The 44,476-nt window shown below is 41.2% G+C and carries 48 protein-coding genes and 1 tRNA gene; 18 read left to right on the forward strand and 31 right to left on the reverse strand.

Annotation, left to right across the window (positions count from 1 at the left end; genetic code table 11):
- Nucleotides 1–150: 150 nt before the first annotated feature.
- A complete protein-coding gene (locus KKB09_01325; GenBank protein ID MBU4299835.1) occupies nt 151–1,080 on the reverse strand; it encodes a hypothetical protein in 930 nt (309 codons plus the stop codon).
- Nucleotides 1,081–1,239: 159 nt separating this feature from the next.
- Entirely contained in the window at nt 1,240–2,523 is a 1,284-nt protein-coding gene (locus tag KKB09_01330) for an ATP-binding protein (protein ID MBU4299836.1), read from the reverse strand.
- A 510-nt stretch (nt 2,524–3,033) separates the two neighbouring features.
- On the opposite strand from KKB09_01330, the gene KKB09_01335 reads away from it, so the two are divergent.
- Both KKB09_01335 and KKB09_01340 read left to right on the forward strand, forming a co-directional pair.
- The gene (locus KKB09_01335; GenBank protein ID MBU4299837.1) at nt 3,034–3,951 is read left to right on the forward strand and encodes a hypothetical protein; all 918 of its coding nucleotides are present in this window, start codon (nt 3,034–3,036) and stop codon (nt 3,949–3,951) included.
- Nucleotides 3,952–4,090: 139 nt separating this feature from the next.
- Nucleotides 4,091–5,299, forward strand: a complete 1,209-nt coding sequence (locus KKB09_01340) for a hypothetical protein (GenBank protein ID MBU4299838.1) — start codon at nt 4,091–4,093, stop codon at nt 5,297–5,299.
- A gap of 73 nt (nt 5,300–5,372) precedes the next feature.
- Here the strand turns inward: KKB09_01340 and KKB09_01345 are convergent, their stop codons facing one another.
- The 9 genes from KKB09_01345 to KKB09_01385 form a co-directional block, all read right to left on the reverse strand.
- Nucleotides 5,373–5,663, reverse strand: coding sequence for a winged helix DNA-binding protein (locus KKB09_01345; GenBank protein ID MBU4299839.1), 291 nt, complete (start codon nt 5,661–5,663; stop codon nt 5,373–5,375).
- Nucleotides 5,664–5,810: 147 nt separating this feature from the next.
- Complete coding sequence (locus tag KKB09_01350) at nt 5,811–6,128, reverse strand: hypothetical protein (GenBank protein MBU4299840.1); 318 nt, start codon at nt 6,126–6,128, stop codon at nt 5,811–5,813.
- An 11-nt stretch (nt 6,129–6,139) separates the two neighbouring features.
- A complete protein-coding gene (locus tag KKB09_01355) occupies nt 6,140–6,280 on the reverse strand; it encodes a hypothetical protein (protein MBU4299841.1) in 141 nt (46 codons plus the stop codon).
- A gap of 22 nt (nt 6,281–6,302) precedes the next feature.
- A tRNA-Gln gene (locus tag KKB09_01360) sits at nt 6,303–6,395 on the reverse strand.
- A 55-nt stretch (nt 6,396–6,450) separates the two neighbouring features.
- Entirely contained in the window at nt 6,451–8,301 is a 1,851-nt protein-coding gene (locus KKB09_01365) for a hypothetical protein (GenBank protein ID MBU4299842.1), read from the reverse strand.
- Between the two features lie 43 nt (nt 8,302–8,344).
- A complete protein-coding gene (locus tag KKB09_01370; GenBank protein MBU4299843.1) occupies nt 8,345–8,674 on the reverse strand; it encodes a hypothetical protein in 330 nt (109 codons plus the stop codon).
- A gap of 127 nt (nt 8,675–8,801) precedes the next feature.
- Nucleotides 8,802–9,401 (reverse strand): orotate phosphoribosyltransferase, encoded by a 600-nt coding sequence (locus KKB09_01375; protein MBU4299844.1) that lies wholly within the window; start codon nt 9,399–9,401, stop codon nt 8,802–8,804.
- Nucleotides 9,402–9,472: 71 nt separating this feature from the next.
- Nucleotides 9,473–10,147: a CDP-diacylglycerol--serine O-phosphatidyltransferase gene (gene pssA / locus KKB09_01380; GenBank protein ID MBU4299845.1), complete on the reverse strand. Its 675-nt coding sequence runs from the start codon at nt 10,145–10,147 to the stop codon at nt 9,473–9,475.
- Between the two features lie 55 nt (nt 10,148–10,202).
- Nucleotides 10,203–10,406, reverse strand: coding sequence for a hypothetical protein (locus tag KKB09_01385; protein MBU4299846.1), 204 nt, complete (start codon nt 10,404–10,406; stop codon nt 10,203–10,205).
- Here KKB09_01385 and KKB09_01390 point away from each other — a divergent pair.
- The 3 genes from KKB09_01390 to KKB09_01400 all read left to right on the forward strand — a co-directional run bounded on the left by KKB09_01390 (nt 10,401) and on the right by KKB09_01400 (nt 12,105).
- A complete protein-coding gene (locus KKB09_01390) occupies nt 10,401–10,784 on the forward strand; it encodes a hypothetical protein (protein ID MBU4299847.1) in 384 nt (127 codons plus the stop codon). The two genes, KKB09_01385 and KKB09_01390, sit on opposite strands and share 6 nt — an antisense overlap.
- Before the next feature lie 209 nt (nt 10,785–10,993).
- Nucleotides 10,994–11,140 (forward strand): hypothetical protein, encoded by a 147-nt coding sequence (locus KKB09_01395; protein MBU4299848.1) that lies wholly within the window; start codon nt 10,994–10,996, stop codon nt 11,138–11,140.
- Nucleotides 11,141–11,211: 71 nt separating this feature from the next.
- A complete protein-coding gene (locus KKB09_01400; protein ID MBU4299849.1) occupies nt 11,212–12,105 on the forward strand; it encodes a DsbA family protein in 894 nt (297 codons plus the stop codon).
- Here KKB09_01400 and KKB09_01405 read toward each other — a convergent pair.
- From KKB09_01405 to KKB09_01420, 4 genes are all read right to left on the reverse strand, one after another.
- Complete coding sequence (locus tag KKB09_01405) at nt 12,083–12,607, reverse strand: AAA family ATPase (GenBank protein MBU4299850.1); 525 nt, start codon at nt 12,605–12,607, stop codon at nt 12,083–12,085. The two genes, KKB09_01400 and KKB09_01405, sit on opposite strands and share 23 nt — an antisense overlap.
- Nucleotides 12,608–12,876: 269 nt before the next feature.
- On the reverse strand, nt 12,877–13,272 hold the full coding sequence (locus KKB09_01410) for a hypothetical protein (protein MBU4299851.1): 396 nt from the start codon (nt 13,270–13,272) through the stop codon (nt 12,877–12,879).
- 230 nt (nt 13,273–13,502) lie between these two features.
- A complete protein-coding gene (locus KKB09_01415; GenBank protein ID MBU4299852.1) occupies nt 13,503–13,772 on the reverse strand; it encodes a hypothetical protein in 270 nt (89 codons plus the stop codon).
- 297 nt (nt 13,773–14,069) lie between these two features.
- Nucleotides 14,070–14,717 carry a hypothetical protein gene (locus tag KKB09_01420; protein MBU4299853.1) on the reverse strand — a complete coding sequence of 216 codons (648 nt, stop codon included), beginning with the start codon at nt 14,715–14,717 and terminating at the stop codon, nt 14,070–14,072.
- A gap of 74 nt (nt 14,718–14,791) precedes the next feature.
- Here KKB09_01420 and thrS point away from each other — a divergent pair, with 74 nt between their 5' ends.
- Together thrS and KKB09_01430 are read left to right on the forward strand one after the other, a co-directional pair.
- Nucleotides 14,792–16,567 carry a threonine--tRNA ligase gene (gene thrS, locus KKB09_01425; GenBank protein ID MBU4299854.1) on the forward strand — a complete coding sequence of 592 codons (1,776 nt, stop codon included), beginning with the start codon at nt 14,792–14,794 and terminating at the stop codon, nt 16,565–16,567.
- A gap of 470 nt (nt 16,568–17,037) precedes the next feature.
- Nucleotides 17,038–17,973, forward strand: coding sequence for a Fic family protein (locus tag KKB09_01430; protein MBU4299855.1), 936 nt, complete (start codon nt 17,038–17,040; stop codon nt 17,971–17,973).
- Nucleotides 17,974–18,020: 47 nt separating this feature from the next.
- On the opposite strand, the gene KKB09_01435 is transcribed toward KKB09_01430, so the two are convergent.
- The 3 genes from KKB09_01435 to KKB09_01445 all read right to left on the reverse strand — a co-directional run bounded on the left by KKB09_01435 (nt 18,021) and on the right by KKB09_01445 (nt 23,585).
- The gene (locus KKB09_01435) at nt 18,021–18,437 is read right to left on the reverse strand and encodes an MgtC/SapB family protein (protein MBU4299856.1); all 417 of its coding nucleotides are present in this window, start codon (nt 18,435–18,437) and stop codon (nt 18,021–18,023) included.
- Nucleotides 18,438–18,585: 148 nt separating this feature from the next.
- A complete protein-coding gene (locus KKB09_01440; GenBank protein MBU4299857.1) occupies nt 18,586–23,328 on the reverse strand; it encodes a CehA/McbA family metallohydrolase in 4,743 nt (1,580 codons plus the stop codon).
- Between the two features lie 5 nt (nt 23,329–23,333).
- Nucleotides 23,334–23,585 carry a hypothetical protein gene (locus KKB09_01445; protein MBU4299858.1) on the reverse strand — a complete coding sequence of 84 codons (252 nt, stop codon included), beginning with the start codon at nt 23,583–23,585 and terminating at the stop codon, nt 23,334–23,336.
- A gap of 116 nt (nt 23,586–23,701) precedes the next feature.
- Here KKB09_01445 and KKB09_01450 point away from each other — a divergent pair, with 116 nt between their 5' ends.
- Entirely contained in the window at nt 23,702–24,535 is an 834-nt protein-coding gene (locus KKB09_01450) for a DNA adenine methylase (GenBank protein MBU4299859.1), read from the forward strand.
- A 6-nt stretch (nt 24,536–24,541) separates the two neighbouring features.
- Here the strand turns inward: KKB09_01450 and KKB09_01455 are convergent, their stop codons facing one another.
- Both KKB09_01455 and KKB09_01460 read right to left on the reverse strand, forming a co-directional pair.
- Entirely contained in the window at nt 24,542–25,168 is a 627-nt protein-coding gene (locus KKB09_01455; protein ID MBU4299860.1) for a hypothetical protein, read from the reverse strand.
- Nucleotides 25,158–25,412, reverse strand: a complete 255-nt coding sequence (locus tag KKB09_01460; GenBank protein ID MBU4299861.1) for a hypothetical protein — start codon at nt 25,410–25,412, stop codon at nt 25,158–25,160. Before KKB09_01460 ends, KKB09_01455 begins: the two co-directional genes overlap by 11 nt.
- Nucleotides 25,413–25,497: 85 nt before the next feature.
- Between KKB09_01460 and KKB09_01465 the strand changes: the two genes are divergently transcribed.
- Genes KKB09_01465 through KKB09_01475 form a run of 3 tightly spaced genes read left to right on the forward strand, consistent with a single transcriptional unit; the run spans nt 25,498 to nt 27,157 of the window.
- The gene (locus KKB09_01465) at nt 25,498–25,725 is read left to right on the forward strand and encodes a hypothetical protein (GenBank protein ID MBU4299862.1); all 228 of its coding nucleotides are present in this window, start codon (nt 25,498–25,500) and stop codon (nt 25,723–25,725) included.
- Between the two features lie 37 nt (nt 25,726–25,762).
- The gene (locus tag KKB09_01470; protein ID MBU4299863.1) at nt 25,763–26,554 is read left to right on the forward strand and encodes a site-specific DNA-methyltransferase; all 792 of its coding nucleotides are present in this window, start codon (nt 25,763–25,765) and stop codon (nt 26,552–26,554) included.
- A 24-nt stretch (nt 26,555–26,578) separates the two neighbouring features.
- A complete protein-coding gene (locus tag KKB09_01475; GenBank protein ID MBU4299864.1) occupies nt 26,579–27,157 on the forward strand; it encodes a SagB/ThcOx family dehydrogenase in 579 nt (192 codons plus the stop codon).
- Nucleotides 27,158–27,376: 219 nt separating this feature from the next.
- Here KKB09_01475 and KKB09_01480 read toward each other — a convergent pair whose 3' ends face one another.
- Entirely contained in the window at nt 27,377–27,658 is a 282-nt protein-coding gene (locus tag KKB09_01480) for a hypothetical protein (protein MBU4299865.1), read from the reverse strand.
- A gap of 32 nt (nt 27,659–27,690) precedes the next feature.
- The gene (gene amrA / locus KKB09_01485; protein ID MBU4299866.1) at nt 27,691–28,248 is read right to left on the reverse strand and encodes an AmmeMemoRadiSam system protein A; all 558 of its coding nucleotides are present in this window, start codon (nt 28,246–28,248) and stop codon (nt 27,691–27,693) included.
- A 34-nt stretch (nt 28,249–28,282) separates the two neighbouring features.
- Between amrA and KKB09_01490 the strand changes: the two genes are divergently transcribed.
- Entirely contained in the window at nt 28,283–29,101 is an 819-nt protein-coding gene (locus KKB09_01490; protein MBU4299867.1) for an MEMO1 family protein, read from the forward strand.
- The gene (gene amrS, locus KKB09_01495; GenBank protein MBU4299868.1) at nt 29,098–30,117 is read left to right on the forward strand and encodes an AmmeMemoRadiSam system radical SAM enzyme; all 1,020 of its coding nucleotides are present in this window, start codon (nt 29,098–29,100) and stop codon (nt 30,115–30,117) included. Before KKB09_01490 ends, amrS begins: the two co-directional genes overlap by 4 nt.
- Nucleotides 30,118–30,130: 13 nt before the next feature.
- Here the strand turns inward: amrS and KKB09_01500 are convergent, their stop codons facing one another.
- From KKB09_01500 to KKB09_01520, 5 genes are all read right to left on the reverse strand, one after another.
- Entirely contained in the window at nt 30,131–30,268 is a 138-nt protein-coding gene (locus tag KKB09_01500; GenBank protein ID MBU4299869.1) for a hypothetical protein, read from the reverse strand.
- An 82-nt stretch (nt 30,269–30,350) separates the two neighbouring features.
- Nucleotides 30,351–31,445 carry a fructose-1,6-bisphosphatase gene (locus KKB09_01505; GenBank protein MBU4299870.1) on the reverse strand — a complete coding sequence of 365 codons (1,095 nt, stop codon included), beginning with the start codon at nt 31,443–31,445 and terminating at the stop codon, nt 30,351–30,353.
- Between the two features lie 99 nt (nt 31,446–31,544).
- On the reverse strand, nt 31,545–31,775 hold the full coding sequence (locus KKB09_01510; protein ID MBU4299871.1) for a winged helix-turn-helix domain-containing protein: 231 nt from the start codon (nt 31,773–31,775) through the stop codon (nt 31,545–31,547).
- A gap of 163 nt (nt 31,776–31,938) precedes the next feature.
- A complete protein-coding gene (locus KKB09_01515; GenBank protein ID MBU4299872.1) occupies nt 31,939–32,679 on the reverse strand; it encodes a 3-oxoacyl-ACP reductase FabG in 741 nt (246 codons plus the stop codon).
- Between the two features lie 48 nt (nt 32,680–32,727).
- The gene (locus tag KKB09_01520) at nt 32,728–34,857 is read right to left on the reverse strand and encodes a hypothetical protein (protein MBU4299873.1); all 2,130 of its coding nucleotides are present in this window, start codon (nt 34,855–34,857) and stop codon (nt 32,728–32,730) included.
- 47 nt (nt 34,858–34,904) lie between these two features.
- Here KKB09_01520 and KKB09_01525 point away from each other — a divergent pair, with 47 nt between their 5' ends.
- A complete protein-coding gene (locus tag KKB09_01525; GenBank protein MBU4299874.1) occupies nt 34,905–36,701 on the forward strand; it encodes a glycogen/starch synthase in 1,797 nt (598 codons plus the stop codon).
- A 19-nt stretch (nt 36,702–36,720) separates the two neighbouring features.
- Here KKB09_01525 and KKB09_01530 read toward each other — a convergent pair whose 3' ends face one another.
- From KKB09_01530 to tpiA, 4 genes are read right to left on the reverse strand one after another with little or no spacing between them, the layout of a single operon-like run.
- Nucleotides 36,721–37,392 (reverse strand): hypothetical protein, encoded by a 672-nt coding sequence (locus KKB09_01530; protein MBU4299875.1) that lies wholly within the window; start codon nt 37,390–37,392, stop codon nt 36,721–36,723.
- Nucleotides 37,367–38,407 carry a hypothetical protein gene (locus tag KKB09_01535; GenBank protein MBU4299876.1) on the reverse strand — a complete coding sequence of 347 codons (1,041 nt, stop codon included), beginning with the start codon at nt 38,405–38,407 and terminating at the stop codon, nt 37,367–37,369. Before KKB09_01535 ends, KKB09_01530 begins: the two co-directional genes overlap by 26 nt.
- 23 nt (nt 38,408–38,430) lie before the next feature.
- Nucleotides 38,431–39,621 (reverse strand): MFS transporter, encoded by a 1,191-nt coding sequence (locus KKB09_01540; protein MBU4299877.1) that lies wholly within the window; start codon nt 39,619–39,621, stop codon nt 38,431–38,433.
- 9 nt (nt 39,622–39,630) lie between these two features.
- Nucleotides 39,631–40,293 carry a triose-phosphate isomerase gene (gene tpiA / locus KKB09_01545; GenBank protein MBU4299878.1) on the reverse strand — a complete coding sequence of 221 codons (663 nt, stop codon included), beginning with the start codon at nt 40,291–40,293 and terminating at the stop codon, nt 39,631–39,633.
- A gap of 153 nt (nt 40,294–40,446) precedes the next feature.
- Between tpiA and KKB09_01550 the strand changes: the two genes are divergently transcribed.
- The 4 genes from KKB09_01550 to KKB09_01565 all read left to right on the forward strand — a co-directional run bounded on the left by KKB09_01550 (nt 40,447) and on the right by KKB09_01565 (nt 44,341).
- Nucleotides 40,447–41,187, forward strand: a complete 741-nt coding sequence (locus KKB09_01550; GenBank protein MBU4299879.1) for a glycosyltransferase — start codon at nt 40,447–40,449, stop codon at nt 41,185–41,187.
- 186 nt (nt 41,188–41,373) lie between these two features.
- The gene (locus KKB09_01555) at nt 41,374–42,597 is read left to right on the forward strand and encodes a glycosyltransferase family 4 protein (protein ID MBU4299880.1); all 1,224 of its coding nucleotides are present in this window, start codon (nt 41,374–41,376) and stop codon (nt 42,595–42,597) included.
- A gap of 62 nt (nt 42,598–42,659) precedes the next feature.
- Nucleotides 42,660–43,997 (forward strand): glycoside hydrolase family 57 protein, encoded by a 1,338-nt coding sequence (locus KKB09_01560; protein ID MBU4299881.1) that lies wholly within the window; start codon nt 42,660–42,662, stop codon nt 43,995–43,997.
- 23 nt (nt 43,998–44,020) lie between these two features.
- Nucleotides 44,021–44,341 (forward strand): hypothetical protein, encoded by a 321-nt coding sequence (locus KKB09_01565; GenBank protein MBU4299882.1) that lies wholly within the window; start codon nt 44,021–44,023, stop codon nt 44,339–44,341.
- The last annotated feature ends 135 nt before the right edge of the window (nt 44,342–44,476 follow it).

Here is a 44,476-nt window from a genome sequence, read left to right on the forward strand (position 1 = left end):
AGCTGAAACGCCAACTGAAGCGTTTATACGAAAAATGCGGCCTGAAGTCTGGTTTGAGTCCGCTAAAGATTGGTTTTGAGGCGAAATTATGTGCGCGAAATATATATCAAAGAAGATGGAAATGATTACGGGATATCACAAGCGAAATCGTTATCTTCCAGAAAACAGGTTCTTTATCTTTTGGTAAATCGATTCATGGCCGTCGGATTCTGCTATCTCTCTTCCTTTTCCAGGCCCATTAAAGCGGTTATCGCGCTCTTTTTTGGCTTCTTTTCTTTTGTTTTCAAGCCGGTCGGAATATAGTTTGTTGCTTTCCTTTAGCACTGCCTGCTTTTCAGCTCCTTCTTTTGTCGGCACATATTCGCGCTTTATTCCAGCAGCCTTTTCACACCCTTTAATGTATTTGTCTGCAATTTCGGGTGAAACAAGGCCTCTTGAAACAGTATCTTCCATATTCGATTTTATTTTGAGCGCTTCTTCCGGCATTATATTATCGTAAGGCTGTCTTTTGATTTTTTCCTTTGCTTCATATATTCTTTTTGCAGGGCCTTTTTCTATTACATCAATTCCATGTTCTTTGTTAGGTATTGGAAATTGCCTATTTTTCTCCTCTTTTTCAGCAAGTTTCGTTCTTGTGCCCACAACTACTTCTTCTATTTCGCGAAGCTCTTTTTGCGCTTGATTATACGCTTTTTCCGGATTTGTTTCGAACTGTTTCGATGATGCGTATTTTCTTGATTGCGGCGAAAGTATACCATACTCCTGTTTTTCCGTGCATTCGTCAAGGACATTTTTTTTGAACTCGCGCAAGATTTCTGTTGCATCAGAGCCGTATTTTTTATTGTCTAAGACCAGCTCTTTGAGTATGTCATAAACCCACTTCTCTTCGGTTTCGTTAAACTTTCTTGTCTTTTCCGTAAGAATCTTGTACATTTGTGGAGATTGGCGTTCGATTTCCTTTAAGAAAAGATGCTCGTAAACGATGTTTTCATCTTTTTTACTTTCAGCGAGGCGCCCCATGCCGATAATGACAAGAAAAACAGCAAACATTCCTTCGAGAAAAAGAAACACTTCAAGCATACAGTTATTTGCTCTTTTGCGTTAATATAGATTTTCGGCAGAAATGCGCTATGGCGCGGAAAAATAAACCGTGCCTTCAAAAATGGCGCAAATTGTCGTTTTGGTAACTATTTGTTGAAGGCGGCGTATCATACGTCTTGCAAAGGCATATTTTGTGCGTTATTCAAGGAGCATCCATTTCCAAAGCGGAATGTATGTTATTCCGTGCTCTGTTTTTTCTGTGTCTTTTGTAATTATTGTCAATTTCTTGGTTTTTTTGAACAATTCTTTAAATTCAAACAAGCCGCTTATTTCACGTTCTGGGATTTCATCGGAATAAGAAACATTTATGGCTTCAATAGATTGGTTGCTGTATTTTATTATAAAATCTACTTCTTGTTTGCCTTTCCAGTAATAGGCATCCTGTTCCCTGCGCTTGAGCTCTATAAAAACAAGATTTTCTGCAAGCTTGCCTTCATCCTTTGAGAACTTGAAGCTGACGGCGTTCCGTAATCCATTATCAATGCAGTAGATCTTTGACGGGTTTGTTTTTTGTTCTTTCATAGAATATGCAAAATGTTCGGCGCTAAAGAACAAAAAAGCTTCTTTGTAATAGGACATATAGTCACTTATGGATTCGTAAGATAGCCCGAGCACGGCTCGCAGGGTTCTCAGTGAAAGAACGCCGGTAAAATTCGTTATCAGATATAGAGCGAGGTCTTTTGTTTTTTGGCTGTTTAGGTTGTGCCGGTCTACAATATCTTTGTAAAGCAGGTCATCAAAATATTGGGCCAGGACTTTTGTTTTGAATTCTTTTTCTTTTAATGTTATGTCCGGAAAGCCGCCGTAATATAGATAGTCTCCAAATGCATTTATTACCATATGCTTTTCTTTTTCCAGAATCAGGCCCTTTTTTAGTGAATTTAGGTCTAGTGCAATGTTTTTGAAAGAAAGAAATTCCTGAAAACTGAGCGGAAAAACATCAAAGGTCAGATTTCTTCCAGTCAGTAATGTCGAATATTCCTTTTTAAGAAGATACGAACAGGAACCGGATATTATGAATTTGCAGTCTGATTTTAGGTCATAATGCCTGCGTATCCACAATTCCCATTTTTCTTTTCGCTGTATCTCGTCAAGAAAAACATATGCCTTTTTGCCAGGATTTATGCGTTCTTTATATGCTGAGTAAATCTCATCAAGAGAATCATTTGCTAATCTATTATCTTCAAGATTTATGAACAATATCTGTTCTGGCGCAACGCCATTTTTCAGCAATGCGTCAATCATTTGGTACATAATAGTGCTCTTTCCTGACCTGCGCACACCGGTTATTATAGTAACTTCTTTTATAGTTACTGATTTTATCAATAACTCATATGCTTCTCTTCTAATTCCCATTAATTCCTCCAGGACTTTTTTAGTCAGCCACCACGGGTTTGAATCAATGAGTTTATTTACGTCCATACAGTATATTATAATAACAAATATATAAATGTTACGGTATGCCGTAACAAAAACTACATAAATGTTACGGTTCATCGTAACTTCGGTGCATATCTAAAAAATAGATTTTATAGATGAATATGATTAAAATTGTATGAATTTATCGAGATTTTGCATTTTTTGGGCAGGTTATTGTTTCTTTTTGAAATGTTAAACTACACTACACCCCCATATTTTCTTTGTAGAACTGCTTGATATGTTTAATACGCAGGTAAACTTATGCGTAAAGTTTTTCTCCTCATTGAACACTCATGCAGCATTGCGGGGTGCGCCGTTAAACAAAATCATAACTCTCCGCAATTTCAGATTTTGGGGCTGAAAAAGCCTCTAAATAGATACTGCAAAATATATATTTTACAGAAGAAATGTATTTAAATACTGCTCGACAATAAATAATATCTACTTATTAGTGGCATTATGTGGATTGCGCGTGTATGAATTTGTTCGGTCTATTTTTGCAGTCCCGAAACTATGGGTGACTCAATAGAAAAGGTCATCAAATTTTACCGTGAAAACGAACAAGCTGTAAAAGATTCTAACCGAGCGAGAAAAGATATTTCTGAGATTTTATTCGGTTTATTGTCCGAAGACGATTCTTCAGAACTTAATGGATTAAAGCAAAAATATCAGTTTGACGCCGAAGAAATTGTAGGCGCTCTAAGTTCAGGATATTCTGAAAAAGATACCGGTTTTATAGACATTAACGAGGCAAAAAAGGACATTACACGTATGATGAAAATCGGCAAGGCTGAAAAAGCAGTCCGGCTTTTGCACACCTATGAAGGCCAACTCAATTACCGAGAGCTTGTGGAAGCAGTTGTTGAAGGAAATTTCGTCGGAGGAGCAAGAATTCCACAAGAGTATGTGCCAAAGGATATAGTTGTTGAATATCGAAATATTGAACTCGAATATGCGGCAAAACGCATAGAATCTTCTGCGAACAGCATTGAGAATCCAATGGTTGACATAAACCGTGGCAAATTAAACGAATCCGGAATTGACGATGATTCCGTTTTCAGAGACTTAAAATCAAGAGCAACTTCATGCGCCGCACTTGCATTGACAAGCGCGTCTAACATAACTGAGAAACTTGGCGAAGACGTGGCGCCAATCACAAGAAAAATGATGCAATTGGCGGCAGGTTTCAATAAACTCGGAAATACGCCTAATCTATGGACTTTGGACAAGTTTTACGCGGAACAAAAAGAGCAGAATCCGGAGTTAACGTCGGATGACTTTTTAATCAATTATTTTTCAAATACGGAATTAATGAAAATTACGGTTCCTGAACAATTTAAATTGTTTAAAGAGAATAGTGAGCTTTCAATACCAAACGTACTGAGAGCCATTGCAAATGAATTAAGGGAAGGCTATCAGATACGGGTATAATCTTTTGAAATAGAGCCTAACGAGCAAATCGCTTAGGGTTTGTAAAAACTCCGGTGTTTTGTGTTGTTTTTTTGGCAATAGAAACCTTTAAATATATGTATGACTCTATAGTGGTGTCATTAATTATGTGGTGTTTGAAATGGAGCCTAAAATTGAGCAGAAAGAGGAAGGAATTAAGCAGAATGATGAATTCAAAAAATTTACTGGTTACGCCGGTTATGCCAATAAGAACCGCTATACTTCCGAGGATCTCAAAAAATTCAACGAAGTGTCAGAGCAATTAATGGCTTATGAGCATAGCGGCATAAGCTGGAAAAATATGGAAGGGGCACCGATACTCACTCAAAACAACGAGCAAAGCAAAACCGCTATTGGCAGCAAAAAGTTAAATAACTGGCAATATTTGCGCATGGACGGAACTGACAAGTACAACGAATCTGCAGAGCTTCAAGATAAAATAGAGCATATCCTGAGCGGTATAAGTCTGGATGCTAGCGCGAAGGAACCGACAACCAAACCAATAGATTACCGTGATTTAACTGCTCTGGATGATTTTGACAGTGTCAATAATTGGGAATTTCCGCGGCTTACAGAAGGCGAGAATCCTCCTGAAAAAGGACGAACACCATCAGAGAGCTACCGAGGTCTTGCAATAGGTGGACATCACACAGAAAGCCTTGAGGATATTATTGGCGATCGCTGGTACAACAAAGAATTCGAGGCTGCTAAATATGGCGCAAAAATTAAAAATCTTCTTGAAACCGGAGATTTTGCTTCACTTGCACGTACTTATTTGGAAAAAGAAAAAGCAACAAAAACGTCTCAAAAGGAAGATGTTTTTGAAAAAGCCTACGAATTGATTACTGGTGGCAAAGAAGGGCTGTTTTTATTGGAACGATATCTTTCGGAATATTTACAAGATTTCGAGCAAGAACGCGTTTCAGTAGCTAAAAAAACAAAATTCCGAAGAAAAAAATCCGCCACATACAATAGGGAAATTAATAAATGCCTGGAAACAAATTCTTTTGCTTCAGCCGCACGCACATATATGGAAATGGAGATAGCAACCGGCGAAATCCAAGAAACCAAGGTTTATGAAACAGCATCTAAGCTGATTTGCGAAGGCAAGGTTAAAACCGGTATGCGTTTATTGAACAGCTATTTTTCTGAGCGACAACACTATATTGAACACGGTGATATAACGCATAAAAAAAAGAAAACTGCATCGAAAAAGCACAAACCTGGTTCAAAACAAGCACCCTATGAATTCTGGTGGGATGATTTTGATAGACGGAATGAGTGGGTGGATTGGCGTAAGAATCTGCAAAGCGAATCTGAATCGCAATGAACTCGCGGGAAGTTACAAATTCGCAAGACAAAAGCGTTGATTTTGATCGCCATTGTTAAACAAGAACTAGAAATTACTGCTTCATTTTCACCAATTTCTCGGTAAAAGCATCCAAATCCTTAGCAATCGAGCTTCCGATTTCAGTAAGAACAACGAATTTTATCCGGCCCTTTTTCTCAAAGCTGATAAGCCCTGTCTTTTTGAGCGTAGAAAGAATTTTTACAGTATGTGCGTAAGTGCAGTCGGCGCATTTTGCAAGTGTCGATGCATAGCTTTTTTCGCCGCTGTTTTTCAGGCCGACAATGATTTTCACAGGCTTTTCGTGCATGAAAAGATATGCTAGAACATTGTCTTTTTTCGGCATTAAAACATCTCCAATTTTTATTGTTCGCGCTGGTATATATTGTTTAGTTGTTTGAGATTTATATATTCCATTATCTATATTTCATTGCAAATAAAGTATCTGTAATGAAACACATGAAAATAGATGGGGTTATTATTTTTCACAATTTCAGTGATTTCGTTTATGCGCCCGGTATGCATTATAATTATGCAAAACCGTCAAAACATAAATTCCTGTGAATATTGTCGTCAGATATGTTGCATAATCTTTCTGCTTCTCAAAAAGAAGCACAAGAACTGCAATAAGCACCGCTAAATCCAGTATTTTGAACGCAGCAAAATCTTTCTGTCCGTGTTTCAAAAGAAACCGCGCAACCGGATTTTCTTCAGCTCGTATGCCGTGTTTTCTGGTGATGTTTAGCGTCTGGTACAGGTCGACAATCCAAAGAATTGCGAGAATCGCAAAAAGATACGTTATTGTCTGCATACGAAGAGCGCCTATATAACCAGTTTAAGCTTTAGTGTTATGAAAAGCAAGAGCGCGACAACGCCCACAAGTAGAAGTATCTGCAGAATGTCTGCAAATTCTACCTTTTCATGCCCGAGAATCTCTTTTTTTATCGAGTTTAATTTTGACATGTGAATCACATAACAATATGTATAGCCCCACGAGGAATTTCATCGAAAAATTCGATTTTGAACCTCGGTCAGAGGATCCAGAGTCCCCTATGCTTGGCCACTACACCATGGGGCTGCATAGTGTATTTAAGCCGAAAAGATTAATAAATGCGTTTCTAATTCCCGCCACCCTATTTGTCGCCATAATCAATGCCCATGCGCTTTACAATGAAGTTGCGGACATATTCGAATCGCTGGCTGTTGGGCTTAAGATAGTATTTTTTTACGCGCTCAGAAAAGTTCTGCTCATACGGTCCGCGCCCGAGAAAGAATCTTATATTTCCAAGCCCGAGTATTTTTTTTGCATCCTCTAGTGTTTTATGCTTTTTCTTTCTTTCAATCAGGTGGTACGTCTCCTTTGGAAATGCCTTTTCAAGGTCTTTTTTTGACGAATACGTTGTCGCTTTTGGAAAATCCTTTCCCCGTATTTTTTTATCCTTGATTTTTTTAGTTTTATCGTCTTTGTATTTGGTGGCAAATTCAAATTTTTGAAGCCGGCCGTAATGTTTTGTATCCAGTGCATATTCCTTTCCGTCTTTTTCAAATAGTATTATCGGCCTGCCGTTGATTTTATGCGGCAGCCCCAGAATGTCATTGATATATATTTCTAATTCTTCCTGCATTGCCTTGCTTTCCATGACTTTTGCCGCAACAACATTTTTGCTCATCATATAATTGACGAATTCAAAATCGGCATCTTCGCCTTCAGAGCCTGTCGCGCTTGTCTTGAAATTGGTTCTGTTTAGCACCAGTTCCTGAAAGCTGTAGTACCATTCGCCTTCCTTCACATTTGTCTTTGAACCATCACATTTCGTGCCCCACTTATTTATTCCGGATGTGTCATATATCCATTCTTCAGTTATCCAGGGATAGTCTGAAATCAGGCCTTGATTGGGGTGCAGGTAAATGTTATCCCGCTCCCAGTTTCCGAATGCAACAACTCCCGCTTTTTCAATTTCTTCTGCTGGCGGCCTGTGCGGGTCTGGAGGAACAAATGATTTCCAGAACCATAACTTTACTTTGTGAGTTGATACTGCTATGGCGTTTAGCCGCACAGTATTCATCTTGGTATTCTTTCGGGTTCCGGCGTTTTCAAGTGAGTCTTCAATCATTTTGTATCTCGCAATTGTGGGCTTAAGCCATTCGCGATATTCATCAAGGCTTTTTTCGCGGCTCGCTTCAAGAGACTTCAATGCATCCATCCTGCGCATGACATTGCTTCTAAAGAACCCAATCCAATCCTGGTACGCATTCCATTTGACTTCAAGCATGCGCTTTTCAACTGTCGGAAGGTCTTTAAGCATCTTGTCTTTTTCAAGGTCTTCTTTTTTCTCCATTCTGAAAAAATCATCAACTACTGTTGGCATGATGTTGTGGTTTCGCAAAAACGCCATTGAAAGCCTGCCGGGCCCCTGAGCCCCTCCGCCGCCGGCATGATAATCAACTTCCTCCATGAATGTTGTTTTTAGAGCCAATTCGGCTTTGTGTTTTTCTTTCTTTCTTTCTTCAGGGGATGTTTTTTCATCAATTTTCATTTCGGCTTTTTCCAATTGCTCTTCAAAGTCCTCATATTTCAAAAGATCGTGCTTTACAAGCTCCAAGTCTGCAATAGACTGGCTTATTTTCACAAGCCCTTCACGTATTTTTGCCTCAAGTGTTTCCTTTCTTCCGTGCGTAAGTTCGTAGTATTGGTGATGCACTGGTGTTACATCCAAAGTTTCTTCGACTTTTATTACAGTCCAATTGTCTTTTGGTAGGTCGAAAACAAGGCTCATATAAATATTGAGGCAGAATCCGGGAGGACCTGTCGGATTCAGCAGTGTGTTTTGGTTAGTTCCGCTGCTTGCAAGCGCATAGCTCCATGCAGGGCCGCTCGGCTTGAAAAAGTCATCAAATGCTTTGCCTTCTTTTGTGTTATAGTCTGATTGTTTTCCAGCAGATGCAAAAGATTTATAAGATATGTCCTTGAGAATAAATGCCATAACAATCAGTTATTTGATATTGTGCGCGAGGTGATATATATCTTTAGAACAGCAGAAGATAAATCCCGCCGATAAGGGAAACAAGCCCTATAAGAACTCCCGTATATCCAAATCCCTCGGGCTGATAGTCTGTACTGCTTGGAAATCCGAAAACCATGTATGCGCCAAAAAGCGTTATTATTATGCCCCAGAGCCTGCGCTTAATGAGTTCTGCAGAAACCGTTGTATAAAGCATCCACCCGCCGGCAACAATCAGAATTATACTTGCTGTAAGGGCGATGTACATTTTAGTATCGTTTGCTTTAAGCTTTTCGATCATAAATGCAAGGAACAGCCCTACGCCGATTAATATTGCGGATAATAAAAGAGACATTTTTACACCACAGATTATTTTTTAGCGTACATTGAATTATGAATGCACTAAAATCCTCTCACTTGCGTTCGAGGCTTTTGAAGAGTTCCTACCTCAAAAAAGCTTGAAACTCATGTTTAGAGGAGTTTCATGATTTCTTAGTAGTCGCTTTGAATTTTGAGATAAGCGCGTTATAATCCGTTTCATTCATTTTTCTGCTTTTTTTCATGTGCGCAAGTATGTCTTTAACAGTTGCAAGCGATGTCAGCGCAACACCGGCTTTTTTCAGAACTTCCCTACTTCCTATGCCGTATTCCACAACGACAATTGTGTCTGTGATTTCTCCACCCGCCTGCCTTAGTCCGTTGATGAAACCGAGTTTGCTTTCACCGGAACGTGTGATATCATCAATCAGAAGTACGGTTTCACCAGGCTTAAGATAACCCTCTATCTGTGACTTCATTTTTTCCGGAAGTTCTTTTCTCACAAAAATCATCGGAATGTTTGTTTTAAGCGAAACAGCGGTTGCAAGAGGTATCCCTCCGGTGAACGCTCCTGCTATTTTGTCAGGATTTATTTCACGTACCCGCTCAGATAGAAGGTCTGTCAGGATGTCAAAATTCCGCGGGCTTGAAAGTATGTGCCTCACATCGAAATAAATAGGTGTTGTCCATCCCTGCGGAAAGTTTTTCTTTCCTTCAAATACTATTGCTTCCGCGCTGTAAAGGACTTCGTATATATTTTGCATAATTCTTCTTGCGCGCCAAAGCTTATATTGCTGAACTGCGAAGTTCGCGCTTTGCCGAAATTCATCAAGCGCTAAAGCATATTTTCACGGTTTTTCATCTCAAGCACAGGGCCTGCTGCAATATAGAACAAGAACGGCGCAACAAGCAGCTTGTCCGGCCGTAATGCAAGCACAATGCCAAGAAAAAGCGCGAATACCAAAAGGAATATCCCTAGATTTTTCGAGCGTATGTTTTGCTTGAAGCTCGGGTACTTTACTTTTGAAATCATGAGGTATGCTATAAATATCACAAGCACGGCAAGCGTTTTTGGCGCGATTTTTGTTTCTGTATATATGAGCGCCGAAATGAATACGCCGGCAACAGGTATCGGCAGGCCCAAAAAATATTTCAGGCCTTTTAATATATTGAATCTCGCAAGCCTGATGGCTCCTGCAACTACAAGGCATGCTGCCGCAGCCGCGCCGAGAAGGCCCACTGATGAAAGCGTCGCGGAATAGACCAGAAGCGCCGGAGCGACCCCGAAAGAGACAATATCAGACAGCGAATCAAGCTCTTTGCCGAATTCTGATGTATTGTCAAGAAACCTGGCAACTCTGCCATCAAGTCCGTCGAAAATTAGCGCGGCGAAAATCGCAATAGCGGCGTTTGTGTAATCTGCTTGTAATGTAAATATTATTGAACTGAATCCGGACACTATGTTTCCGATAGTTATTGCGTTTGCAAGATGGTTTGTTATTCGAGCCATACAATTACATATTATCAGAATCTTTTATATGTGTGTTGGGTGCACAGAGCAAGTCCTAAAATGCAGTAACTTTTTTCTTTGCAGTATTCAGGTATTTTGTCGTCCCCTGGATTTTTGTTGTAAAAGCGTCTGCGGCAAGCTCTTCTGAATTCAGTTCATTATTGAATTTTTTCAAAAATGCAAACGGCGAAAAATTCAAGAAAAATGCCGAAAGCTTTGCAAACGGTGCCTTTGTCCGCGTACGGCGCAGTTCGTGCAAAAGCACTGTTTCGGTTTCTTTTTTGAAAGCAAATCGCTAAGCTCTACTGAAAGAACAATCATTGAGCGCGGCCATGAAAAAGAGAATGCAAACAGCTTTGGCGAATCCGCGAAAAAACAGCAGGGTGAAACGTTCGGCATTGCAGAATGTTTCGAAATAAATTCGGACATGCTGGTTTCTGCAGGAATTTTTCTCGCATGGTTTAAGCGAAGATATATTTCAGGAAATCCAAAAACAAAGGATAGCGCCATGGCAGAAGGAATAGAATATGCTGCAAGCTCGACAAGAGCCATGTCGCATGAGCATCCGCATTTCATAGAGAATGCGAAAAACACCGGAGTGAAAAAAGAGCCGCAAGATGCACGCACATCAGCTTGATTTTTTGGCTTGTGCTATTTTTTGGCGCCCTCATAGCATATATTGCTGCAACAGCGATTGCCAAAGACGCTGCGGCACCAAGCCACTGGCGACGCAAAGCGGCGAAGCAGCTTGCGGATGCGCGCATTCGCGGGCTATGCGCGGGCTTTTCGCATACTTGATAAAGAATCAGCAAGCTTGGGAATATAAAGCAGGCTAAGGCGCTTTTGTTGAAATACAACATAACGATTGTGCCTGCAATGGTGCTTTCTTTTGAAGCAAGCGCATATTCGCGGCTTTCTCCAGTATGGGGGCGGGGTAGTATAGAAAAAGACGGCACTTATGTGTTCAGGGCGGCTAATTTGGCGGGCTTATAAAGATTTGCCTGCCAATAAATTATCGCGCCTGCAAAAAGCGGTTCCGCGCAGTAAATAAATATGTGTTTGTTATGATTTGCCTTATTGCATTAGTTATTTTTGCAGTTCTTGGAATATTTTCAGCGAAGTATAGGGGGCTTTCGAAAGAGGCGTTCAACTGCGTATTTAGAAGAATTACGCTTCGAAAGTGCGAAACAGGATTTGACAAGAAGATGAAGGCCGGAATTGTTTCGCGCCTCATGAATAAAAGCCCTGCGGCGGCAAGATTAATGCACCGTCATTTTGAAGCGATTTCGTGGCTTTTTACAATAACTTTGCTTGTCAGTATGTATTATTCCGGACTCGGCCTTTATAATTATGCCGTTTATAATAATTGCAACGGGCAGCAGGGCGATTTTTGCATATTTAATGCCGTATCCGGGCAGTCAGAAGGATTCGCGCTGTCGGATATACCCCTTAACGAATTTCCGTCGTTAGGCCCGAAAGATGCGCCGGTACAGATTGTGGAATTCGGGTGCTTTCAGTGCCCTTACACAAAGGCGGCGAAGCCGGAATTAAAGAAGATTCTTGAGAAATATACAGGCAAGGTCCGCTTTACATTTATGTACGCCCCGATACCGCACCATGTCAATGCCATCCACGCCGCAGAAGCGGCTGCACGCGCAGCTGAGCACGGAAAGTTTATGGAGTATCATGACGCGCTTTTCCAGCAACAGGAAGAAATAAGCAAGCTTACGCCGGATGAGGCACTGATTGTGTTTCAGAACATTGCAGAAGATGTGGGGCTTAATGCTACTGAATTTGAGACCTGCATCACTTCAGGCAGTGCTTTTGGGAAAATCCAGCAGTCAATAGACTACGCAAATAAGCTCGGCATAAGCCAGACGCCTACATTTTATTTGAACGGGAAAAAGCTATATGGTCAGATAACCGAAGCAGATGTCAAAAAAGTGCTTGGCGGGTGATAGCATCATCGATTTTTTTGTAAAGCTCATTAACTGTGCTGTTGTTTTCTATTGTAATGTCTGCCATCTCAAGCACCTTTGCAAGGCCTTTGTTCTTTATATCCTGCTCATCCCTGCGCTCAATATCTGCATTGCCTGAGCGTTTGATGCGTTTGTTTGCGTCAGCAACCAAGTTTATTAGCATGAATATCTCAGAATTGCTCTTCAGATAAATAGCCTCTTCAGGGCTTCTTACACCGCTTATGATAACGGACTTTGCGCCGGATTCTTTAATCTTTTCAACAAGCCTTTGCGCCAAAGCGTCCTGTCCGTATTTTTTGCGCAGTTTATCTCCGGCGGCAGACATGTTTTCTTTAGTCAGCGGCAATTCATGTTTTTTTAATTCGCCGGCAAGCACATCTCTAGAAAAATCAAACCATACGAAGCCATACTTTTCAGAAATATATTTTGCAGCAGTGTCCTTTCCGGAGCGCGCAAGGCCTGTAATCGCTATAATGTGCATATCTTTCATATGCCGGAATGATTATTTAAAGAGGTTTTATTGAGGCCGTATTTCAATTATGTGATGATTCGCGTATGGGTTTATCAAACATACGGGCATATAATCTCAGAAAATTAGTCAAAAATAAAAAAAGAAAGTTGCGAGAAGCCGAACCATTTAAGCCCGTACTTCCCGCGAATATATTTGCCGCAGTGTCCTTGCCCGAGCGGGCAAGACCTGTTATGGCGAGTATATTCATTTAATATGCCTTTGCTTTTAATAAGTGTGCTTTATGTGCAAGTTGCCGTACAAGTACCAGGGAAACAGTCTGCATCAGCTGCGCATACAAGAGTGGTATCTGTGGTGCAACACACGCTAGTTGTAGTACCGCCACCGGCATCAGCAGATCTGATTTCACTGCATGGAACGGTGTATGCACAAGCAGAACAGTCTGTGGTGAAATCACATTCTGCAGTGGCAGGTTGTGTACCACAATAAGATATTGCTTGAGAATTGCACTGTATCTGCTTTTGTGTTGCAGACGTTGTTGCAGTTGTTTGCGTACCAGTTTTCGTAATGCTTCCACTCGTAAACATTATCACAGCGAGTGCGATCACAACAAGGACCACTACGCCAATAATTATCTCCATCGGCAGCGATAAACCCTTTTTACCGTTTTGTTTCATAAAAATCTTACTTTATTATATGTGGATACGTATATATAAAGATTATCGGTATCTGTGGGAGTTGCGTTCAAAAGTTTACTAACAGTACCTATGGCCCCCCAATGTACGAAGGTTGCTAGTCGGAAGATGGTGTAAAATCCAACATTTTGCGAGTTATCGTGTTTTGAATATACTTTATATTTTGCAAATGTTATATTTTCTGAAAAATTCGTTTGAATTAAATCTCTTATCTACGTACAGGGTACGTCAGAAATACAACCGCTACAATCAGTGTCAGCATCGCAGCTTCCGCCGGGGTTTGCATTGCAGTACGATATTGCCTTAGTATTGCATATTATCTGGTCGTTTGCAACTTTCCCAGATTCATCAGTTCTTGTTCCTGTTTTCGTAATGCTCCCGCTTGTGAATAATATTACTGCGAGCGCAATCACAATAAGAATCACCACGCCAATAATGACTTCCATCGGCATTGATAGTCCTTTTTTGCGAGGGGGTTTCATAGAAATCCTGTAATTCATTATGCATCAAAGACTATATATAATTTTGTGGAATTTGTGGGTGCTGTTGCACAATTCGCAGAGCACATACATCTTAGCGTTATCTGCAAAGCTAAAACCGAGTCATTCAAAATTCTTGCGTTCAACGCTAAGATTTGAGCAAGAATTTTGGCATATATAAATCTTATGCAACAGCACCGAATTTGTGATTCATTGTCTTAAAAACATTCCTTAAGATTTTAATCAGAAAAAGAATAAAAGGGCGGAAGAAATACCGTCTTCCGCCCTTTGCATTATAGTTTATCTTTTTGAATTTTTTGTTGTCTTTTTTGCTCTTGAATAATCTCGTGCTGTTTCTTCAACAACATTTTTTAGGCCAAAACCAAGCGCTATTGCAAGGCCTAAGCTGACTGCGCCCACAATCAACAAAAGGATGTTGTCGATTAAGAACGTATCAACTTTAAGGATATTGAGCGAAGTAGATATGCCAACATACACTATCAGGAAGAACAATATCTTTCCGACAATGCTGGAGTATAGTTCTTTTGAGCCTAAAATCTGTTCCTTTGCATATATTGCAGCGCCATAACTCACAAGAAGAACCAGCGTAGCGCCTATAACGCCAGGTATGAAGTTGATAATGCTGTCTACAATGGATATTAGCACAGGGATTTCCAGAATGTCCGCAACTGCCTGTATTGTTACGAAGTATATCCACCATTTTGCGATTATTGAAAATATCGCGCTCAGATTTAGAGCAATGTGTTCATGCTCGGTAACATACTTATCCAGATTGACGCGGATAAGCATTTTTTCAACAACAGCGCCAACTACACGACCGATAATATAGCCTATTACAAGCACAATTACAGCGTATACTAACGCCGGAAATCCGACAACAATGCTCTGATAGAGATTCGTTAATGCAAATTCAAGTGAGACTACCATTTATATCACGTATTGTACTATTGTGCGCAAGGAGTATATATAGATTTAAAGATGTGCCGCACACCATATTACCTATGTCAGACATTGAAACTCTTCGGCACAGCGCGTCGCATATTCTTGCAGCGGCAGTGAAAAAGTTATATCCTAATGTAAAATTAGGCATAGGTCCGGCAGTTGCTGACGGATTCTATTATGATTTTGGCAAAAAAGAGCCGTTTACGCCAGAGGATTTGGCGAGGATAGAAAAATCCCTGCAGCACATTGTTAAGCAGAATGTGACGTTTGAAAAAATTGATGTTGACTTTGCAGAAGCGAAAAAAATGCTGAAAGATGAGCCCTATAAATTGGAATTGCTTGAAGAGCTTAAATCAAAAGGCGAAAAAATTACATTCTACAAAAGCGGAGATTTCATTGATATGTGCAGGGGTCCGCATGTTGCATCAGCAGGAAAAATCGGCGCGCTAAAGCTCACAAAAATATCTTCGGCATACTGGAAAGGAGACGAGAAAAAAGACAGCATGCAAAGAATATACGGCGTTGCGTTTGAGTCGCGCGAGGAACTTGATGTGCATGTCAAGATGATTGAAGAGGCGGAGAAAAGAGACCACAGAAAATTAGGCCGGGAATTGGATCTTTTTCATATTGACGATATGGTGGGATTGGGCCTGCCTCTCTGGCATCCGAAAGGAGCTATGCTCTGGAGAGTTATTGAAGATTTTTGGTATAAACAGCATATTGCATCAGGTTATTCTTTAGTGCGCACCCCTCACATAGGAAATAAAGTTTTATGGGAAACCTCCGGTCACTGGGGATTTTACAATGAAAGCATGTATTCTCCGCTTGAAGTCGGGCAAACACTAAAAGAAAATCAGGAAAAGAAATCAGCAAGCGCGTCAGAGCAATATCTTTTAAAACCGATGAATTGCCCGTTTCATATACAGATTTATAAAAACCGGCCGCATTCTTATCGGGAATTGCCTTTGCGCTGGGCAGAATGCGGAACTGTTTACAGGTTCGAGAAAAAAGGCGAGCTGTCTGGCCTAACGCGCGTGCGCGGATTCACACAGGATGATGCACATATTATCTGCGCAGCAAATCAAGTTGAAGATGAGTTAAAACGAGTTGTTGAGTTTATATTATTTATCTTCAAATCTTTCGGCTTTGATATATCCAAAATAAATGTTTATCTTTCTGTTAGGGATCCGGCCGGCACCAAATATGCCGGAACAGGAGACGGCTGGAAATTTACCGAAGGAGTTCTGGAAAAAGTAGCCAAAGAAAAGGGGCTAAATTACAAAAAGGACATTGGCGGCGCAGTCTTTTATGGACCGAAGCTGGATTTTAAAATCAAAGACGCCCTTAATCGCGAATGGCAGTGTTCTACTTTGCAGTTTGATTTCAATTTACCCGAAAGGTTCGAGATGACATTTGTCAACAACCAAGGAAAAGACGAACGCCCTTATATGCTCCATAGGGCGTTGTTCGGTTCTTACGAGAGATTTATCGGCCTGTTAATTGAGCACTACGCCGGCAAATTCCCGCTGTGGCTTTCGCCGGTGCAGGTGAAAGTTCTGACAGTAAATGACCGTAATGCTGATTTCGCGCGCGAAATAGTTTCGAAATTAAATTCTGAAGGCTTAAGGGTTGAGCTTGACGACGCAAGCGAAACAATTGCAAAGAAAGTAAGAAACGCGCAGCTTGAGAAAGTGAATTATATTCTGACAATCGGCGACAAGGAGCAGGAAGCAAAGACTCTGGCGGTCAGGACGCGCGAAGGCAAGGTGGAGTTTAGCGTTGCGGTTGATAAATTTGTTTCTGATTTGAAGAAGGAGATTGAGGAGAGGAAGTAGTTGAGGCAGTTAAATGAAACCGATCAATTTACGAAAAAGAGATTTCTTTTTAGGTATGATGTTTGCCTTGCTGATAAACATTATAACCGCAATATGGGGTGAATATCTAATTAGAGCTTTTGATGTTTTATGCGACCGTTCGAATTGCAATGGAAACATCACGATATTCAATGTGATGACATTTGGAACAATGGGCATTATTCTCGTTATTTGGTTTTTTTGGAGAGAGGCTAATAAATCATAAGCTATGGATAAATAAAAAATCAGGTCAAAGATAATCAAATAATCGCGCGCACCCCAAAAACCTTGCGCGGCTGCCGATAATTATAGTATCTGCAAAAAGTAATTCCGTCAGTTACATTTTGTAACCAACTGATTTGAATCGTACCCAAATTGGGTATGGTTGAGGGGGGATAACGCGCTCTTAGGTGACTACAATCTTTAAATATGTAGTCACCCAAATATATTTCATGCATGTTGAAATAAGAGCGCGCGGCAAAAAGAAGAAATACTATCTCGCGCATTCAATCCGGAAAGGAAGCAAAGTAAAGAAGATAAGTTTTTATCTCGGCTCGGACCTTTCAAAAACAGAGCTCGCGCAAAAGAAAAAGCATGCAGAATTAATAATTCTTGAGCGGATAAAATCGCAGAAAATCATCCGTGATCCATTTCGAATAATTCTTTCAGAAGAAGAGCTTAACGAAATCAAGGCGCTTGAAGCAAAGGGAAAAATACGCATTGCGCATCTATCGGATGCAGACTGGGCGAAATTCGCGCAATTGTTTACATATGACACAAATGCAATCGAGGATTCGACAGTTACTGCGAAAGAAGTAAAAGATATTCTTGAGAAAGATAAATTGCCAAAGAAGCCAAAATACGAAATATCAGAGACTTACGGCGTATCGGATGCAATCGGCTACATACGCACAACAAAAGAGCACATTTCATTAAACCTGATAAAGAAACTGCATGAAATCGTCTTCAAAAACTCAAAGACATTCGCCGGACAATACCGTGAAAAAGGCACTGAAGTCTCAGTTATTGACGCAGACGGAACTGTAGTGCATCAAGGCGCGCCATCCCAATACATAACATCGCTTCTCGAAGAGTTAGAAACTTGGTACGGCAAAAATAGGAAAAAGTATCCTCCGTTCATTCTTGCCGCGGTTGTCCACAACCAATTCGAGAACATTCACCCGTTTCAGGACGGCAACGGAAGAGTGGGCAGGCTTCTGTTAAATAATATTCTAATAAAGCACAATTTTCCGCCGGTAAATATCGAGCTGAGGAACAGAAAAGAGTACTATAGCGCTTTGCAGGAATACGAAAACGGCAACCTGCGGCCGACGATAGAGCTAATAATAAAGGAATATAAAGCGATGAAAAATAGCTACGCCGTATAACAAAAACGCGCAGTTATATCTGCGCGCCATTTAAGGGGTGATGAATCCTAGGGCTCAGTATATCTCTTCAATAGGAATATTGCATATGTTAAAAGTGTGATGGCTGCTGACAGGAAATAATATCCAAGCCCTGCAATACATCCGACAATTGCGCTTGTCCAGATGCTTGCAGCAGTTGTAAGCCCGGAAATTTTTCCTTTTGAAGTCATAATCTGCCCTGCGCCTAAAAATCCTACGCCGGTGATAACTGCAGCGATTGCCCTTGCGCCAGAATCGGCGACTGGAAATGCGAGCAGACTGACGGATACAATTGCTGCTGACGACATGCATACGAGGCTGTGGGTTCTCATTCCGGCGGATTTTCCCATTTTCTCGCGTTCCGAACCGATTACAAGCCCCAGAATGAGTGCGAAAATAATGTGCAATAGTATTGAAATTTCTTGAAATGTTATCGTCGTTTCCATTAGTCAAATACGCAGTTATTTCTTTTTATATTTTCAGATCATGCGGGGGCTATGGATAGGTTCTGGCGCAAAGCAATCTTTTAAAGTGCCGGGATTTAAAAGAGGGCCCGCAGAAACAAAAAAATTGCCCGTTAGTTAGGCAAATAAACTAAGCAGGCCATAATCCAAGATATCCAAGAATCATCATGATTAATCTTTGCAATTTTTCTGAAATGTTGCCAAGCAGATGGCCTGTGTAGTAAGAACCATTATTTTCTGATTCTGAATAATTCTCTGTTTCATCATCGTAGCGCGTTTCATTTTCTAAACTATCCGACGCGTTGTGTTTGTCATCGTCTTTATCTTTTGAGAGTTTGTCGTTTTCATATTCTAGTTTTTTATCTTCTTTATGATCTTCCTTATCATCGTGCTTTTCGTCTTTATCATCCTTTTCCTTTGTTTTCTTTTCTTTTTTGCCGTCGCCATGCCCTCCGCCGCCATTCGAGGGCGGATTAGTTGGAATAATCACTGTCGTATTAATTGAGAAAAATACTTCAGAATAATTTTCAATTCCTATTGAATTGTTTGCGTAAACGCGGATATTCTGCGTGCCGTTGGGCAGAACGCCCGCATGCCCAGAAATTGATGATGCGTTGCTTGTGTAATTTTGCCCGGGCGCACCGTTTATGGAAATCCACGCTTTATCAACAGGTTCTTCAAATGTTGCGTTAATAAAAATTATGTTTGTGTTATATGTTCTGTTTTCAGGGCTGATTATTGTCACTTTCGGCGGCGCAATAACATATATTGATATTTCTTCTGAAACAGTATTCAGGCCGTCTGATGCGCTGAAAGTTATTGTGTGTGTTCCGGTTTCATTTAGAGTGTAAGTGGTTTCATTTGCAGGCGAAATTTCAGTTTCGTCAAATAAAATTACGTATTGAAGCGTATCGTTATTTGGGTCAGTTGCATAAACCCCAAGCGATATGGTTCGCCATTGCCCGAAAGAAGAGCCATTTTCTGGCACGGTCGATATTATTTCCGGCGCGTAATTGATATTTTCGGTGATTGTTGTTGATTCGTTAAGCGCGCTCCAGTTTGAGACATATATGCTTACGGACTTATTTTTTGCTGCTGTGAAGTTTATGCTTTCGGAGGATTCCAAGCTGTCAAGAGCAACGACTATGTTTTTTTCAGAATCGTTTGTCTTTACGCCTATACTTGCGGTTTCGTTAAGCTCGAATATGTCGCGCGTTTCGTTTGTTGCGGAAATGTTTTTGAAATATATTATGCTTGAGTTTTCGCCGATTGCGCGTGTTATTTTCAGGCTGTAGTTTCCGTCAGCGTATCCGTCAACAAAAAATCGGTATGTTTCATTTGCAGGTAGCAGGTATTTTTCATGTTCTGTATCAAGTATTTCTGAGTTCGGAATTTCTGTTACGTATGCTCCGTTGACGTATCCTGTAATGCGGCCGATAGAATCTTGCGCGCGCAGATGCGCCGGGCTTTCAAGGCCGACAATGAGCTCGTTTGCGCGGTATGGCTTGAATATGCTTCTATTATATAGCGAATAGTTGAATCCGAATGTTCCAAGAGCCCAGCCGTGAAGCGGGAGGTAATTAAATGTTTTTGTTTCATATATGTTTCCGGAAGATGAAAAATTATCAATGCTGAAGTTCCGGTAATTGTCAAACAATATTTTGAATGTATCGGCAGTTATCGGTTTGCTGTAAGAGTACAATACGGATTCATTTTTATTTTCATCGGAGCGGAATCCGTGAAATATATACGTTCCATATTTGTAGATCGAACCACATCTACCAAAACCATCGCACGTTCTTGTAGCTACGTCACTTATTTCGAATCTTTTGATGCCTTCTTTTATTCCACTCCATCTGTTTTCATAATGTGTTAGAAAAATAGCGTCAAATCCGGTTCGATACGTTTCGGTTACTTGTTTGTTTTCTGCTAGTTCATCAATAAGTACGGTCCCCAGTTGATATGCGGCATATTTTTCTCCGGTTTTTGTGTTGTTAAGTCCTGCAAACATAGCGAGCGTTCCATTTATTAAAAACTTCCGGCATTGAATAACGCTCCAGTCTTTATCAAGCTTCAGCGTGTCAAGAATACTTGCGTTGTTGCATGATGTATTAGTCCATCCGTCGAAATAAAGCTCGCTAAGGCTTTTATTATATTTCTCCTTGAATATAATTGCTTTTTCAACTTCATCGGCGTCCATTTCTGTGAATGGCTTCTTGATTTCTTCAGGTTCCTGCGGAGCATATTCGCATAGTGATTCTGGTGTTCCTGCGTTTGCGCAAATATCTTTTGTCAGCAGGTCGCCGTCGTTGCAGTCTATGTCGGCGTGGCAGATTATGACTGATTCTGTTTGGCTTATGGGAAAAACTGAGCGGTTTATCGGGTCGAATCCAGATCCTGATGCAAAGCCAGAACACCCTGTGCTGTCGGAGAATCCATATCCGCCGTCAGCACCGAATCCAAAACTTGAGGGGTTATAATTGTATGTTTTTTTTTGAAAAATGCCTTTTGTATTAAGAATATATCCATTTGTTATCGGATATATTATTTTATTGTCGAATTTCAGATAAACGTCATGAATATCTCTGAAAGAAATACGATCTGGACCCCAATATGAATAATACACCGTTGTATTTTCTCCATATTTTCTGAAGCCATGTATCAGATATGTTCCGAAATATCTCGGACAACCACCCCATCCAGAACAGTCGTTTGAATTAGTTATTTCGTTTATTTCAAATATTGTGCCATTTTTTTCTGCAATCCAGTTAGTATTTATGTAGTTTCCTCTAGTACTGCCCGTTCCAGCATACTTACTTTTCCAACTATCCTGGAGCGTGTTTTGTGTCGCGTTTGTATATTGCAAGATATTATCGATTTGCAAAATTATTTGTTTTTTATTTGTTTCGGTATTGTTGAATCCGGCCCACATAAGCCGCTTGTTGTCAAGAATCATTTTTTCGCATTTTACCGATTGCCACAAGTTGTTGAGGTTGAGATTCTCGCGCAGGCTCGTTATGTCGCAGGTTGCAGTTGGCTCACCATCAAAAAACAAATTCTTTAGAGAATAGTCATATTTGTTTTCAAATCGCGCGACAAGAGCAAGTTCTGCTTCATCCATCGGGATTTTTTCAACTTCCGGGACTGGTTCAGCATATGCCCAGATTGGGTTGGTGTATGCTCGGCGGACGATTCCTTCAGAGTCGATTGAACGCGCTTCGATGCGATAGTATGTGTTGTTGGGTGTTGAAGTAAGAATGAAATTGCCGGATAAGTTATTTGGTGAAAGAATTGTTTCGTTTATTTCACTGCCGTTGATTTCGCCGCGTATCAAGACAATTTCTGTGACATTGCCGAATTCATTTGTCGAGTTCCACGAGATGTTTAAAAGAATAGTGTCGCCTTCAGAGACATTGAAAGATTCGCCGATGATGTGGCTGTTTGCCGTGAAAATTACGATGGGACCGTCAGTCATCATGCAGTTGCCGGATTTCAGCGCGGTGAATATATTGTCTTTGGTGAAATTAGAAGCGAAGCAGGCGGTGCGGACTTTGCCGAGCGCGGAGTTGAAATCTCCGTGCGCGTCGGAGCCGGCTTCGATGAAGATTTTTCTTCCGAGAAGAATCTGTTCAACCCATTTTTGCATAGCTTGGTCGCGCTCTTTTTCCCACGATTCGCCGATGCTGTTCCAGACTTCGAGGCCTGTGAATGGGAGGGAGTAGTTTTTCCACTCAACGCGCAAACGATCATTATGTTCTGGATGTGCAACATATCCGAATCCAACAGTATTTATTCGATTTATATTTTCTAAGCAGGTTTTTGTGTCTCCCCAATAAACTTCTGCACCATCCATGAATATTGAAGCATTGTAGTATAGATAGTGACTGTAATATCCGAAAGCACCCCAATCGCATGAAACCTCTTCTGCAGGAAGACATCGTTTATCTGCATTGCACTCTCGTAAATAATCGTTCCAATTCGTAGATAGGTTTGTTTGATCAAATGAATGGTCTGTTATAGTAACCCAGTTTAAACCAATGGCATTAGCGGCTTCGGATGTCGCGTAAACTGGCGCACCGTATTCGTAGGGATTATCCGTATAATTACTATGAACGTGAGTGTCACCATAGAACCAGTTATTAATTCTTGGGATATCTTTGTCAGAAATAGTTATGTTTATAGATCCCTCTTCGTTAGTGTACAACCATAGATCGAATTTTATTTTTACAGAAACTTGATTATTTTCATTTTTTAAGAATTTGCTTTTATCAATCTTGAAAAGATAAAAATAAGGGATATTGCCGGAACTAATCACGTATTTTTCACTCCAGTTAGTGCTTATAATCAAAGAATCATTATTTAAAGCATCATATACGGAAATGTTATAGATATCAGGCAAAGATCTATCTTTTGCTATTGCAAGTATTGGTAAATATTTTTCTGAACTTTGAATGCGCCACGGTGCGTCTAATATATACCAGTCATATTGAGGGTATTGAAGAATAATCACACTATTTGATGATATCACATAGCCGTTGCTGTTATTATTATATTCTATAACAGAGGTATCATTTTGTTTGGAAACATAGAATTTATACGTCCCGCGTTCGAGCGAAAGGTTAATTTTAGATAATTTTGAAACTTTTTGTTCTGAGTAAACTTTTTCAGTTCCATCTGAAAGTGATACAACTTTAAATATGAATTCGCTAGATTTTTTATTTTCAGAAGCAGACATTAGTTTAACATTATTCAACTCATTGGGTGAATTGTCATCAGAATTATTGGCGAATTCAACATTTACAAGATTTTGAGCAAATGACAAGGGTGTTAATAATATGAGAAAAAGGCTAATGTATGAATAAAATAGCTTCATAGAAATCACTTTTTTATATGTGATATGATGTTAGCGAGTATAAACCCAAAAATAAAGTTTAGCGGTATGCCATATCCTAATTCGCAAGGTATAGAGGTTAATCCAATAGATGAACTGCAATCAGATATGTACGCAGAAAAATCCAGTAGTAGGTATATCGGATTAGAGTAATTATTATTCTCGGGAATTGCCGTTATAACCCCCAATAGGGTAAATATCAATCCACCAGCCAATCCCCACTTCATCCAGTCTTTCATGGTTTGAGTTTTCGCCGCGAAAGAATATATAGATGTTGCGCGTGTCGATTATGTTTAAACATATGCCTTCTTAACAATATTCATAAACTTATAAGATACAGATCTAACATATTATTATGCGCAAAAACGGTACTCCAGAAATACCCACGATTGTCAAATGGGCTGGTGGAAAATCGCAGTTATTGACACAGTTTGATAAGTTCTTTCCAGAAAAAATCGATTATTATATAGAGCCTTTTTTAGGTAGCGGCGCCGTGTTCTTTTACATAAAGCGCAAATTCAACCCAAAAAAGGTATTGTTATCGGACACAAATGAAGAACTCATAAATGCTTTCATTGTTGTACGTGATAATGTGGACGCGCTTATTGAAGTGCTTAGAAATCATAAAGAACGGCACAACAAGGAATATTATTATGCGACGAGGGTATTAGATCCAAGTACGTTAAACGATGTTGAAAAAGCAGGGAGATTTATTTATTTAAACAAAACCTGTTTTAATGGTCTCTATCGCGTAAATTCCAAAGGAAAGTTTAATGTTCCCATAGGGAGCTACAAGAATCCGGGAATTTTGAAAGAAGATGTTTTAAGAGAAGCAAACAAACTTCTTCAAGATGTAGATCTTAAAATTATGTCTTTTGAAAAAGTTATTGATTTCGCTACAAAGGGAGCATTTATTTATTTCGATCCCCCATATCATCCATTAAAAAAGTCGAGCTTTACATCATATGCTAAAAATGTTTTTTTGGAAACCGAACAAAGAAAATTAGCAGAAGTATTTAATCAGCTTCATAAACGAGGGGGTAATCTAATGTTAAGCAATAGTGATATGGACTTTGTTAAGAAACTGTATCCCGAATTCAAAATACATACGGTTAGAGCAAAACGGTTAATTAATTCAAAAAGTGAAGGGCGCGGTGAAATCAACGAAATTGTAGTTACGAATTATTGACTATTTTTAGATTTTTTTATCATTTAAATACCATTGCGACTCGATAGTTTTCACATAGTTTTTGTGTTTCTTATTTTCTTTGTTAGTGTATTGTGTCTTTGGAGGTTGTCCATTACAAACACTCATACACATATTATCGATTTCTTTAGGACTATCAATAAATTCTCGGACCCATCCCTGAAGAAACAGTGTTTTTGGTTCAAAATTGCTTTCGCGATTATAGTTGAACTCTTGTTCAATTAAAAACAGTTGTGCTAACGTTGCTATTGTTTTTAATGAATTGAGATTGTGTCTAAATTCCTCAGTATCTAATGTGACTATTTCTTTTTCAGGATCTTTACCATAGAAGACATTATCGAATATGGTTAGAAGTTGCTTTTTTATATCTGGTCTAGAGCGCACTCTAAGATTTAAGTCTATGAAAACTCTTAGGTGATTTGGTCTAAATTCTCGCGTTCCTTCCTTTAGCCAAATCTGGAAGTTTTTCTTAATGTCATATTTATTCTTTAGGTTCTTAGGCAATTCGGAGGGGCGAATAACATATACTTCAGTACCCTCTTCGTCAATGCAAATTGTTTTCTTCGTATCAAATCGAAGATCTTCTATTATTCCGAGCAGTTCGTTATACTTCATTCAATATCTCCTTCCCTTTAGCACTAATTCGGTAAAGCTTGCCTATTTTATCGTTCAGATTCAAGCATTCTGTGAGCTGCATATTCAGAAGCTCTTTAAGTGTAAATGATACTTGAGAAATTGCAAGATTCTTTTTTTTAGAAATATCGTTCGCTGTCAAAGGGTCTTTCGATCGATATATTTCGGTTAGTATGCTTTTTCTTCGATGGCCTCTTTTTAACCAAGCATAGAGAGTCCAATTCATGGAAGTAGATAAGTATATAAAGCTTAAATATAATATATATTAAGAATATGTTAATAAACTATTAATAAATTGATGCGGTGGTGCTATGAATTTGGATATGAAAAAAGGAAATGATGTGGTTGCGGCAGATGACTATGCGAAGGGGTTTTTATTCGCGTTAAAAAAAGCGCAAAATGACAAGGAACTAATAAACATAATTGATAAAATATACGAAGACGGTTTTGAAGATGGATGTAAGGAAGGACAAGATGATGGCGCTTCGGAAAATTGGAGCGAACTGACAATAACTCAGACAATTCACGTAGTTAAATAATGCGATGTCCGAAATTGTGTGCGTAGCAGACTAAGGGATGTACATGGCAGAATTAAAGCAATATTTCAACTCCGAAAACTTCGCGCTCTACCACGGGGATTGCCTTGAAGTGCTTCCAGAACTTCCGCAAGATTCAATAAATATGATTTTCGCAGACCCGCCGTATAATTTATCAAATGGCGGCGTAACCTGCAAATCCGGAAAATTCGTATCTGTGAATAAAGGCGCGTGGGATAAATCGCAGGGGTTCTTCAAGGATTTTCAGTTTACAACAAAATGGCTTAATGAATGCAAGCGCGTTTTAGCGCCGAACGGAACCATCTGGGTTTCCGGCACCCCGCACAACATTTATTCTGTAGGATTCGCGCTTCAGCAGTTGGGATTCCACGTACTGAACGAAATCTCATGGTTTAAGCCAAACGCAAGCCCGAATCTGTCATGCCGCTATTTCACGCACAGCCACGAAACGCTCATCTGGGCGAAAAAAGACAAATCCGCGCGCCATAAATTTAATTACGATGCCATGCGCTTCTGGCGCGCCGACATCATAAACAAAACCGGAAAGCAGATGCGAAGCGTCTGGACGATTCATTCAACCCCGCAGGCAGAAAAACAGCACGGATATCATCCGACGCAAAAACCAATAGATCTTCTAACAAGAATAGTCGCATCATGCACTGACAAAGGAGATTTAATTCTAGACCCATTTAACGGCTCCGGAACCACCGGCGTAATCGCGAAAAAGTTAGGCAGAAAATACATCGGAATTGAAAAAGAGCGCGAATACATCGATTTGACGGTTAGGCGCGCGAACGAATTTCAAAAATAAATACCCTTGCGTGCAATTAAATTCATGCTAATTCAGCTTCCAAAAATTCTCGCGCCGTCAGGCATTCTTCTCGAAGAAGCAATAAAGCTCCGCCGCTCAAAGCGCGCGGAATACAAACCACAAATCTCGTTCGAAGAATTGTCGCGCCTTCTCTTCTCAGCTCAAGGCATAACATCAGACAAAAAGCGCGCTGTTGCCTCCGCAGGAATGGCGTTTCCCCTTGAACTTTATATTATCGCAAAAAACGTCGAAACTCTAAAACAAGGTCTTTACAAATACCTGCCGGACACGCATTCGATAGAATTAATCAAAGAACAGGATTTCACGCAAGCCCTTGAAAACGCCTGCGGAAAATATGCTTTTGTTACTGACGCGCCGGTCAATATAATTATTGCCGCAGATTTCCGGCGAACAACCCGGAGATTTGCTGAACGCGGCATAATGTACGTTCACATGGAGGCTGGAAGCGCGTATCAGAATATCTCGCTTGAGGCGGTTAATCTAGGCCTTGGAACTGTTGTGGTAGGCGCGTTTGACGTGAAATTCCTGAAAGAATCCCTCAATATCGCGCTTGAGCCGCTGTGCATACTGCCTGTCGGATAATCGCTATGCGCTGTAAAACAATACGTTGTCCATAGTACGTTTGTACTATTAAATTATTGAAAAAAGTTTTAGCCAAAACTTTTTTGCCCGTGCCCAGAAATACCCCATAAAGTGGCGCAAACTATCGAAAATTGATTTTTGATATTGAAGAGATACCTGATTTATTTTCAAAAGAAAACAAAACGCTTGGGCACCGCAGTACTTAAGTACTGTTTTTCTTCAAAATAAGAACCCTTCTGCAAAAAGCATCAGAAAAATCACTATAAAAAACACAACAATGAGCTTTGCTGAATCCCATAATAGTTTGTACGCCGCAAAAACGATTCCAAGTGCAAAAACTAGCACCAGCATCCTTTCAAGAATGCTTGAAACCGCCCATTCCGCGCGAATTATCTGAACCATATACACTATTGCGCCAAGGACTATGTTTATGCTTCTCACGGTGCTTTGGAATATTTCGGATACGGCATATTTAAACACTTCAAATAATTCAAAAAGCATGCGTTTATTTAGTTTCAGAAAAATATATATGCTTACTTAAGCGTTCCTTCGATTATTTCTGCATTAAATTTGTAAATCCGCGCGCCATTTTTCCAGGCATCTGTTTTGAGGCCTGTCTTTAAGCACAAATGGCGGAGAAATTCTTCCTTTTCAGGCAATTCAATCCACACCTGCGGCAGAAAAAGCCCGCCGTTTCCGTTGCATTCTATTATCAGCCCGTCTTTTTTGGGAATGATTTTCTTAAGCAGTTCTGCAGAGCTTTCTGATTTGATGAGCCTTGGCTCGGTAAGTATAGACACCTCAAAGTCAATGTATGGCAGCTCGTCAGTACATATGGGAAGAAATCTGGAGTCACGGCACGATTCAATTGCGGCATCGCGCAGATTTTCAATTATTTTTCTTCTTGTGCCGCAGAATCCAACGCATCCGCGCAGCTCTTTATTTTTTTTCAAAGTCACGAAAACCCCGCGCTTCTCATCAAGCTCTATTGGATGCTTCTTTGGTATTTCTGCGGCTTTTTCGTTTTTTACAAAATCCATTATTGTGCGATTCACAAAGTTGCATGCGAATATTTCGGTTTGTTTGTCCATTAAATAAATATGTCTGCATACTAATATATAAGATATGCTTCGCCAGCCCGCAGTTTCAGGAATGTTTTACAGCGCGGATGAATCGCGCTTAAAAGAGCAGCTCGCTCGCGCCTTTGCAAACGCCGCACAAACTCGCGCAGAAAGCAGAAAAGTTATCGGCATAATCGCGCCTCACGCAGGCTATGAATATTCCGGATTTACCGCGGCGCGCGCATACTCTGCGATAGGCAAAAGCCATTCAAAAACATTCATAATTCTTGGGCCGAACCACACAGGAACCGGCTCGGAAATTTCGGTCTCTGTCTGGAACCGCGGTGCATGGCTGACTCCTCTTGGAGAATGTAAGATTGATGAAATTGTTGCCGGCAAAATAATCTCAAAAAGCGCGATTGCAAAGGCGGACGCGCGCGCGCATATCCAAGAGCATTCAATAGAAGTTCAGATTCCGTTTTTACAGTTCTTATTTGGAAATGAAATCAAGGTAGTTCCAATTTGCATGGCCGACCAGTCCATTAGCGCTGCACAGGATATTGCAAAAGCAGTACTTTCTTTGGATGAAGAAGTTACAATAATTGCAAGCTCTGACTTCACGCATTATGAGGGCAAAAAAGAAGTTGAAAGAAAAGATGCGGAAGCAATTAAGGCAATCGAATCATTGGACGTGCCGCGCTTTTATAACGCTCTTGAAGAAAACGACATTTCAGCATGCGGATTCGGGCCAATCGCGGTTTTGATGCTTGTTGCAAAAGCCAAAGGCGCAAAAATCAAAAGAATCGCGCAAACGACATCCGGCGATATCACCGGCGAAACGAAAAGCGTAGTCGGATATGCAGCGATGAAGGCGATATTATGAAAACCGCAATGCTTTGGCACAATGAAAAGAACAGCATACGCTGCGATTTATGCGCAAGAAGATGTTTGATAGCCGAAGGCCGAAGCGGCGTATGCCTTGTAAGGAAAAACATCAAAAATATTCTTTATTCCCTGAACTACGGAAAAATCATCGCCATGAATCCGGACCACATTGAGAAAAAGCCGCTGTTTCATTTTCTTCCCGGAACAAAAGCATTCTCAATTGCTTCTGCAGGGTGCAATTTTGCATGCGCATACTGCTGCAACTGGGAAATCAGCCAGGTGTATTGGGACACTAAGAATGCCGGAAATACAGGAAAAGATGTTGCTGGAGAGGATTACACGCCAAAAGACATAGTCGATCTCGCAGTAAAAAACGAATGCAAATCAATAAGCTATACATACACAGAGCCGACAATATTTTTCGAATTTGCGCACGATACAATGCAGCTGGCAAAAAAGGCCGGGCTGAAAAACACATTTGTAACAAACGGCTACATGACGCCCGAAGCAGCGAAAAAAGCAAAATGTCTTGACGCCGCAACTGTGAACTTCAAGGCATCGGCAGATGCAGAATTCTACAGGAAATACGCGCTTGTGCCGCGCGTCGAGCCGATATTCGAGAGCATTAAGGCGATGAAAAAAGCAGGAATTTTTCTTGAAATAACTAATCTTGTTGTGCCCAAATACGGCGATAATGCGGAGGATTTCAAAACGCTTGCCAAATGGATTGTTGATGAGCTCGGTCCCGAAACTCCGTTTCACATTCTGCGCTTTTTTGCATCCTACAAAGTGGCATGGCCGGAAACCCCGCTTGCAACGCTTGAGAAATTTTACGCAATTGCAAAGCGCGCAGGGCTGAATTATGTTTATCTCGGCAATGTCGGCGCGAGAGAAAACACAGAATGCCCTGAATGCGGCGAACTGCTGATTGACAGGTCAGGATTAGATGTGCGCATGAATTTGAAAAATGGCGCGTGTCCGAAGTGCGGAAGAAAAATGCCGGTTATGAATTAATTTAGCTTGTGAGTTATTTGAAAACCAAAAGTTGGTTATCTCGGCGGTTTTCATATATTAACGGGTCTATAATCGCAAAATCCAATAGTTTTGACATCTTCTTCAAATCCGAAGTATTTATGAGCGCGGTGTAGTTTATGCTGTTTTTCATACTTTTATAACCTACAAGTTTTTGCGCCTCCAAAAAGAATGTTCGCGCGAGCCCAACCCGCGCATTTAATTTATCTAAAAAATTAAAGCTTCTCAAACCTTGTCTTCAGCTTATCCATTACGCCTGGCAGAGTTGTATATTCCATATCCTCTGCAGAAAGTCTGTGCGGTTCGAACGGGCCGTGCCTGCGCATATATGTTGCAATAATGTTTGCTTCTTTGCGCGCCTCGTCAAAAGAAATGTCCTTTAGCATGTCAACGGGACCCTCAAGCGTTCCGTTTGCAAGCTGAAATCCTGCGCAAATAACTCTTGGCGGCCCGTCAAATCTTGACGGCGTTGCCTGTTCAAAAGAGACGGGCATAAGCGGTCCGTTGTGAGATCCTCTCATCCACCCTGCAACAAGATGCGGGAATGAAAATGGCTCAAGTATCTCGCCTACTGCCGGGAAACCAGACTGTCCACGAACAATAAGAACCGGATCGTCTTTTCCTATATATTTTCCAGCCATGAGGTTTAGTCGATCTGTTGAAGTTACTGCTGCAATCTCGTTGTCAGAATTTCTGGTGATTGACTTTATTGCATATCGTCCGACCTGTCCAATTAATGCCAATAAATCATATATTTCTTCAGGAGCCTTTAGCCTGACTTTTTTATGGTCTATCACATCATGCACTTCAAAAGTGAATCCGCCGTGGCATGCAGGATCTATTACAAGGCCTGCGGTGTTGAATGGATCTGCAAACATCTTGTAAAGCGGAAGATTCCATGCGCCAGGTTCTGTTTTGTCAGCCATGAAGACAAATACGGGCTCTGATTTTCTTTCTTCAAAGCACATTTCAGCAGAACCGGGACCCATGCCTTTAATGTTCCCGGAGAATGTGTCCTTTAGCAAGTCCTGGCCTGCTCCGTAAAGCTTGAGCTTTTTTGCAACTTCGGTGCAGTTGACAAATGTGTCCCATGCAAGCTTGTGTATTTTGGGGTCGTCGATAAAGCCCGTATGGGTCATTATTAATTCAAGATCATCTCCGCAGTGAAGCACTGAAAAATCAATAAGCACACCGGCGTTTTTTGCCTTCTGCAGATCTTCGCGCGCAGTAGCCATGATTTTTGGATGCATTCCGGAATGTCCCGGATATCCGCCAACATCTGCTTTTATTATGGATAGTGTTACTTTCATAGAATTACCTTTTGAAATTAGTTCCTTTTTTCCTTCGGCAGAGTCATTAAATCCGTAGTGGTTTGAGTCGAAGGTAATGCATTATTTTTTCTTTTTCCCTTATTTTTCTATGAGCTCATAATATGCTGTCCTGTTTTTTAGTTTAATCGTTATTTTTCCTTCGCGCGCAAGCCAGCCAAGCGCGCCGATAACATCAGTTGTCTTTAATTTTGCCTTCCGCGACAGCTCAAGGACATTCAGCGTACCATCTGTTTTCAGCGTACTCCAGACTTTACCAGCGCTTGCGCCAAAATATTCACTACTGTCCACAAAACTACTTTCATCTGCCATAGTCATAACTATTGTTGTATTAAGTATATATAATTTCTGTTGAGTCTCTGCATAGCTATTGATTTTAAGAAAATGTTATTATATTTAATCGCACATTTTTGAGATGGTGTTATTTGGCGATTAAATAGATTGTGATTTCAAGCGCACTGTTCTTGAATTCACATTATTTTACAGTCCATCCGCCATCAACAAAAATTGTCTGGCCGGTCATATAGCTCGAGTCATCTGATGCAAGAAATACTGCTGCCTTTGCTATTTCTTCAGGCTTTCCGGCGCGGCCCATTGGAATTGACGCAAGCAGGCCGTCCCTTGTTTTTTTATCTGCAAGAAGATCTTTTGTCATGTCGGTTTCTATCACGCCAGGGCCTATTCCGTTAACTGCAAGGTCTGGTGCAAGCTCAAGTGCAAGTTCTCTTGTAAGTTCAATTACGCCGCCCTTTGATGCGCAATAGGGTGCAAGTTGAGCAAATCCGACCACACCCGCAATTGATGAAATGTTGATGATTTTTCCGCCTTTTTTCATCACTTTTGCAGCTGCCTGGGAACAGAAGAATGTGCCTTTAAGGTCAACAGAAACGGTTTCGTTCCACTCCTTTTCAGTTATTTTCACAAGCGGTTCAAAATGCACCACACCTGCGTTGTTTACGAGTATGTCGATTTTTTTGAATTTTTTCATTGCTGCACTAAATAATGATTTTACATCTTTTGAAGAAGAAACATCTCCGGCAGCCGCAATTGCAACCCCTCCCGCTTTTTTTATCTCCTTTGTAACGCTTTCTGCATGGTCCGCATGGAGGCTATTAACAACAATTTTCGCGCCTTCTTTTGCAAATGCCAAAGCAATAGCCCTGCCGATTCCGCGCCCTGCGCCAGTGATAATAGCAACTTTATTCTTTAATTTCATAAGAGTTCCAGAATATATTGTCTGCGCGCGTATATATATGTTTAGCAATTACATTGTTCTTACCATAATGCTGTTACTTTTTTCAGCTATGAAGCCAATTGTTTTTCCAACACAAGTATATGATTCACGTCTTTTAGGACTTTCGTAATCAGGTTCGGTCTCATCAATAAGTTCTTTAATCGGCCTGCCGTTTAATTGCACTGTATCAATTATGTCCTGGACACTTACAGAAATTCGCATATTTTTTGGAGTGTTTTTGAAATTGATATGTATTTCACATCGGTTTCTCACCATGCTTACAGATAAGTCAAAGCAAGTGTTTCCCAGTTTCTTGTTTTTGCGCTCCATGAATTTCCAGAATGCCGGCAGTTTTAAATCAATGTTGATTATATCTTTTTCCAAGGATATTCCGAAAAGATATGCATCTATTGCATGGACGAAAAGCGCGGCGCTCCAGAGCTGCATCCCGCAGCCAATCAACTCTCCTGTTTCTGAATTCAGGCATTCGGACATTCCTCCAAGTGTGTGCCTTTTTGAATCCGCGGCCATTGCCTTAAGACAAGAAACCCCCTCATTTATTTTTCCATACTTAAGAAATGCGCAAGCGCCAATTGCAGAAGTCAGGTCCCAACTTGCGCCTTCATGGTATTTTGCAGGCCCATAGGATTTATCAGATTTTGAAAGCGTTGCAATGCCGTATGGCCCAAGCAGCTCTTTTTTTGCGGTTTCAAGAATAACCTCTGCATCAATATCGTTTAGCTGTTCGAACATTAGTGGCATCAGCGCGTTTGATGTGATTCTTGCGCTTACAAAATCACCGCCGGTATCGTTAAGGTATTTTGTTTCTTTGTTCAAGAAATCGTGAAGTATTATGCGCATTTTGCTTGCTGTTTTTGGTGTGCGCTTCTTTAGCGCCTCAATCCAAAGCGATTGTATCTCTATTGCAGTGCCATCACGCGAAAGAGAATCCATCCAAGTCTCTTCGGTTTTGTGCTTTGCAAAGCCATCTTTTAAGCAAAGCGAGTTTTTAGACTTTTCGATGTTTTGGGAGAAGTCTTCTTCAGCTTCATAGTCGCCGCTTTGTTTGATGTAGTAGTCAAGCGCGCAAATAAACAGCGCATCAACATCTGCAGCATAGTATTTTGCAGAAGAATCGAGATTTATGAGGCAGGGTATCCGATCTTTCTGGAATTTTGCGAATGTTGCAAGTATTTCCTTTGCTGCGGCAAATTCGCCCAGATCCACAAGGCCATAGATGCTCCAGAAGGTGTCCCGACCCCAGAATTCAAGAAACCAGGGATACCCGGCAAAAAAACCCTTTCCGAAAGCGCTTTCATGTATGAGGCCATTCACGTTTGATGCGCTGAACGCAAAAGCATCGTTCAATTCTTTGTCCGGAGTGATAATTTCCGAATGCGTGTGGCCGTGGGATGAGTGCTTCAACAGATGTGAATGCTGCGCGTCATGAAAGCATATTTCATAATTGTGCGCAATGTTCTCTTTATCCGAGATTGCGCCTGCAAATACAAACGGCAGGATACACTCTTCATTCGGCTTAAGCTCCAGCGTAACTTTGTAGCTTCCTGGAATAAAGCATCTTTGCAATTCGCCGCCGGGAGAATGTTCTCTATAAACGCCGTTTTTTGAAAATTCAACAAATGCCTTTTTTTCAATCTTTCCGAGGCCGAATGCAGCGCAAATCCCGCATGATTTCATGATTACTGCATTTGTTTTTTTGACAAAATTCGTTTCATATTCTCTTTTGTGAAAATTCTCGAATTTAGTCCGCATATTTGCCGCAGCTTCAAGTTCGATGCAGACGCTTTTTTTGGCGTTTTCCGTATTTTTCAGATTCAGCTGTATTACTGCAGTCGGCATTTTTCTTTGCACAAAAGTTATTTCGCGCACATCGATTCCGCCGATGGAAAATGAATGCTCTGCAGTTTCTTTTTCAAGGGAGAACTTGGACGCATTTTCAGGCGAAAGCCATGTTTCATTCACTTTGAAAGCAAAATATTCGAACAGCTTGTATGGCGGCGCCCATATGCCGCACCACTTTGTCCGAAAGCCGGTGTCGGCGTACCTGTAGAGAAATGCTCGGGTGCCGGAAAGAGTGTAAGACTTATTCTGCATCTCGTTTTTTTGGACAGTTATTTTTGCATTAGGCATTTTTACCAAATCATTATATAGTGCCGAGTGTATATAAAATTACATTGGGTTCTGGTATGATTTTCGAAGTTTCTTTTGAAGTCGCAAATAAGGTTGGCGGAATATATGCAGTGCTGTCATCAAAAGCCGCTCAGATGGTCCAGCATTACGGCAATGATTACTGTACAATCGGATACTACGATGCTAACGCGGCAAAAACAGAGTTTGAGGAAACCGCAAACGAGAGTTTTGCAGGTGTATTCACTGCTCTTGAAAAAGAGGGTGTAAAATGCCGATTCGGCCGCTGGATGGTGCCGGGATATCCAAACTGCATTCTTGTTGATGCATCGGGCCTTAAGCCTCACGCAAACGAGATAAAGCGAAAGCTTTGGGATGATTACAAAATTGATTCTTTGCGCGCTGATGCGTGGTTTGACGACCCGCTTGTCTGGAGCTGGGGTTGCGGTATGCTTCTTGAGAAAATCCATAACATACAAAAAACGAAAAAACCAGTCGCCCATTTCCATGAGTGGCTTGCAGGAATCGCTATGCTTTATGTGAAAAAAGCGGGCGCGCATTATGCAACAGTATTCACAACCCATGCCACAATGCTTGGAAGGACATTGGCGAATTTTGAGGGTGATATCCACGAGGAAATACGGGATGGCATCGCGGCAAGAAAAACAGTTGACCTGAAAAAAGCGTATGATTGTGGTATGGAATCGAAGCATCTGACAGAGGTTGCATGCGCCAAAAACTGCGACGTTCTAACAGTTGTTTCCGATAACCTTGCTGAGGAGGCGCAATATATACTTGGAAGGCATCCGGATATAGTGCTTCCAAATGGCTTAGACATGAGCCGGTTTGCATCAATGGAAACACTTTCTTATCTTCATAAGAGATATAAGGACAAAATCATTGAATTCCTGCAGGGATATTTTGAGCCATATTATGCAATCAATACAGAGGATCCGCGAATAATTTTTACATCAGGCAGGTACGAGTTCAAAAACAAGGGGTATGACACGATGATAGACGCGCTCGCAAAGCTAAACACGCGCCTCAAAAACGAAGGGAGCAAAAACGATGTGTTTGCTTTCATATTTGTTCCGTCAGATATAAACGGCGAGAATCTTGATGTTTTAAAGAACATTTCGATGTTTCATACAATTGAAGACTATGTGACAGAAATACTTCCGCATGTAAAAGAAAAAATAATTCATTCGCTTATTTCCGGCAATTTTGATCGCACTATGGAGGAGTGCAACATTCTCGACTCTGCCGAGGCATCGGATATGAAAAAGCTTTCAATCGCGTTCCGCACAAAAGGCGGGCAGTGCCCCCCTCTTTCGGCATTTCAGCTGAAGTACCCCGAAGAAGACGATGCCATCTTAAAGAGCCTTCGCGCGCAAGGCCTTCTAAACCGCAAAGAGGATAGGGTAAAAGTGATATTTTATCCGACATATATTTCAAAGGCAGACCGCCTGCTTGCACTTGATTATTTCACATTGATGATTGGCTGCAGCATCGGCGTTTTTCCGTCATATTACGAGTCGTGGGGATATACCCCTCTTGAAACCGCGGCAAGCGGCACTATTTCAATAACAACCGATGCTGCCGGATACGGTCAGTTCATAAGAGAAAAAAACAAAGGCCCTGAAAGCGGAATATTTGTCCTTTCGCGCCTGCATAAATCAATTCCTGAATGCGTGGAAGAGCTCAATCAACTGCTTTACAAACTGGTCAACATGTCAAAGGAAGAAATAATTTTTCAGAAGAATCGCGCAAAAGAGCTGTCGGGGTTGGCGGATTGGAAGACTCTTGCAAAGAACTATTTTAAGGCGCATGATATGGCAATTGGCAGGCACAGTTAAATAAGTATGCGCCACACATTTAGCAAGCAGCCGAAAATACATTGTTGTCATATGTCAGGTAAAAATTTGTAAAGTCATTTATTTCTTGGTCAGGGCTATCAGGATCTTGAACTGAAATTATCAAGAGCTTTTCGGGATCAAGGTCGGGAATCGAGGCACGGCCTTCCAGATACTCTTCTTCAGTTAGGTTTACATCCGTTATGATGGTTCCCGTTTCGTTATCGATTCGAACAGTTGTTCCTGTGATTTTTTCATATTCATCCACATCTGCATAGAGGTATGTCAACGTCTGGCCGCTGCTTTCATCAATTATGCTTTCTTGGCCCGTGATTTTTACTCTGACAAAATAGTTTGAATCCCCGATTTTTGTCATTTGTATTGCGCACCCTCCGCCACTATCCCCGCCGCTCAGGCCGCCGCCGGCATTTACAAGTATTCTGTCCTTATCCTTTCCTTCGCTTTTGAGTTTTGTTATAGTCCTGTCAATTATCTCATTCTGCATTTTTATCTTATTTTCGTCTGGAGTAGTTACTCCGTTGACTGCATTATTGCCCAGCGCTATCTTTTCAAGCGCAGGAATTATTCCGCCGCATCCATTGATGAACGCGCCCGCTAATAAGAAGATAATAAAAAGGCCTGCTAAATAGTATTTCCTGTTTTTTGGATTATGTTTCTTTGCGATTAAGTTCACCTTTCATATTTGCGGCAACCTCTTCAGGTATTGTTGATATTACTGCTTCTTCGTGGAATATTTCCATAAATCCCTTGTCAGTTGAATAGTTCGCGCGCATTTCAGGGCGCATCCCGATGCGTGCATGCAGTGTGTAGTGCTTGCTTTTTTCATCAAGAGGCGCGCCAAATAGTGACATATTTGCGCTTCTTGCGCCAAGCGCGTATAGCGCGTTTAAAATGCCTGAGATCTCTTTTGCCACAGTCTTTATATCCGATTCTGACAAGTCCATAACGGTTGTTTTTTTCAGGAATGTTCCGATTACTTCGTTTGCAAGGACAGGGGAAAAAGCAGCCAGCCATACAGCATTTTTGTTAGACTTTACTAGGCGTATTTTGTCGGTTTTTGCAAGCTCTTCGAAATAGTTCTTGCCGGTTTTTTTGAAATATTTTTTGCTTTTCAGATATGACTGCTCTTCATATGTGCTTGGTTTCGAGTCGCAGACGATTTGAAGGTGCGGATGTATTATTGAAGCCGCTGCAGGGGGCATGAAATTCATGTTTATTGACGCGTGTTTTACTTTTTTATCGCTGGCATAAACGGCCTTTATGTATTTTATAGATGCAGTTAGCGCATCCTCTAAGTTTTTTGCAGTTATTTCATTCAATCCGGCGCCGTGATTTTCAGAAAGCGTACACACTGCATGGTATTTTGCAAAAGGAAACAGATTCGGAAATATTATTGCGCCACCGGATTTCAAGCGCTTCCCAATTTTCAATTTTTTAGGAAATTCAGGGGTTTTTCTCTCGACATTCGCCTTGCAGAAAAAGCAGGTGTCGCAGCTTTTTGGAACTGCTTCCCCGGAATCGCCTTTGTTTTGTGCCTGATGCGTGCGCTTTGCGCGGTTTATATTTATGCGAGACCACCTTCCGACAAGAGGGTCCTGCCTGTATTCGATTGTTTGCATTTCTTCGGCAAAATTATTCAGAGGGTTGTTAAGAACTGTTTTCTCCTTGAAAGAATTGAATTTTATCATCGAATTTATTTGAACGCGGCGGCTTATATCTTTTGTTTCTTGAGGCTGCCAAAAGCCGCGACGATTCCTATCCAGAGGATTATCGAGTATATGAGAAGTACTTTTGACGGCGGCATGAATGCGAGAAGCAATCCCGCGATTAACGGCGATATGATTGAAAGAAGCGCGCTGTGCGCATAGTAAAATCCCATCAATTCGGTCCTGTGGCGGTTTTTTATATGATTTATTTCTATCACCCCCCTCATAGGCCCGTTTATCGCTTCACCGACTGCGAATAAGCTTGCGAAAATGAAAAACATCGATAGAGTGTCTGAAAAAGCGAGCGCAATAGAAGCTATGCCAAGGATCATGTATCCGATTTTTGCGCCTTTCAAATATCCTTTTTTATCAATGTAATGCCCTGCAAGCGGAAGCACAAACATGGCCACAATTCCCATGGCAGCAAAGACACTTCCGGTCGCAGTATTGCTTTTTGCAATCGCAAAAATCGCGAGCGGAAATAAAATCGGCTTTATTGACCAATAAAGCCCGAACGCGCTCTGGAGTATGAAATGAAATATTAGGGCGGGGTCTTTCAGGATATATCTTTCTGAAAATAAAATATCTCGTTTTTCTAACACGATTTTTTTAGACGATGTTTTCGCATGATTTTTGTAGCCAATTACAAGAGCAATTACGGCAGCAGCTGTTAATATGCCAATAAATGCGACAGCATAATACGGTGCCTTTAATCCATATATGTCTGCAGTAATGCCTCCGACAAATGCTCCGGCGCTTCCCATTATTGCTGCAGCGGCATAAGATATTCCAAGAAGCTTTCCGCGAGACTTGTTATTTGCAAGCGTGTCCTGCAGCATTGAAGAAATTGGCGGTCCGATAGCCGCACCGGCAAACGCCGCAACCACTCCGAATGTCATGTATTGGAATATATTTGACGAATGGACATAAAGCAATGGAGAAATAATTGCCAGCAGCGCGCCAGTAATTATGAACCTGCGTTTTCCATATTTGTAGGAGAGCCTACCGATAATTAATGAGAATATTCCGCCGAACGCCGCAGCTAAAGAATATCTTGCTCCGATTAGCGCGGTATTTGACGTAAGTGTTTCAAGAAAGCGCACCTCTATAGGAGAAAGTACAGAACCCGCAGCAACACTTAATGCAGTGGCAAGCGTTATCAGCGCAAATATTTTAAGCGTGTTTTTTCTTTTCATAACCCGTCATCAATCTTTCAGAAGATTCATTATGGCATCTTTCGGCGTCTTTGACTGGGTGATGTGCGAAGCAAGAAGAACGCCTACAGCGCCAAGTTCCATTGCTTTGTCAACGTCAAGCTTGTCTTTTACGCCCGCGCCGACAAGGACTTCAGTTACTGCGCTTACAGAGCGCACTTTTTTCACAGTGTCACTTATTATCGCAGGGTTTGCGCGCGAAACAGAAACATCCCCGCCTATAAGCTCCGGCGGCTCCACTGCAACGTAATCGGGCATAAATGCCGCAACAGCCTTTGCCTGGAGAGCATTTCCAGCGCAGACTATGGTTCTTAATCCGAGCATCTTTGCTTTTGCAATAGCCTTTTCGATTTCTTTTAGCTCAAGCGTTTTTTCGGAGTGGTTTATCAGAGTGCCCTTTGCTCCGGCGGCCTTTACTGTTTCTGCAAGAGTCGCACCGGTATGCGCCCCGAAGTCAGAAGAGTCAATATGCTCTGCAAAGACATCGATGTCGCATTCTTCAGAAACGCGGTATATGTCCGCAGCCTGCACAGCCACGATTATCTTGATTTTTTCTTTTTCAGAAATATCTGCGGCAGTTTTTGCCAGCCACATAGCATTCTGTCCTGTTGCAGACTCATACGCTTTGAAATTTATCACGATTAAGGGCTTCATCTTGAAACTATGGGATTTGAACTATATATAATTATCCAGAAATCGACCACTGTGCAGAGACTAAACAAACTTATTTATACCGCTAACCACAATATATGAACATCCAATAGCAAAGCCTATTGTTGATCAATATAATCGCACGCAGTGGGGAGTATGAACAATCTGGATATCAATCAAAAAGTAATAAGCAATATTGTAAAGCAGCTGCGTATTAATCCCATTGATGCGATGCAAAGGAAAAAGCCAAAGAATGTGCTTCTTATTTCTGCAGATTATCTTCCTAAAGACGTCTCGAATGTTGCGCTCCAGTGCAAGAGCCTTGCAGACGGTTTGGTTGACCGCGGTGTTAATGTTCATGTAGTTAGCGTTGACGACTGGAAGGCAGGACAGACTGTTGAAATGGGTGCAGTCAAAGTGCATTATGTCGGAAACACCATCAAAGCATATTCTCCGCTGACCTGGGCGCTCACAATCGGAATGGATATCTGCAGGGTTGCTGCAGACATATATCATAGCGAAGGCAATATCGACTTGATACACGCGCATGACTGGATGATGTTTCCTGTAGGGCTAAATCTTCAGACTGCGCTTAAGCGGCCGCTTATAGTCAATTATTATTCGCTTCAGGATCACCGCGCTCCGGGCGTAATGAACGGCTATACTGAGGCTGTAAAACAGATAGAATGGCGAGGCAGCGCAGAATCAAGGCGCATACTCGTCAATGAAGATTGGATGAAGCGCGAGCTGATAAACTATTATTCTCCGCCAAAGAACAAGGTCAATGTCATAGGCCCGAAAGGCGATGGTTGGACAAAGGACATTGTGCGCGATTATTCATGGGTTATGAAGAACTGGTGGGGAGATGAACAAGTAACAGCAGACATAAAACGCTAATGAGGACGGTGATTCTGAAAATCATCTCATTTCGTTCGTTCGAAGCTATTTCGAGACATACTCGAAAAAGCCGAGAGCCCGAGCGAACGGATTTCATTTTTTCAAAGCATAAGAGGACTCAAAAATGAAAATCATCTCGTTAAAACTCGAAGCTTTTCATTTTGCGTATGCAATTGGTGAAACAAAATGAAAATACTGCATTTATCATGGGAGTATCCGCCATACAAGGTCGGCGGCCTGGCTACTCATGTCGAGGAACTGACGCGCGCACAGGTAAAGCAAGGGCATGAGCCGATTGTTGCCACATGCGCGTTTGAGGGAAAAGAAGGCTATGAAAATGTCGAAGGAGTCCATGTTTTCCGCTTTGATGCAGACCGAATTCCTGCAGAAGATTTTCCGTCATGGGCTCTTCAGATGAACAGCCTTATGCAGAATCAAGCATCTCAGGTGATGTCCGAATTTAGGGATATTTCATTGATACACACTCATGACTGGCTCTCTGCAACTTCTGCAATTGCCCTAAAGCATATTTACAGGATTCCTCTTGTTTCGACAATCCATTCGCTTGAAGTCGGAAGGCGCGGCGGAATATACGATGACCGCCAGAAGCTGATAAATGATCTTGAAGGAAGAATGGTCTTTGAATCCTGGCGCGTTCTGGCCTGCTCTGAATATATGAAGCGAAGCGTCAGCTCGCAATTTTCAGTTCCGTGGGATAAAATTGAGGTTATACCAAACGGAGTAAACACAGAGAGATTCAAAGCTCCTGAGAATTATTTGCAGGAAAAAAGCCGATATGCTCTAACGCATGAAAAAATCGTATTTTTTGTCGGCAGGCATGTGTGGGAAAAAGGCGTTGATGTTCTTATCGGTGCAGTTCCTGAAGTTCTCCGGAAATGTCCTGATGCGAAATTCGTGATAAGCGGCAAAGGATATATGACTGACAAATGCAAGAAGCTGGCATGGGATTTCGGGGTTGCTAACAAGGTTCTATTTACAGAATATGTTGACGACAAAACGCTGAATCTGCTGTACCATATAGCTGATGTCGTTGTTTGCCCGTCAAGATATGAGCCTTTTGGAATAGTTCCTCTTGAGGCAATGGCCTGCAATACTCCCGTAATAATTTCAGATACCGGTGGGCTTAATGAAATCATCGAGCATGAGCGCGACGGCTTAAAAGTTGCTGCGAACAATTCGGAATCACTGGCATACAGTATAACACGAATTCTCAAAGATCCGCAGCTTGTAGAATTTATGAGAAAGAATATGCCTGAAAAAATCAAAAATGTTTATGATTGGAACAAGATTTCTGAAAAAACAACAGCAGTTTATAATCAGGTTATTTCAGAATATCAAAAAAACAATTGGAAGCCAAGAGATTCTTCGGCGCCAGCCATAAATACATAATGGCTTTTAAACTATTCAAATACAGTATGCTTTAATTAGTTATTAACTAAGAGGTCAAGCGAATGTCTTCAATATGCTTTTATTTTCAAGTTCATCAGCCGCGAAGAATCAAGCCCGGGCATGCTATAGATACTTCTGGAATAAAGACTCCGCAGGCGTTTGAGCAGGCAATTTTTGATGATGGCAAAAATCTTGAAATACTGAAAAAAGTTTCTTCGAAATGTTATTATCCTGCGACAAATCTTCTTTTGGGCTTAATTGATGAATTTAAGGGCCAGAAGCGCAAATTCAAAATATCTTATTCTCTTTCAGGAGTTTTTCTTGACGCTTTGGAAAAGTATGACAAGAATCTTCTTGAGCTTTTCAAACAGATCGCAAAGACAAAATGCGGGGAGTTCCTTAATGAGACGTACTATCATTCGCTTTCAAGCTTTTGGGGTGCGGGAACCGGGCGAGAGGAATTCAAAGAGCAGGTGAAGATGCATGGGGAGTGTATACGCAGCCTTCTGGGCTACAAGGCAACGGCTTTCAGGAACACCGAGCTTCTCTACAATAATCTTATTGCGAAAACAGTCGAAGAAATGGGCTATAAAGTGATGCTTACAGAAGGCATTGAAAGAATACTGGAAGGGTGGAAGTCGCCCGAGCACATATATACCCCGCCTGAAAACATATCAAAAATTAAGGTGCTCTTGAGGAATTACCGATTAAGCGATGATATATCTTATAGGTTCTCAGCGCAATGGTCAGGTTCATGGCCACTTACTGCAGATAAATACGCCACTTGGCTTTCAGCATGTCAGGGCGAGACAATTAATTTATTCATGGATTATGAAACTTTCGGTGAGCACCAATGGCATGATACGGGAATATTTAATTTTATGAGGTATCTTCCGCAAGAAGCCCTCAAATACCCCCATATAGACTTTGCAACGCCAAGCGAAGTTGCAAACAGATATCCAGCGCGCGGAACAATCGATGTCAACGAGTTCTCGACGATTTCATGGGCTGATCTTGAGCGCGATGCATCTGCATGGCTTGGAAACGGTATGCAGAGATTTATTTTTTCAGAGCTTGAGCGGGTCGGAAAGCTTGTCCAGCAGTCGAAAGACCAAAAACTTATAAGCGTCTGGAGAAACCTCCAGACTTCGGATCATCTTTATTACTGTTGCACAAAACACTGGGCTGACGGCGATGTCCATAAATATTTCTCGCCATACGGGACGCCGCAGAACGCCTTTGAGGGCCTTGTTAAATCGATCACTCATCTTGAATATATTGCAAAACAGGCAATAAAGGCGGGCAACAAAAAAGCGTTTTTAAAAGAATCGCGGATTGAAGTTCCGGAATTCGCGTCAGCTCCTCACCCATACCAAGAAAGTCTCAACACATCATTATAAATGAGCCTGGGCAATATTTCTTAATGCTTGAAATTCAGGTCGTTCCGCAGAAGACGAAAAAATTCCTGCGCGCGGTGATATTTTTAAAGGATGCCGGGATTGATGTTGATGCTGATGTTTCTGTTTCTTTTCAGCTGCCTGGCGGAAAAGAGATGATTTTTCTTCCGGAATCAAGCGACGCGCCAAATTACATTTATCCGGAAAGCACATCGCGTTTTGTGCACCGTATAGAAAAAGGGATATATCTTCTGCACTCAAGAAACCGCGCGCTTTTTTCGGCAAAAAAGATTGCAGTTAATGTTTTGTACAAACGCGAAAAAATTTGCATGTCTTTTGTGATTTAGTCCGAGCGCCGCAAGAACCCTGCCCGCTTTAGCGGGCGGATGAATTGCGTCACCAGCTTCTAAGCGCTCGGAATTCAAGAATCATTAGATTTTTCTTCTAGAAAACCTAAGAATAGGGCAGGGAACGAACCTTGC

The organism is Nanoarchaeota archaeon, assembly GCA_018897155.1.
Classification (GTDB): domain Archaea; phylum EX4484-52; class EX4484-52; order EX4484-52; family LFW-46; genus LFW-46.

Bases quoted from the DNA above. Each gene is read 5' to 3' on its own strand.
- KKB09_01325 (MBU4299835.1), bottom strand. From the start codon at position 1,080: ATGCTTGAAGTGTTTCTTTTTCTCGAAGGAATGTTTGCTGTTTTTCTT.
- KKB09_01330 (MBU4299836.1), bottom strand. From the start codon at position 2,523: ATGGACGTAAATAAACTCATTGATTCAAACCCGTGGTGGCTGACTAAA.
- KKB09_01335 (MBU4299837.1), top strand. From the start codon at position 3,034: ATGGGTGACTCAATAGAAAAGGTCATCAAATTTTACCGTGAAAACGAA.
- KKB09_01340 (MBU4299838.1), top strand. From the start codon at position 4,091: ATGGAGCCTAAAATTGAGCAGAAAGAGGAAGGAATTAAGCAGAATGAT.
- KKB09_01345 (MBU4299839.1), bottom strand. From the start codon at position 5,663: ATGCCGAAAAAAGACAATGTTCTAGCATATCTTTTCATGCACGAAAAG.
- KKB09_01350 (MBU4299840.1), bottom strand. From the start codon at position 6,128: ATGCAGACAATAACGTATCTTTTTGCGATTCTCGCAATTCTTTGGATT.
- KKB09_01355 (MBU4299841.1), bottom strand. From the start codon at position 6,280: ATGTCAAAATTAAACTCGATAAAAAAAGAGATTCTCGGGCATGAAAAG.
- KKB09_01365 (MBU4299842.1), bottom strand. From the start codon at position 8,301: ATGGCATTTATTCTCAAGGACATATCTTATAAATCTTTTGCATCTGCT.
- KKB09_01370 (MBU4299843.1), bottom strand. From the start codon at position 8,674: ATGTCTCTTTTATTATCCGCAATATTAATCGGCGTAGGGCTGTTCCTT.
- KKB09_01375 (MBU4299844.1), bottom strand. From the start codon at position 9,401: ATGCAAAATATATACGAAGTCCTTTACAGCGCGGAAGCAATAGTATTT.
- pssA (MBU4299845.1), bottom strand. From the start codon at position 10,147: ATGGCTCGAATAACAAACCATCTTGCAAACGCAATAACTATCGGAAAC.
- KKB09_01400 (MBU4299849.1), top strand. From the start codon at position 11,212: ATGATTTGCCTTATTGCATTAGTTATTTTTGCAGTTCTTGGAATATTT.
- KKB09_01405 (MBU4299850.1), bottom strand. From the start codon at position 12,607: ATGCACATTATAGCGATTACAGGCCTTGCGCGCTCCGGAAAGGACACT.
- KKB09_01410 (MBU4299851.1), bottom strand. From the start codon at position 13,272: ATGAAACAAAACGGTAAAAAGGGTTTATCGCTGCCGATGGAGATAATT.
- KKB09_01415 (MBU4299852.1), bottom strand. From the start codon at position 13,772: ATGAAACCCCCTCGCAAAAAAGGACTATCAATGCCGATGGAAGTCATT.
- KKB09_01420 (MBU4299853.1), bottom strand. From the start codon at position 14,717: ATGGTAGTCTCACTTGAATTTGCATTAACGAATCTCTATCAGAGCATT.
- thrS (MBU4299854.1), top strand. From the start codon at position 14,792: ATGTCAGACATTGAAACTCTTCGGCACAGCGCGTCGCATATTCTTGCA.
- KKB09_01430 (MBU4299855.1), top strand. From the start codon at position 17,038: ATGCATGTTGAAATAAGAGCGCGCGGCAAAAAGAAGAAATACTATCTC.
- KKB09_01435 (MBU4299856.1), bottom strand. From the start codon at position 18,437: ATGGAAACGACGATAACATTTCAAGAAATTTCAATACTATTGCACATT.
- KKB09_01440 (MBU4299857.1), bottom strand. From the start codon at position 23,328: ATGAAGCTATTTTATTCATACATTAGCCTTTTTCTCATATTATTAACA.
- KKB09_01445 (MBU4299858.1), bottom strand. From the start codon at position 23,585: ATGAAAGACTGGATGAAGTGGGGATTGGCTGGTGGATTGATATTTACC.
- KKB09_01450 (MBU4299859.1), top strand. From the start codon at position 23,702: ATGCGCAAAAACGGTACTCCAGAAATACCCACGATTGTCAAATGGGCT.
- KKB09_01455 (MBU4299860.1), bottom strand. From the start codon at position 25,168: ATGAAGTATAACGAACTGCTCGGAATAATAGAAGATCTTCGATTTGAT.
- KKB09_01460 (MBU4299861.1), bottom strand. From the start codon at position 25,412: ATGAATTGGACTCTCTATGCTTGGTTAAAAAGAGGCCATCGAAGAAAA.
- KKB09_01465 (MBU4299862.1), top strand. From the start codon at position 25,498: ATGAATTTGGATATGAAAAAAGGAAATGATGTGGTTGCGGCAGATGAC.
- KKB09_01470 (MBU4299863.1), top strand. From the start codon at position 25,763: ATGTACATGGCAGAATTAAAGCAATATTTCAACTCCGAAAACTTCGCG.
- KKB09_01475 (MBU4299864.1), top strand. From the start codon at position 26,579: ATGCTAATTCAGCTTCCAAAAATTCTCGCGCCGTCAGGCATTCTTCTC.
- KKB09_01480 (MBU4299865.1), bottom strand. From the start codon at position 27,658: ATGCTTTTTGAATTATTTGAAGTGTTTAAATATGCCGTATCCGAAATA.
- amrA (MBU4299866.1), bottom strand. From the start codon at position 28,248: ATGGACAAACAAACCGAAATATTCGCATGCAACTTTGTGAATCGCACA.
- KKB09_01490 (MBU4299867.1), top strand. From the start codon at position 28,283: ATGCTTCGCCAGCCCGCAGTTTCAGGAATGTTTTACAGCGCGGATGAA.
- amrS (MBU4299868.1), top strand. From the start codon at position 29,098: ATGAAAACCGCAATGCTTTGGCACAATGAAAAGAACAGCATACGCTGC.
- KKB09_01500 (MBU4299869.1), bottom strand. From the start codon at position 30,268: ATGAAAAACAGCATAAACTACACCGCGCTCATAAATACTTCGGATTTG.
- KKB09_01505 (MBU4299870.1), bottom strand. From the start codon at position 31,445: ATGAAAGTAACACTATCCATAATAAAAGCAGATGTTGGCGGATATCCG.
- KKB09_01510 (MBU4299871.1), bottom strand. From the start codon at position 31,775: ATGGCAGATGAAAGTAGTTTTGTGGACAGTAGTGAATATTTTGGCGCA.
- KKB09_01515 (MBU4299872.1), bottom strand. From the start codon at position 32,679: ATGAAATTAAAGAATAAAGTTGCTATTATCACTGGCGCAGGGCGCGGA.
- KKB09_01525 (MBU4299874.1), top strand. From the start codon at position 34,905: ATGATTTTCGAAGTTTCTTTTGAAGTCGCAAATAAGGTTGGCGGAATA.
- KKB09_01535 (MBU4299876.1), bottom strand. From the start codon at position 38,407: ATGATAAAATTCAATTCTTTCAAGGAGAAAACAGTTCTTAACAACCCT.
- KKB09_01540 (MBU4299877.1), bottom strand. From the start codon at position 39,621: ATGAAAAGAAAAAACACGCTTAAAATATTTGCGCTGATAACGCTTGCC.
- tpiA (MBU4299878.1), bottom strand. From the start codon at position 40,293: ATGAAGCCCTTAATCGTGATAAATTTCAAAGCGTATGAGTCTGCAACA.
- KKB09_01550 (MBU4299879.1), top strand. From the start codon at position 40,447: ATGAACAATCTGGATATCAATCAAAAAGTAATAAGCAATATTGTAAAG.
- KKB09_01555 (MBU4299880.1), top strand. From the start codon at position 41,374: ATGAAAATACTGCATTTATCATGGGAGTATCCGCCATACAAGGTCGGC.
- KKB09_01560 (MBU4299881.1), top strand. From the start codon at position 42,660: ATGTCTTCAATATGCTTTTATTTTCAAGTTCATCAGCCGCGAAGAATC.
- KKB09_01565 (MBU4299882.1), top strand. From the start codon at position 44,021: ATGCTTGAAATTCAGGTCGTTCCGCAGAAGACGAAAAAATTCCTGCGC.